General features: G+C 56.1%; 49 protein-coding genes and 3 tRNA genes (2 of these 52 running past the window's edge). 17 read left to right on the plus strand and 35 right to left on the minus strand.

The window, feature by feature from the left end; genetic code table 11:
* The 7 genes from ispD to cysG all read right to left on the minus strand — a co-directional run.
* On the minus strand, positions 1–396 hold the 5' portion of the coding sequence (gene ispD / locus CKK19_RS11610; RefSeq protein WP_000741569.1) for a 2-C-methyl-D-erythritol 4-phosphate cytidylyltransferase. Its footprint begins 315 nt before the window's first position; only the first 396 of its 711 coding nucleotides appear in the window; the start codon lies at positions 394–396; the stop codon falls past the left edge of the window.
* A gap of 19 nt (positions 397–415) precedes the next feature.
* Positions 416–727, minus strand: coding sequence for a cell division protein FtsB (ftsB, locus tag CKK19_RS11615; RefSeq protein ID WP_003862095.1), 312 nt, complete (start codon positions 725–727; stop codon positions 416–418).
* Positions 728–806: 79 nt separating this feature from the next.
* Complete coding sequence (locus CKK19_RS11620; protein WP_006811767.1) at positions 807–1133, minus strand: DUF3561 family protein; 327 nt, start codon at positions 1131–1133, stop codon at positions 807–809.
* A gap of 58 nt (positions 1134–1191) precedes the next feature.
* Positions 1192–1797, minus strand: a complete 606-nt coding sequence (gene cysC, locus CKK19_RS11625; protein ID WP_022649188.1) for an adenylyl-sulfate kinase — start codon at positions 1795–1797, stop codon at positions 1192–1194.
* Positions 1797–3221, minus strand: a complete 1425-nt coding sequence (gene cysN, locus CKK19_RS11630; protein WP_063200645.1) for a sulfate adenylyltransferase subunit CysN — start codon at positions 3219–3221, stop codon at positions 1797–1799. The genes cysC and cysN overlap by 1 nt, the downstream gene beginning before the upstream one ends.
* Positions 3222–3230: 9 nt before the next feature.
* Positions 3231–4139: a sulfate adenylyltransferase subunit CysD gene (gene cysD, locus CKK19_RS11635; protein ID WP_006811770.1), complete on the minus strand. Its 909-nt coding sequence runs from the start codon at positions 4137–4139 to the stop codon at positions 3231–3233.
* A 9-nt stretch (positions 4140–4148) separates the two neighbouring features.
* On the minus strand, positions 4149–5507 hold the full coding sequence (cysG, locus tag CKK19_RS11640; protein WP_063853184.1) for a siroheme synthase CysG: 1359 nt from the start codon (positions 5505–5507) through the stop codon (positions 4149–4151).
* A 237-nt stretch (positions 5508–5744) separates the two neighbouring features.
* Here cysG and CKK19_RS11645 point away from each other — a divergent pair, with 237 nt between their 5' ends.
* On the plus strand, positions 5745–6788 hold the full coding sequence (locus tag CKK19_RS11645) for an aminopeptidase (RefSeq protein ID WP_023298484.1): 1044 nt from the start codon (positions 5745–5747) through the stop codon (positions 6786–6788).
* A 93-nt stretch (positions 6789–6881) separates the two neighbouring features.
* Here the strand turns inward: CKK19_RS11645 and cysH are convergent, their stop codons facing one another.
* The 3 genes from cysH to cysJ all read right to left on the minus strand — a co-directional run bounded on the left by cysH (position 6882) and on the right by cysJ (position 11233).
* Positions 6882–7616: a phosphoadenosine phosphosulfate reductase gene (cysH, locus tag CKK19_RS11650; protein WP_063853185.1), complete on the minus strand. Its 735-nt coding sequence runs from the start codon at positions 7614–7616 to the stop codon at positions 6882–6884.
* A gap of 99 nt (positions 7617–7715) precedes the next feature.
* The gene (gene cysI / locus CKK19_RS11655) at positions 7716–9428 is read right to left on the minus strand and encodes an assimilatory sulfite reductase (NADPH) hemoprotein subunit (RefSeq protein ID WP_063853186.1); all 1713 of its coding nucleotides are present in this window, start codon (positions 9426–9428) and stop codon (positions 7716–7718) included.
* Positions 9428–11233, minus strand: a complete 1806-nt coding sequence (gene cysJ, locus CKK19_RS11660) for an NADPH-dependent assimilatory sulfite reductase flavoprotein subunit (RefSeq protein WP_058676750.1) — start codon at positions 11231–11233, stop codon at positions 9428–9430. The genes cysI and cysJ overlap by 1 nt, the downstream gene beginning before the upstream one ends.
* Positions 11234–11536: 303 nt before the next feature.
* Here cysJ and queD point away from each other — a divergent pair, with 303 nt between their 5' ends.
* The gene (gene queD, locus CKK19_RS11665) at positions 11537–11902 is read left to right on the plus strand and encodes a 6-carboxytetrahydropterin synthase QueD (protein ID WP_006811776.1); all 366 of its coding nucleotides are present in this window, start codon (positions 11537–11539) and stop codon (positions 11900–11902) included.
* Here queD and CKK19_RS11670 read toward each other — a convergent pair.
* Entirely contained in the window at positions 11887–14241 is a 2355-nt protein-coding gene (locus tag CKK19_RS11670; protein WP_225455142.1) for a helix-turn-helix domain-containing protein, read from the minus strand. The genes queD and CKK19_RS11670 overlap by 16 nt on opposite strands.
* A 171-nt stretch (positions 14242–14412) precedes the next feature.
* On the opposite strand from CKK19_RS11670, the gene CKK19_RS11675 reads away from it, so the two are divergent.
* Together CKK19_RS11675 and CKK19_RS11680 are read left to right on the plus strand one after the other, a co-directional pair.
* Positions 14413–15582, plus strand: a complete 1170-nt coding sequence (locus CKK19_RS11675) for a M20 aminoacylase family protein (RefSeq protein ID WP_063853188.1) — start codon at positions 14413–14415, stop codon at positions 15580–15582.
* Positions 15583–15609: 27 nt separating this feature from the next.
* On the plus strand, positions 15610–17007 hold the full coding sequence (locus CKK19_RS11680) for an MFS transporter (RefSeq protein ID WP_032626005.1): 1398 nt from the start codon (positions 15610–15612) through the stop codon (positions 17005–17007).
* Positions 17008–17024: 17 nt separating this feature from the next.
* On the opposite strand, the gene queE is transcribed toward CKK19_RS11680, so the two are convergent.
* Genes queE through CKK19_RS11695 form a run of 3 tightly spaced genes read right to left on the minus strand, consistent with a single transcriptional unit; the run spans position 17025 to position 20017 of the window.
* A complete protein-coding gene (gene queE, locus CKK19_RS11685) occupies positions 17025–17696 on the minus strand; it encodes a 7-carboxy-7-deazaguanine synthase QueE (RefSeq protein ID WP_225455143.1) in 672 nt (223 codons plus the stop codon).
* Between the two features lie 54 nt (positions 17697–17750).
* A complete protein-coding gene (locus tag CKK19_RS11690; protein WP_023298492.1) occupies positions 17751–18458 on the minus strand; it encodes an N-acetylmannosamine-6-phosphate 2-epimerase in 708 nt (235 codons plus the stop codon).
* Positions 18458–20017 carry a maltose/glucose-specific PTS transporter subunit IIC gene (locus CKK19_RS11695; protein ID WP_063853206.1) on the minus strand — a complete coding sequence of 520 codons (1560 nt, stop codon included), beginning with the start codon at positions 20015–20017 and terminating at the stop codon, positions 18458–18460. The genes CKK19_RS11690 and CKK19_RS11695 overlap by 1 nt, the downstream gene beginning before the upstream one ends.
* A 166-nt stretch (positions 20018–20183) precedes the next feature.
* On the opposite strand from CKK19_RS11695, the gene CKK19_RS11700 reads away from it, so the two are divergent.
* Positions 20184–21008 (plus strand): MurR/RpiR family transcriptional regulator, encoded by an 825-nt coding sequence (locus tag CKK19_RS11700; RefSeq protein ID WP_015571725.1) that lies wholly within the window; start codon positions 20184–20186, stop codon positions 21006–21008.
* 52 nt (positions 21009–21060) lie between these two features.
* Here CKK19_RS11700 and eno read toward each other — a convergent pair whose 3' ends face one another.
* The 5 genes from eno to rlmD form a co-directional block, all read right to left on the minus strand.
* Positions 21061–22359, minus strand: coding sequence for a phosphopyruvate hydratase (gene eno / locus CKK19_RS11705; RefSeq protein WP_022649201.1), 1299 nt, complete (start codon positions 22357–22359; stop codon positions 21061–21063).
* Positions 22360–22441: 82 nt separating this feature from the next.
* Positions 22442–24079: a glutamine hydrolyzing CTP synthase gene (gene pyrG, locus CKK19_RS11710; RefSeq protein ID WP_022649202.1), complete on the minus strand. Its 1638-nt coding sequence runs from the start codon at positions 24077–24079 to the stop codon at positions 22442–22444.
* Positions 24080–24302: 223 nt separating this feature from the next.
* Positions 24303–25094 carry a nucleoside triphosphate pyrophosphohydrolase gene (mazG, locus tag CKK19_RS11715; protein WP_003862720.1) on the minus strand — a complete coding sequence of 264 codons (792 nt, stop codon included), beginning with the start codon at positions 25092–25094 and terminating at the stop codon, positions 24303–24305.
* Between the two features lie 66 nt (positions 25095–25160).
* Entirely contained in the window at positions 25161–27392 is a 2232-nt protein-coding gene (gene relA / locus CKK19_RS11720; protein ID WP_022649204.1) for a GTP diphosphokinase, read from the minus strand.
* A 51-nt stretch (positions 27393–27443) separates the two neighbouring features.
* Positions 27444–28742 (minus strand): 23S rRNA (uracil(1939)-C(5))-methyltransferase RlmD, encoded by a 1299-nt coding sequence (gene rlmD, locus CKK19_RS11725; RefSeq protein WP_022649205.1) that lies wholly within the window; start codon positions 28740–28742, stop codon positions 27444–27446.
* A gap of 57 nt (positions 28743–28799) precedes the next feature.
* Between rlmD and barA the strand changes: the two genes are divergently transcribed.
* Entirely contained in the window at positions 28800–31559 is a 2760-nt protein-coding gene (gene barA, locus CKK19_RS11730; RefSeq protein ID WP_063853189.1) for a two-component sensor histidine kinase BarA, read from the plus strand.
* A 49-nt stretch (positions 31560–31608) separates the two neighbouring features.
* On the opposite strand, the gene CKK19_RS11735 is transcribed toward barA, so the two are convergent.
* From CKK19_RS11735 to syd, 8 genes are all read right to left on the minus strand, one after another.
* Positions 31609–32754 carry a glycerate kinase gene (locus CKK19_RS11735; protein ID WP_063853190.1) on the minus strand — a complete coding sequence of 382 codons (1146 nt, stop codon included), beginning with the start codon at positions 32752–32754 and terminating at the stop codon, positions 31609–31611.
* Positions 32755–32831: 77 nt separating this feature from the next.
* Positions 32832–34169, minus strand: a complete 1338-nt coding sequence (gene gudD / locus CKK19_RS11740) for a glucarate dehydratase (RefSeq protein ID WP_046618678.1) — start codon at positions 34167–34169, stop codon at positions 32832–32834.
* 15 nt (positions 34170–34184) lie between these two features.
* Positions 34185–35525: an enolase C-terminal domain-like protein gene (locus CKK19_RS11745; RefSeq protein WP_063853207.1), complete on the minus strand. Its 1341-nt coding sequence runs from the start codon at positions 35523–35525 to the stop codon at positions 34185–34187.
* The gene (gene gudP / locus CKK19_RS11750) at positions 35525–36880 is read right to left on the minus strand and encodes a galactarate/glucarate/glycerate transporter GudP (protein ID WP_003862734.1); all 1356 of its coding nucleotides are present in this window, start codon (positions 36878–36880) and stop codon (positions 35525–35527) included. The genes CKK19_RS11745 and gudP overlap by 1 nt, the downstream gene beginning before the upstream one ends.
* 308 nt (positions 36881–37188) lie before the next feature.
* Positions 37189–37638: a flavodoxin gene (locus CKK19_RS11755; protein WP_063853192.1), complete on the minus strand. Its 450-nt coding sequence runs from the start codon at positions 37636–37638 to the stop codon at positions 37189–37191.
* 15 nt (positions 37639–37653) lie between these two features.
* The gene (truC, locus tag CKK19_RS11760; RefSeq protein ID WP_023298500.1) at positions 37654–38439 is read right to left on the minus strand and encodes a tRNA pseudouridine(65) synthase TruC; all 786 of its coding nucleotides are present in this window, start codon (positions 38437–38439) and stop codon (positions 37654–37656) included.
* On the minus strand, positions 38436–38765 hold the full coding sequence (locus tag CKK19_RS11765) for a YqcC family protein (protein WP_032626018.1): 330 nt from the start codon (positions 38763–38765) through the stop codon (positions 38436–38438). The genes truC and CKK19_RS11765 overlap by 4 nt, the downstream gene beginning before the upstream one ends.
* Before the next feature lie 632 nt (positions 38766–39397).
* A complete protein-coding gene (syd, locus tag CKK19_RS11770) occupies positions 39398–39943 on the minus strand; it encodes a SecY-interacting protein (RefSeq protein ID WP_022649215.1) in 546 nt (181 codons plus the stop codon).
* A gap of 69 nt (positions 39944–40012) precedes the next feature.
* Here syd and queF point away from each other — a divergent pair, with 69 nt between their 5' ends.
* The 5 genes from queF (at position 40013) to xni (ending at position 46428) form a co-directional block, all read left to right on the plus strand.
* Positions 40013–40855, plus strand: coding sequence for an NADPH-dependent 7-cyano-7-deazaguanine reductase QueF (gene queF / locus CKK19_RS11775; RefSeq protein ID WP_063853193.1), 843 nt, complete (start codon positions 40013–40015; stop codon positions 40853–40855).
* A 116-nt stretch (positions 40856–40971) separates the two neighbouring features.
* The gene (gene ppnN, locus CKK19_RS11780) at positions 40972–42336 is read left to right on the plus strand and encodes a nucleotide 5'-monophosphate nucleosidase PpnN (RefSeq protein ID WP_023298502.1); all 1365 of its coding nucleotides are present in this window, start codon (positions 40972–40974) and stop codon (positions 42334–42336) included.
* 504 nt (positions 42337–42840) lie between these two features.
* Positions 42841–44130 carry an HAAAP family serine/threonine permease gene (locus CKK19_RS11785; protein WP_022649218.1) on the plus strand — a complete coding sequence of 430 codons (1290 nt, stop codon included), beginning with the start codon at positions 42841–42843 and terminating at the stop codon, positions 44128–44130.
* A 62-nt stretch (positions 44131–44192) separates the two neighbouring features.
* Complete coding sequence (locus CKK19_RS11790; RefSeq protein WP_022649219.1) at positions 44193–45560, plus strand: L-serine ammonia-lyase; 1368 nt, start codon at positions 44193–44195, stop codon at positions 45558–45560.
* Between the two features lie 112 nt (positions 45561–45672).
* Entirely contained in the window at positions 45673–46428 is a 756-nt protein-coding gene (gene xni, locus CKK19_RS11795; RefSeq protein WP_032626021.1) for a flap endonuclease Xni, read from the plus strand.
* A gap of 57 nt (positions 46429–46485) precedes the next feature.
* On the opposite strand, the gene rlmM is transcribed toward xni, so the two are convergent.
* The 4 genes from rlmM to CKK19_RS11815 all read right to left on the minus strand — a co-directional run bounded on the left by rlmM (position 46486) and on the right by CKK19_RS11815 (position 49509).
* On the minus strand, positions 46486–47586 hold the full coding sequence (gene rlmM, locus CKK19_RS11800) for a 23S rRNA (cytidine(2498)-2'-O)-methyltransferase RlmM (RefSeq protein ID WP_022649221.1): 1101 nt from the start codon (positions 47584–47586) through the stop codon (positions 46486–46488).
* Positions 47579–47974 carry a DUF423 domain-containing protein gene (locus CKK19_RS11805; RefSeq protein WP_003862756.1) on the minus strand — a complete coding sequence of 132 codons (396 nt, stop codon included), beginning with the start codon at positions 47972–47974 and terminating at the stop codon, positions 47579–47581. The genes rlmM and CKK19_RS11805 overlap by 8 nt, the downstream gene beginning before the upstream one ends.
* 39 nt (positions 47975–48013) lie before the next feature.
* Positions 48014–48931: a glycine cleavage system transcriptional regulator GcvA gene (gcvA, locus tag CKK19_RS11810; RefSeq protein ID WP_022649222.1), complete on the minus strand. Its 918-nt coding sequence runs from the start codon at positions 48929–48931 to the stop codon at positions 48014–48016.
* Positions 48932–49281: 350 nt separating this feature from the next.
* Positions 49282–49509 carry a YgdI/YgdR family lipoprotein gene (locus CKK19_RS11815; protein WP_015571738.1) on the minus strand — a complete coding sequence of 76 codons (228 nt, stop codon included), beginning with the start codon at positions 49507–49509 and terminating at the stop codon, positions 49282–49284.
* Positions 49510–49701: 192 nt separating this feature from the next.
* Here CKK19_RS11815 and csdA point away from each other — a divergent pair, with 192 nt between their 5' ends.
* The gene (gene csdA, locus CKK19_RS11820; RefSeq protein ID WP_063853194.1) at positions 49702–50907 is read left to right on the plus strand and encodes a cysteine desulfurase CsdA; all 1206 of its coding nucleotides are present in this window, start codon (positions 49702–49704) and stop codon (positions 50905–50907) included.
* Positions 50907–51353, plus strand: a complete 447-nt coding sequence (gene csdE, locus CKK19_RS11825; protein WP_063146479.1) for a cysteine desulfurase sulfur acceptor subunit CsdE — start codon at positions 50907–50909, stop codon at positions 51351–51353. Before csdA ends, csdE begins: the two co-directional genes overlap by 1 nt.
* Here csdE and tcdA read toward each other — a convergent pair.
* Both tcdA and mltA read right to left on the minus strand, forming a co-directional pair.
* Positions 51344–52150, minus strand: a complete 807-nt coding sequence (gene tcdA / locus CKK19_RS11830; RefSeq protein WP_006811804.1) for a tRNA cyclic N6-threonylcarbamoyladenosine(37) synthase TcdA — start codon at positions 52148–52150, stop codon at positions 51344–51346. The two genes, csdE and tcdA, sit on opposite strands and share 10 nt — an antisense overlap.
* 75 nt (positions 52151–52225) lie before the next feature.
* Positions 52226–53323 (minus strand): murein transglycosylase A, encoded by a 1098-nt coding sequence (gene mltA, locus CKK19_RS11835; protein ID WP_022649225.1) that lies wholly within the window; start codon positions 53321–53323, stop codon positions 52226–52228.
* Positions 53324–53531: 208 nt separating this feature from the next.
* On the opposite strand from mltA, the gene CKK19_RS11840 reads away from it, so the two are divergent.
* From CKK19_RS11840 to CKK19_RS11850, 3 genes are all read left to right on the plus strand, one after another.
* Positions 53532–53608: transfer RNA gene (locus tag CKK19_RS11840), tRNA-Met, on the plus strand.
* A gap of 44 nt (positions 53609–53652) precedes the next feature.
* Positions 53653–53729, plus strand: a tRNA-Met gene (locus tag CKK19_RS11845).
* 44 nt (positions 53730–53773) lie between these two features.
* A tRNA-Met gene (locus CKK19_RS11850) sits at positions 53774–53850 on the plus strand.
* Positions 53851–53939: 89 nt separating this feature from the next.
* Here CKK19_RS11850 and amiC read toward each other — a convergent pair.
* Complete coding sequence (amiC, locus tag CKK19_RS11855) at positions 53940–55193, minus strand: N-acetylmuramoyl-L-alanine amidase AmiC (RefSeq protein ID WP_022649226.1); 1254 nt, start codon at positions 55191–55193, stop codon at positions 53940–53942.
* Positions 55194–55420: 227 nt separating this feature from the next.
* Here amiC and argA point away from each other — a divergent pair, with 227 nt between their 5' ends.
* Positions 55421–56752 carry an amino-acid N-acetyltransferase gene (gene argA / locus CKK19_RS11860; RefSeq protein ID WP_022649227.1) on the plus strand — a complete coding sequence of 444 codons (1332 nt, stop codon included), beginning with the start codon at positions 55421–55423 and terminating at the stop codon, positions 56750–56752.
* Positions 56753–56785: 33 nt separating this feature from the next.
* Here argA and recD read toward each other — a convergent pair whose 3' ends face one another.
* Positions 56786–57671, minus strand: partial view of an exodeoxyribonuclease V subunit alpha gene (recD, locus tag CKK19_RS11865; protein ID WP_058676758.1) — the end only. The gene runs 935 nt beyond the window's last position; 886 of the gene's 1821 nt are visible here — the last part of the coding sequence; its start codon lies beyond the right edge, outside the window; its stop codon occupies positions 56786–56788.

Raw genomic sequence — 57671 nt, forward strand, 5'->3', positions numbered from 1 at the left:
AATGCCGCCCACTTTACTGGTTTCACTCAGGGCCAGCAGACGCGACAGATCGTCGTGATGCAGACAGGGACGCGCGGCATCGTGCACCAGCACCCACTGCGCGTTCCCGGCAGCCTGAATGCCCGCCAGAACGGAGTCAGCCCGCTCTGCGCCGCCGTCAACGACGGTAATCTGAGGATGATTTGCCAGCGGGAGCTGCGCAAAACGTGCATCGCCGGGGCTGATGGCAATAACAACGCGTTTCACCCGGGCATGCGCCAGCAGCGCCGCCACGGCGTGCTCGAGGATCGTTTTATCGCCAATTGAGAGATACTGCTTAGGACATTCTGTCTGCATACGCCGGCCAAAACCTGCGGCCGGCACCACGGCACAGACGTCCGAAAAAGTTGCTGCCATGTCGTAATCCTGGGCCTGATTATCGATTGTTTTGTGCGGAGCCCTGATTGCGTTTAGACGCATCCGGAACCAGGCGATAAAACGTTTCACCCGGCTTAGTCATACTAAGTTCATTGCGTGCGCGCTCCTCAATCGCCTCCTGGCCGCCATTGAGGTCATCAATTTCAGCAAAAAGTTGATCGTTACGCGCTTTAAGTTTGGCGTTTGTCGCCTGCTGTGCCGCGACGTCATCGCTCACCCGGCTGTAGTCGTGCAGTCCGTTTTTGCCGAACCACAGCGAATATTGCAGCCAGACCAGCAAAGCCAGCAACAGCAGCGTTAGTTTACCCATCCTGCCCCCTGAAAAAACGGCATCATCATCCCATAACTTTCCGCTGGACTCTACTGCGGGGTTTTAATTATGCCGTAAGTTAGCCCATCAGCCATAAAAACAGCAGGCCAAAGATGACCACAACGGTGGCGATAGTGATGAGCGTACTATACAGGAGCTTGCCGTTGAAAAGGGAGTGCAGCGCCACGCCCACCACAACCGCAACGGGCATCAGCGCGAGGAAGAAAGGCCAGGTATAGAGGAAGAAAAAGAGGGTGTTTCCACCGTAGATCAAGAACGGGATACCCAGCGCCAGTAGCCACGACACAAAGCCGACAATCGCCCCAGGGAAGGACCAGGTCGTCTCGTCGTCGGTCGTTAACGGTTCCGACCCGGTGGTAATCATGTAGTTTTCACTGTTGCGCATAGCTAATCCTGTGACCGTGACTCATCGCTCGGGAAGACAGCTCCCGAACGATACCGTCTCAGGATCTGATAATATCGTCCCGTCTGAGCAGGTCTAATAATTGGCTTACTAAATTTGTTACCAATTGTTGACCTTCCAGATGAATCTCAGGGGATTCAGGCGCTTCGTAAACCGAGTCAATACCGGTGAAGTTTCGCAGCTCTCCCGCGCGGGCTTTTTTATACAGCCCTTTCGGATCGCGCGCTTCGCAGATTGCCAGCGGCGTATCCACAAACACTTCAATGAAGCGATTCCGGCCCACGCGCTCACGCACCATCTGACGTTCGGCGCGGTGCGGTGAGATAAACGCCGTCAGCACCACCAGCCCGGCATCCGCCATCAGGCTGGCGACTTCTCCCACCCGGCGAATGTTCTCTTTACGGTCTTCATCGCTGAACCCTAAATCGCTGCACAGTCCGTGACGCACGTTGTCGCCGTCCAGCAGGTAGGTGCTCACTCCCTGCTGATGCAGCGCCTCTTCCAGCGCGCCTGCCACCGTGGATTTACCGGAGCCAGACAGCCCGGTAAACCACAGCACAACCCCACGGTGACCGTGGAGCTGTTCGCGCTGGGCGACGGTGACCGGATGAGGATGCCAGACGACGTTCTCATCATGGGCAGCCATTACATGCCTCCCAGCAAATCGCGTGCGCCCCAGTGCGGGAAGTGTTTACGCACCAGCGCATTCAGCTCAAGTTCAAACGCGCTGAACTCAGAGGCCACGGTAGCCTGCGTGTTTGGTTCACGGACCATCCCGGCGCCGACGGTGACGTTGGTCAGGCGGTCGATAAAGATCAGCCCGCCCGTCACCGGATTCTGCTGATACGGATCCAGCACCAGCGGCTCGTCGAAGGTCAGATCCACCAGACCGATGCCGTTCAGCGGTAGCTCGCTCACGTCACGGTGGGTCAGGTTGTTGATGTCCACCTGGAACTGAATGCCGTCCACGCGGGCGCGGGTTTTCTTGCCGGCAATTTTAATGTCATAGCTCTGGCCTGCGGTCAGGGGCTGTTCCGCCATCCACACCACGTCCACGGATGCGCCCTGCACCGCCGCCAGCGTTTCCTGCGCGTCGACCAGCAGATCGCCGCGGCTGATGTCAATCTCGTCTTTTAGCACCAGGGTTACTGCTTCACCTGCCCCTGCTTCGTCCAGATCGCCATCAAAGGTGACGATACGGGCAATGGTCGATTCCACGCCGGACGGCAGCACCTTCACGCGCTGGCCCACGTTGACCGAGCCGGACGCAAGGGTGCCGGAGAAGCCGCGGAAATCGAGGTTCGGACGGTTTACGTACTGCACCGGGAAGCGCATCGGCTGGGTCTCAACCACGCGCTGAATTTCAACGGTTTCCAGCACCTCCAGCAGCGTCGGGCCGCTGTACCACGGCATGTTCGCGCTCTGAGAGGCGACGTTATCCCCTTCCAGCGCCGACAGCGGCACAAAGCGAATATCGAGGTTGCCCGGCAGCTGTTCAGCAAAGGTCAGGTAGCTCTGGCGGATCTCGTCGAATCGCGCTTCGCTGTAGTCCACCAGATCCATTTTGTTCACCGCCACCACCAGGTGTTTGATCCCCAGCAGCGTAGAGATAAAGCTGTGACGACGCGTCTGATCCAGCACGCCTTTACGGGCGTCCATCAGCAGGATCGCCAGGTCACAGGTGGACGCGCCGGTCGCCATGTTACGGGTGTACTGCTCATGCCCCGGGGTGTCGGCGATAATAAATTTGCGCTTTTCGGTAGAGAAGTAGCGATAGGCGACATCAATGGTAATGCCCTGCTCGCGCTCCGCCTGCAAGCCGTCCACCAGCAGCGCCAGGTCGAGTTTTTCGCCCTGGGTGCCGTGGCGTTTACTGTCGTTGTGCAGGGAAGAGAGCTGATCTTCGTAAATTTGTCGCGTGTCGTGCAGCAGACGACCAATCAGGGTACTTTTCCCGTCATCAACGCTGCCGCAGGTCAGGAATCGCAGCAGACTTTTGTACTGTTGGGCGTGCAGATAAGCTTCTACGCCGCCTTCATCGGCAATTTGTTGGGCAATAGTCGTATTCATGGCGGCTCCTTAGAAATAACCCTGACGTTTCTTCAGCTCCATGGAGCCTGCCTGGTCGCGGTCAATCACGCGGCCCTGTCGCTCACTGGTGGTCGACACCAGCATCTCCTCGATGATCTCCGGCAGCGTCTGCGCACTGGATTCCACCGCGCCGGTCAACGGCCAGCAGCCGAGAGTACGGAAACGGACCATCTGTTTTTTGATCACTTCACCCGGCTGTAAATCAATGCGATCGTCGTCGATCATCATCAGCATGCCGTCGCGCTCCAGGACCGGGCGCTCTGCTGCCAGATACAGCGGAACGATCTCAATATTTTCCAGATAGATGTACTGCCAGATATCCAGCTCGGTCCAGTTGGAGAGCGGGAAGACGCGAATGCTTTCGCCCTTGTTGATCTGGCCGTTGTAGTTGTGCCACAGCTCCGGACGCTGGTTTTTCGGGTCCCAGCGGTGGAAGCGGTCGCGGAAAGAGTAGATACGCTCTTTGGCGCGGGATTTCTCTTCGTCACGCCGTGCGCCGCCGAAGGCCGCATCAAAACCGTATTTATTCAGCGCCTGCTTCAGCCCTTCAGTTTTCATGATATCGGTATGCTTGGCGCTGCCGTGCACGAACGGGTTGATGCCCATCGCCACCCCTTCCGGGTTTTTGTGCACCAGCAGCTCGCAGCCGTAGGCTTTGGCGGTACGGTCACGAAACTCGTACATCTCGCGGAATTTCCAGCCGGTATCCACATGCAGCAGCGGGAACGGCAGCGTCCCCGGATAAAACGCTTTACGCGCCAGGTGCAGCATGACGCTGGAATCTTTACCGATGGAGTACATCATCACCGGGTTAGAGAACTCGGCGGCCACTTCGCGGATAATGTGGATACTTTCCGCTTCGAGCTGCCGCAGGTGAGTAAGTCGTTTTTGGTCCATAACCGTTCCTTAAGCCAAATTTATAACAGAAGAACCAAAGCCTTCCGTATCGGTTGTGTGTTGGAACCAGGCGAGGGTGTCGTGCAGCTGCACCACCTCTCCCACCACGATCAGGGCGGGCATAGGGGCATCTTTCGCCAGGGTTGCAAGGTTTTGTAACGTGCCGATGGCGACGTGCTGATCGACGCGCGTGCCGCGAGAGATGACGGCAACCGGCGTCGCCGCATCGCGACCGTGCTGAATAAGCTGTTCGCTGATATCCGCCGCTTTCATCGTGCCCATATAAATCGCCAGGGTTTGTCGGCTCTGGGCAAGATGCGACCAGTCAAACGGCGTGCTGTCGGCTTTGTAGTGCCCGGTCACAAAGGTCACGCTCTGGGCGTAATCACGATGGGTCAGCGGAATACCGGCGTAGGCCGTGACGGCAGACGCCGCCGTAATGCCGGGGACCACCTGGAACGGGACGCCCGCTTCGGCTGCCGCCTGCAACTCCTCGCCACCACGGCCGAAGATAAACGGGTCGCCCCCTTTCAGGCGCACCACGGTCTTGCCCGCTTTCGCGGCGGCAATCAGCATTTGATTGGTGTCGTGCTGCGGCACGGAGTGCTCGCCGGCACGTTTACCAACGCAGATTTGCTCCGCGTCACGGCGGATCAGTTCGCGAATACCGTCGGTGACCAGATGGTCGTAGAACACGACATCCGCATCCTGAAGAACCTGGAGGCCACGCAGCGTGAGCAGCCCGGCATCGCCCGGCCCGGCGCCCACCAGAATGATCTCCCCGCCCGTACTGCCGGGGTTATCCAGTTCGTCCTCGAGAATTTTTTGCGCCGCCGTCTCGTTACCGGCATGCATCAGGCTGGCAAAGCGGCCGCGAAACACACGCTCCCAGAAGCGACGGCGTTCCGTCACGCTGGTCAGACGCGTTTTAAGGTGGTTGCGCCAGTAGCTGGCCTTCTCCGCCATGCGCCCGAGGCTGGTCGGCAGCAGCGCTTCGATTTTTTCCCGCAGTACGCGCGCCAGCACCGGCGCGGTGCCGCCGGAGGAGATCGCCACCAGCAGCGGCGAGCGGTCAACAATCGACGGGAAGATAAACGAGCACAGCGGCTGGTCGTCTACCACGTTCACCAGACGGTGACGGTCCTGAGCTGCGTCGGAGATTCGGCGGTTGAGCGCCCGATCTTCGGTTGCCGCAATCACCAGCACCACGCTGTCGATCTGAGACTCTTCAAAATCCGCCTCTGCAACGACCTGCACCTGCGCCCCGGCGCGTTGCAGGAACGCGATTTTGCGATCGGCAATTTCACCCGTCCCGACAACCAGTACCGGTCGGTCTTTCAAGGCAGCAAAAAGGGGGAGATAGTCCACAGGCAACAACTCACTAACAACCAGGAATAAAGGGACTATAGGGGGCGGCTTAGACCGAATGAAATTACGAATTGGAATGAGTAGTTACTCAATGGAATAACGCCATGGAAAAGCAAATATCAAAAAGTGCTTAACACGCGAAATTTCGGGCATTTAAGCGCAATTCAAATTGTGTCTACCCGATCACAGTTTCATACTATGCGGGTTAAAATTTTGCTCTGTTTTTAAGGACTCACTATGTTTTCCGCAATGCGCCACCGATTCGTTGCCCTGGCGCTCGGCGTTTGCTTTATCCTTCCGGCTCAGGCAAAAAATCAATCTTACGGTGAAATAGCCAGTATGCAGGCGCGGCATATTGCGACGGTCTTTCCGGGCCGCATGACCGGAACCCCAGCCGAAATGCTCTCGGCAGACTATATTCGTCAGCAGTTTGCGGATATGGGCTATGAGAGCGACATTCGCGCTTTCCACAGCCGCTACATCTATACCTCACGCAATAAAACGCAGAACTGGCATAACGTAACCGGCAGCACGGTCATTGCGGCGCACGAAGGAAAGGCGGCTGAGCAGATTATTATTATGGCGCACCTTGATACCTACACGCCGATGAGCGACGCCGATGTCGATAATAACCTCGGCGGGCTGACGCTTCAGGGACTGGATGACAATGCGGCGGGGCTGGGCGTCATGCTTGAGCTGGCCGAACGCCTGAAGAATATTCCGACGAAATACAGCATTCGCTTTGTTGCGACCAGCGGTGAAGAAGAAGGAAAACTCGGCGCTGAGAATCTCCTTAAGCGCATGACCGCTGAGGAGAAGAAAAATACGTTGCTGGTGATTAACCTCGATAATCTGATCGTGGGAGATAAGCTCTATTTTAATAGCGGACAGAGCACGCCGAGCAGCGTACGTAAACTCACCCGCGACCGCGCGCTGGCGCTTGCCCGCACGCATGGCGTCTATGCCGCGACAAATCCGGGTGGTAACCCCGATTATCCCAAAGGCACGGGCTGCTGTAATGACGGTGAAGTGTTTGATAAGGCGGGCATTCCGGTGCTGTACGTCGAGGCAACTAACTGGGCGCTGGGCAAAAAAGATGGCTATCAACAGCGCGCTAAATCGAAGGCGTTCCCAAACGGGACCAGCTGGCATGACGTGCGGCTGGATAACCAGCAGCACATTGATAAAACGCTGCCGCAGCGGATTGAGCACCGCAGCCGGGATGTCGTGAAAGTGATGCTGCCGCTGGTGAAGGAGCTGGCGAAAGCGGGGAAAGCCTAATGCAATTAAGCCCGGTGGCGCTGCGCTTACCGGGCCTACAACGGCACGAAACGTAGGCCCGGTAAGGCGTAGCCGCCACCGGGCGAAAAAACATTACCCTTCGTGCAGCCCGCACTCGCGCTTCAGCCCAAAGAATCGCGTCTCTTCTTCCGCCATTCCCGGTTCCCATTTACGCGTGGTATGGGTGTCGCCTACCGACAGGTAGCCCTGCTCCCACAGCGGATGGTACTTCAGCCCGTGCTTTTGCAGATACTGGTACACCGTGCGGTTATCCCAGTCGATGATCGGCAGCACTTTGAACACGCCACGCTGCACCGCCAGCACCGGCAGCGTTGCCCGGCTCCCGGACTGCTCGCGGCGGAGCCCAGCAAACCACGTCTGCGCATGAAGATCTTTCAGCGCGCGGTTCATCGGCTCGACCTTGTTGATCTCATTGTATTTCTCGATGCCCTCAACGCCCTGCTCCCACAGCTTGCCGTAACGCGCCTCCTGCCAGGCCGCGCTTTCGGTTGCGCGATAAACCTTCAGGTTCAGCTTGAGCTTGTCCGTCAGCTCGTCGATAAACTGATAGGTCTCCGGGAACAGATAGCCGGTATCGGTGAGGATCACCGGAATGTCCGGACGGATCTGATTCACCAGATGCAGACTGACCGCCGCCTGAATGCCAAAGCTCGACGAAAGCACATAGTCTCCCGGCAGGTTTTCCAGCGCCCACGCCACGCGCCCTTCGGCGTCGAGCTTTTCCAGTTGGGCGTTAGTTTCTGCCAGGGCCAGAATGCGTTCAACTTTTGGCAGGTCATTAAGGGCGTTTAGATCGAGTACGGACATAAGAACCTCGTTTGCCTGTTTCGCCGGGCGGCACTGCGTTTGCCCGGCCTACAAAACCCGTAGGCCCGGTAAGCGAAGCGCCACCGGGCAAAGGATGGATTACTCCCAGAAATCCCTTGCGGGATCGAGCACCGGGCGAATGATACCCGTACGTACCGTAAAGTCGCCGAAGCCTTCACCCGCTTCGCGCTCTTTCGCCCAGCGTCCGATAAGCACGTCGAGGGAATCGAGAATTTCCGGCTCGGTGATGTTCTCGCGGAACATACGCGGAATACGTGTCCCGATACGGTTACCGCCCAGGTGCAGGTTATAGCGACCCGGCGCTTTCCCTACCAGACCGATTTCGGCCAGCATCGCGCGGCCGCAGCCGTTCGGACAGCCCGTCACACGCATAACAATATGCTCGTCCGGAATACCGTGTTTTTCCAGAATAGCCTCCACTTTATCAGTGAAGGACGGCAGGAATCGCTCGGCTTCGGCCATCGCCAGCGGACAGGTCGGGAACGACACGCAGGCCATTGAGTTTTCACGCTGCGGCTTCACCGCGTTCATCAACCCGTGCTCGTGCGCCAGCTCTTCAATTCTCGCCTTTTCGCTTTCCGGCACGCTGGCGACGATCAGGTTCTGGTTGGCGGTAATACGGAACTCGCCTTTGTGGATCTTCGCGATTTCCAGCAGGCCGGTTTTCAGCGGACGGCCCGGATAATCCAGAATACGGCCATTTTCAATGAACAGCGTCAGGTGCCAGTTATTGTCGATGCCTTTCACCCAGCCGATGCGATCGCCGCGACCGGTGAATTCGTAAGGGCGGATCGGCTCAAACTTGATGCCCGCGCGACGCTCCACTTCTTCTTTGAACGTCTCGACGCCTACGCGCTCAAGGGTATATTTGGTTTTCGCGTTTTTACGATCGGTACGGTTACCCCAGTCACGCTGGGTCGTGACCACCGCCTCTGCCACGGCCAGCGTGTGCTCCAGCGGCAGGAAGCCGAACTCGCTCGCGGTGCGGGCGTAAGTTTTCTTGTTACCGTGCTCAATGGACAAACCGCCGCCCACCAGCAGGTTAAAGCCGACCAGCTTGCCGTTTTCGGCAATCGCCACGAAGTTCATGTCGTTGGCGTGCAGGTCGATATCGTTCTGCGGCGGGATCACCACCGTGGTTTTAAACTTACGCGGCAGGTAGGTCTGACCGAGGATCGGCTCTTCATCGGTGGTGGCGACTTTCTCCTGATCGAGCCAGATCTCCGCATAGGCGCGGGTACGTGGCAGCAGATGTTCGGAGATTTTTTTCGCCCACTCGTACGCTTCGGCGTGCAGCTCAGATTCGTACGGGTTCGAGGTGCAGAGCACGTTACGGTTCATGTCGTTGGCAGTCGCCAGCGCGTCCAGACCCACGGAGTGCAGCATCTGGTGCACCGGCTTGACGTTCTTCTTCAGAATGCCGTGGAACTGGAAGGTCTGACGGTTGGTCAGACGAATGCTGCCGTAGATTGTGTTTTCACCGGCAAACTTGTCGATCGCCTGCCACTGTTTCGTAGTGATTACCCCGCCCGGCAGACGACAGCGCAGCAGCATCGCGTGACGCGGCTCCAGCTTCTGTTCGGCACGCTCGGCGCGGATATCGCGGTCGTCCTGCTGGTACATACCGTGGAAACGGATCAGCAGGAAGTTGTCGCCTTTGAAACCGCCGGTCAGGCCGTCATTTAAATCTTCGGCAATGGTACCGCGCAGGTAGTTGCTCTCTACCTTCATGCGCTCGGCATCAGTCAGTTTGCCTTCGACCACCAGTGGGCCAGGATGTTTTTCGCTCATTAGTAGACATCTCGCTGATAACGGCGCTCTACGCGCAGCTCACTTAAAAATTCATCCGCCGTTTCGGCATCCATACCGCCGAATTCGGCAATCACTTCCAGCAGTGCCTGCTCAACGTCTTTCGCCATGCGATTGGCGTCGCCGCAGACATAAATGTGGGCGCCGTCATTGATCCAGCGCCACAGCTCTGCGCCCTGTTCGCGCAGTTTGTCTTGTACGTATACTTTTTCTTTCTGATCGCGGGACCAGGCCAGATCGATGCGGGTCAGCACGCCCTCTTTGACGTAGCGCTGCCACTCAACCTGGTAGAGGAAATCTTCAGTAAAGTGCGGGTTGCCGAAGAACAGCCAGTTTTTACCCGGCGCGTCGTCTGCCGCACGCTGCTGCATAAAAGCGCGGAATGGCGCAATACCGGTGCCTGGGCCAATCATAATCACCGGCGTTTCGGGGTTCGCCGGCAGGCGGAAGTTGTCGTTGTGCTCGATAAAGACGCGAACTTCGCCCTCTTCTTCCACGCGGTCTGCCAGGAAGCCTGACGCCCCGCCCGCCCGCGCGCGGCCTTCGATGTCGTAACGCACCACGCCAACGGTGATGTGGACTTCGTTTTCCACTTCCGCCTGCGAGGAGGCGATGGAGTACAGGCGCGGGGTCAGCGGACGCAGCAGGCCGACCAGCGCGTCAGCATCCAGCTGTGCCGGAGAGAAACGCACCATATCGACAATCGGCGTTGTCGCCGCGTATTGCTGTAACTTCGCCTTGTCCCCGACCAGCGGAAGGAGCGATTCGCTGCGGGTTAAGGTGGCGTAGTTTTCAACGATGTTGGCGGTGTTGACCGTCAGTTCGAAATGCCACTGGAGCGCCTCGGAGATCGAGAGCGTTTTGCCGTCCACGGTAACCGGTTCATCGCCTTTCAACCACAGCAGTTCGACCAGCTCTTTCACCAGCGCCGGATCGTTCTGATACCAGACGCCCAGCGCATCGCCAGGCTGGTAACGCAGGCCAGAGTCACCGAGATCGATTTCGATATGGCGCACGTCTTTTTCTGAATCACGGCCCGTGATTTTCTGGTTTACCGACAGGCTCGCCGTCAGCGGCGCCTCTTTCGTGTAAGGGCTGGTGTGGATTTCGTTAACGGTGCCGGCTACGGTAACGGCGGCCTGCGCTGGCGTCTCTTTCGGGACGCGGGCCTTCAGCACCTCAACGATGCGCGCCCGCCATTCGGCGGCGGCAGCCTGGTATTCCACGTCAGCGTCTACGCGATCCAGCAGGCGCTCTGCGCCCAGCTCCGCCAGCTTGCTGTCGAAATCTTTACCGGACTGGCAGAAAAATTCATAGGACGTATCACCGAGGCCGAAGACGGCAAAGGCGGTGCCCTCGAGCTTTGGCGCTTTTTTCGAGAACAGGAACTTATGCAGTGCGACGGCTTCTTCAGCAGGCTCACCTTCCCCCTGCGTTGACGCCACCACCACCAGCAGTTTTTCTGACGCGATCTGTTTGAATTTATAATCCCCGGCGTTGACCAGGTTAACGTTCAGCTTCGCGGCGAGCAGGTCATCACGCAGCGCTTCGGCCACACGCCGGGCATTACCCGTTTGCGAAGCGGAGATAAGCGTGATGGCAGGAATTTCAACGGCCGTTGGCGGTACGCCTGCCACAGCACCCGGCTGCTGGTTCAGCATTCCCCAGAAATAGCCGGAGACCCAGGCAAGCTGGGTGGGTGAAAAATCGGAAGTCGCGGCCTGGAGGCGCGCCAGTTGCTCCGGGTTAAGGGGAAGCAAATTTGAAGGTGGGGCCTGTGTTGTCATGCGTCGTTATGTTCCAGTAGCAAAGCGGACTTTAAGCGAATAAATCCAAACTGAAGATAAGGTTAACGGCGGGGATAATAACAATTAAAGAAGGGATGGAAATAATTAATAACCAAATGGACTAACCTGTTTTAGTTATCGTTCTTAACGATAAAAGCGATTAAATAACTATATGAAATAAAACAACAAAAGTCGATAAACACCATGGATACGAGGCGGTGACCGTTCAGAGCCGTTTTAGTTAATGATAAAAATTGTGCTTTCCGGTACTATGCGGCGGTTTTTTCCGCATTCCTGAGAGCTATGATGTCCACCACACTGTTTAAAGATTTCACCTTCGAAGCCGCACACCACCTTCCACACGTTCCTGCCGGGCACAAATGTGGCCGCCTGCATGGACACTCGTTTATGGTGCGTCTTGAAATCACCGGTGAAGTCGATCCCCATACGGGCTGGATCATGGACTTTGCCGAACTGAAGGCCGCGTTTAAGCCGACCTACGATCGTCTCGATCACTACTATCTGAATGATATTCCGGGCCTTGAAAACCCGACCAGCGAAGTGCTGGCGAAATGGATTTGGGATCAGATGAAACCGCTTGTGCCGCTGCTAAGCGCGGTGATGATCAAAGAGACCTGCACGGCAGGCTGCGTCTACCGCGGGGAGTGAATCTCCTCCGTTTCGGCCTCAAGAGGCACGAGCGGCGTAAACTCATAGAGCACCAGCGCATTACTCTCCAGTGATTCTGTCAGTTGCCAGCCGTCATCAATGCGTTCATCGTACAGGGAAAGCGTTGGACGCGCTTTGTGCGCTATCCAGCGCCACATCTCTTCGTCAGGGCCGCTTTCGCTGCCTACCCCTTCAAGCAACGGATAGAGCGCGCCGTTATGCTGATCGAAAAGATGGCGTTTAATTCGCCAAATACCGCGCATGCCCTTCAGATGTAAATGATACTGCTGGCGAAAACGCTGGATGAATGCTTCTTCACTGGAAAGGAGCGGATTAAAAACCACCACATTACGCAGCAGCAACTGGTAACCATTGTGATGGCGCGTGAGCAGAACACGCCCGTCGTTTACCAGCACCTCGCCCCGCAGGCGTTGCCAGAGCCAGAGTACCCAATAAACCGGCCGTGGAAGACCATGGTTGTACTGTAGCGCAAGGCTTGACGTATCGATGGTGTTGTTCGCACGGGCTTCACCCTGAAGGCCCGAATTGAGCCAGAATCCCCCTAGCCAGACCTGTTCCGATAGCCCGAGCAGGCTCTGCATCAGCAGCGCCCCACGAAAAAACCAGCCGTTTGTCGCCCGCGTGTTCCCGGTGAGGGTATTCCAGGAGAGAAGCCAGACGGGAAGAGAACATTTGCGCAGACGAAGGGCGGCGATAATCTGGCGGATCTTCTGTACCGGATAATTTTCTGTAGAAGAGAGTTGGGCTGGCTCCCGCTGCGCAGGATCGAGAAGTTCATTGGCATCGGCTGAACAGGCAAGAAAATCGGCCTGCATCAGGATGGCTGAGCTGAACAGGGTATTGTCGCTCACGCCCGCGCTGTCGGGTGAAAATCGATGCCATAAACCAAACTTTGCCTGTGGCAGATAGTTGCGTATGACGTTTTGCTGCGCCAGCCAGACCTGCTCCCGGGTCTCCTCACTCGCCTGTGTTGACCAGTGCATGACAAAGTGCCAGCCCGCGGTGATCTCGGGCGAAAAATGATTGACCGACCGTTGTAAAAAACGGGCAAGTAGATCGCGACGGGTCGTTACGCCGGTGTGCAGCAGCACCGTCCATTGCTTTTTTGCCAGCCAGGTGAAGAGCTGATGCAGATTGTACCAGCAGGCGTAGCCCGCCATCTGGGGGTCATCCCACCCGGTGGCAAACAGACGGCTGCTGAGAAAAGGTTCGGCGATATCAATTCCCTCTATGGGAATGGCCTCATTTATCGCTTCAAGATTCTGACGAACGTCCTCACGCAGTAAATCGTCGAGCTCACGCAGGGTAATGACCACCCGCATACGACGCAGCGAGGTGGAGAGAGGATTAAGCTGCTCAAGATCCAGTGTCTGCTCCTGCTGCGGTCGATCGATAAGCGGGGAGGCTCCCCAGCCGCGCGCCACCGGTTCATTGAGCAGGCTAAACAGCTTATCCATGGCCACCGGATAGCGCTGCTCACACCTGTCCGTACGAACACGTGTGGCCTCCGGGTGCTGGCGTCGGGACTTACGAAACTCACCCGGGGACATATTGTGAACACGCCGAAACCGATCGGTCATCATACGCGTGCTGGCGAAACCCTGCTCAAGCGCAATCTGATGCAGCGGTCGGTTCGTCAGACGGAGCGCGTCAGCCGCCTTTTCCAGCCGCAGGGTGGTGATGTACTGCATGAAACTGATCCCCACTTCCTTTCTAAAGAGACGAGAGAGCCAGGCTTCAGAGACATATTCACTCGTGGCGATTTCCGCAAGCGTAATACGGCGAGAATAACTGGCATTGATCCGCTCTATCACCCGGGCAATGCGTTTGCTGTGCGCTGGGGAAAGTTCACGGGACAAAAACCGGGCGGGCTGCTGAAAGCGGCTGGTCAGCAACAGCAATATCTCGCTCAGCCAGCGGTACGCCTCCAGCCGGTAGCGGTGTGGGTCGTTAATGAGGGTGACCACAAGAAGCTGGCGCAGCAGATCGCGAAGCGCATCGCATTGGGGCCAGACGCCTCCGGCTTCTGCCGGTATAGCGTAATCATGGACAAAAAAATCATTGCAGAGCTGGACCACCCAGCGCCCGGAAAGGGACACGCGCAGGGTGATATTTGCCGTTTCGCTCGTGAACTGCCAGCGTCGATGACGGTTGATGATGGCAAGGGTATTGGCCTCCAGGATGTCACGTCCCACATCGGTATTCAGCTCAGCCCGCCCTTCCAGCACCCAGAGCAACGTTAGCGTATCGCCTTCATCCTCCACGCAGTGGCGAATGTCCTGGATCTCCACCCAAAATTCATCTCCCCGCTGATTCATCTTTCCCCTCATCAAAGACAAATAATGACTGGCTCTTTTTTGTCATAACGGAATTGTATGAAAAACAATCAAAACAAAACCGTCGCTTTACAACAAAAAAATGCATTTTCTGGCAGTGCGATCGTCATAGACTCGAAATTATCACCGTTTGGCATAAAAAGGATAACAAAAATGACACATCCAATTATCGAAGCTCTGCGCGGCAAAGAAGCCCAGTTCACTGAATTACGTCGCTATTTTCATCAGCATCCTGAAATTGGTTTTGAGGAGCACAATACGAGCGATCGCGTTGCGGCGTTGCTTGAGGAATGGGGATATGAGGTTCATCGCGGCCTGGCGAAAACCGGTGTGGTCGGCACGCTGAAGGTGGGTAACGGGACTAAACGCCTGGGTCTGCGCGCCGACATGGATGCGCTGCCTATGCAGGAAAACAGCGGCAAGGCCTGGAGCAGTACCGTTGAGGGTAAATTCCACGGCTGCGGTCATGACGGCCACACCACAACGCTCCTGTATGCAGCGGAGTACCTGGCACGCACCCGCAATTTTAACGGCACGCTGCACCTTATTTTTCAGCCCGCGGAAGAACTTCTGTATGGCGGACGCGTTATGGTAGAGGACGGTTTGTTTGACCTGTTCCCCTGCGACCACATTTTTGGTCTGCACAATATGCCGTCACAGCCCGTCGGAAAAATTGGTCTGCGCGATGGCGCCATGATGGCCTCTTCGGACACCCTTCATATTGAGGTTAACGGCGTGGGGGGTCACGGTGCGGTGCCAGAACATACCGTAGACGCCACCCTGGTTGCCTGTCATATCACTATCGCTTTGCAGTCCATTGTTTCGCGCAATATCACCCCTTTTCAGCCTGCCGTCGTTACCGTAGGCAGCATTCAGGCTGGACATGCCCCCAACATCATCAACGACAAAGTATTGATGAAACTTACCGTGCGCACGCTGGATGAAAGCGTGCGGCAAACCGTGCTACAGCGCATCCATGATATCGCCGTTGCGCAGGCGGAAAGTTTCAATGCCACGGCTACCATTCGACACATTAATGGCAGCCCGGTACTGAAAAACAATCCGCAAGCCAATGAGATGGTGCGCAACGTCGCCACCGATCTGTTCGGTCAGGATTCCGTCGCGGAGGTGAATGCGTTTATGGGCAGCGAGGACTTTGCGTTCATGCTCGAGAAAAATCCCAATGGCTGTTATTTCACCCTTGGCGCTGGCGATGAGCCTGACCGCTGCATGGTGCATAACCCGGGCTACGACTTTAACGACACTATTCTCCTCACCGGCGCGGCGCTGTGGGCCGCACTGACCGAACACTATCTGCGCTGATTCGCACCTTCCCGGGAGGGCTGCACTATGAGTACCGTTTCCCTGACAGACGCATCCGCCTACGCCGGTAACGATCGGCTGCTGGCGGGTATCGTCATGAGCGTTCTGACCTTCTGGCTGTTTGCCCAGTCGGTTATCAACGTGGTTCCGGCCATGCAGAATAGCCTCGACATTGCCCTCGAAACCCTTACGCTGGCCGTCAGCCTGAGCGCGTTGTTTAGCGGCTGTTTTGTCGTAGCCTGCGGTGGGTTTGCCGATAAGTTTGGGCGCATGCGCCTGACCATGACAGGCCTGATTTTGAGCATGATCGGAAGCGGTCTGCTGTTCATTTCATGGGAGCCCGTCCTGTTTCTGTTGGGAAGAGCGATACAGGGGCTATCCGCGGCCTGCATCATGCCCGCCACGCTGGCGCTGATTAAGACCTGGTATGAAGGGAAAGCACGCCAGCGCGCAATCAGCTTCTGGGTTATTGGTTCATGGGGCGGGAGTGGCCTGAGCTCGTTTGTGGGAGGCGCCATCGCCACCACGCTGGGCTGGCGCTGGATTTTTATTTTGTCGATAGTGGTGGCTCTGGTCGCGCTATTGCTTATCCGCGCCACGCCGGAAAGCCGCAGCCCTGATGCGTGTCGACACAAGCTGGATATCAGCGGCCTGGTGAGTTTTGTCCTTATGTTGGTGCTGTTCAATCTGTTTATCAGCAAAGGACACAGCTGGGGCTGGAGCAGCAGTTTATCGCTTCTTGTACTGTGTGGAGCCGTGATTGCACTGATGTGCTTTGTCGTTACCGGGCGGCGGAAGGGCGATGCGGCATTGATCGATTTCGCCCTGTTTAAAAACAGGGCCTATAGCGCCTCGGTATTCTCAAATTTCCTGCTCAACGGCTGCATTGGCACCATGATGATCGCCAGCATCTGGTTGCAGCAAGGCCATCATCTGTCACCGCTACAGACCGGCATGATGACGCTGGGGTATCTGGTTACCGTACTGGCGATGATCCGGGTGGGTGAAAAACTGCTTCAGCGCTATGGCGCCAGGCTGCCGATGATGACCGGCCCGCTGCTGACCGCAACAGGTATTACGCTGATTTCATGCACCTTCTTAAGCAAAGAGGTCTACATTGTCACCGTCTTTCTGAGCAATATTTTATTCGGGCTGGGGCTCGGATGTTACGCCACGCCCTCAACGGACACGGCGGTAATGAATGCCCCTGAAAACAAAGTGGGGGTGGCTTCAGGGATCTATAAGATGGGCAGTTCCCTGGGCGGCGCAATGGGGATCGCGGTCACCGCATCGCTGTACGCGCTATGGCTGCCGATGGGAACGGCCAGTGCCGCGCAGTATGCCTTGCTTTTCAACAGTGCGATTTGTCTTGGGTCAGCCGTAGTGACCTGGGCTTTACTGCCAACAACAAAAGCCCCGCGTTAAGCGGGGCCACAAAAGTATCAGGCAATGTTCAGATATTTGTGCGTCTGCATCGACAGGCGCCAGTTGCGGGCGATACAGGTTTCAATGCACAGACGGGTTGCATCGTCTTTCTGGCTGATAGGCTGTAGCGCGATCACGCGCTGCTTCTCATCCGTCAGCGTCGCCAGCAGTTCATCCAGCGCTTCGATGTCACGCACGCGCCCCACCGGATGTTTGATCTCATCCGCACGCTCAAGCGCCTGCGACAGTACGTCATAACCGCCGCGCATATTCACTTTCGGTGAAACCGTTACCCACGTTGAATGGGAGCAGCGCACTTCATGGGTACCGCTGGTTTCGATCTGACAGCTATAGCCATTCTTCTCGAGCAGTTCGGTGAGGGGCATCAAATCGTGAATGCAGGGTTCCCCGCCGGTGATCACCACATGCCGCGCCGTCCAGCCCTGACGATCAATAATGGCAAGCAGATCTTCCGCGCTGCCCGCGCCCCATTTATCGCTCTCTTTGGTTTTCGCCAGAATGCTGAACAGCGACACTTCCCGATCTGCGAGCTTATCCCACGTATGTTTGGTATCACACCAGGCGCAGCCAACCGGGCATCCCTGTAAACGAATAAAGATAGCGGGAACGCCGGTAAAGTAACCCTCGCCTTGCAGGGTCTGGAACATCTCGTTAATCGGGTACTGCATAGTCAACTCTGTTAAGGGAATAAACGAGAAGTATCGCAGATCCCCGTCAGATGATCATGCTCCATCGGTGCTTTGCGCGCCAATTGCCGCCATAAACCGTTCCGTAATTTGCTGCGGTCGGGTGATCGCCCCGCCGACGACAACCGTATGCGCCCCCAACTCCAGACACCTGGCCGCGCGATCGGGGGTATCCACGTTACCTTCGGCAATCACGGGGATCGTGACGGCAGACAGCACCTCTTTCAAAAACGCGCAGTCATTTTCCGGTAGCGAATGGCCCGCGGTCTCTGCCGTATAACCGTAAAGGGTGGTTCCGACACAATCAAACCCCAGCGCCTGCGCGGTCACGGCCTCCTGCACGGTGGCAATATCCGCCATCAGCAGCAGCGAAGGGTAACGGGTGCGGATCTGCGCGATCAGCATGTCCAGCGATACGCCACCGGGCCGTTTCCGGGCGGTCGCATCCAGCGCAACGATGTCCGGGGCGACCGCCATCAGCTCATCCACTTCTTTGAGCGTCGCGGTGATAAACACCTCGCTATCCGGATAGTCCCGTTTGATGATGCCGATGACCGGCAGTGAGACCAGCCCTTTGATAGCCTTGATATCCACCACGCTATTGGCGCGGATCGCAGCGGCACCGCCCTGGGCTGCCGCCAGCGCCATTCGCGACATAATAAACGGGCTGTGCAGCGGTTCATTTTCCAGCGCCTGGCAGGAGACGACCAGTTTTCCTTTCAGGTTATCCAGTACAGTTTTCATTACGATAAGATCTCTTCCACTTCGTTTTTGATAAGGGTGACGTGCGGGCCATAGATGATCTGGACACCGTTGCCGCGGACGATAACGCCGCGCGCGCCGGTCGCTTTCAGTGCTGCTTCATTGACTTTGCTACCGTCTTTCACCGTGACGCGAAGACGCGTGGCGCAGCAGTCAACGTCATCCAGATTGTCTCTTCCACCCAATCCGGCGATCACCGCCGCGGCACGCTCGCTTTGCGGCAGGGTAGCCTCGTCAGCCAACGCCTCCTTTTCACGGCCCGGCGTGGCAAAATCAAAACGTTTAATCAGATAGCGGAAAGTACAGTAGTAAAGGAAGAACCACGGTACGCCTACCAGCGGGACGAACATCCAGTTAGTTTTCGCTTCACCCTGCAAAATGCCGAACAGCACGAAATCAATAAACCCGCCGGAGAAAGTTTGCCCGATGGTGATATGCAGCATGTGCGCGAGCATAAACGCCAGCCCGTCAAACAGCGCATGAATGACGTACAGCACCGGCGCAATAAACAGGAATGAGAACTCGATGGGCTCGGTAATGCCCGTCAGGAAAGAGGTTAACGCCGCTGACAGCAGCAGCCCGGCTACGCGCTTCTTGTTCTCGGGTTTAGCCGTGTGGTACATCGCCAGGCAGGCGCCGAGCAGGCCAAACATCATCGTGATAAAGCGCCCGGACATGAAGCGCGACGTGCCCTCATAGAAGTGCTGGGTGTTCGGGTCCGCAAGCTGAGCGAAGAAGATCCGCTGCGTGCCCTCAACCAGGTGACCGTTAACAATTTCACTGCCGCCAAGCGCGGTGGTCCAGAACGGCAGATAAAAGATGTGGTGCAGGCCAAACGGGCCAAGCATGCGCAGGATGAAGCCGTACAGCAATGTCCCCAGATAGCCGGTGGCATCCACCAGACCGCCAAGGCCAAAGATCAGCTTCTGAAAATGCGGCCAGACCACGGTCATCAGCGCGCCGACAAGTATCGCCGCCAGCGAGCTGATAATGGGAACGAAGCGCGAGCCGCCAAAAAAGCCCAGAAATTGCGGAAGCGCGATTTTATTAAACCGATGATGCAGTGCGCAGGTCACAAGCCCAATAACGACCCCACCAAACACGCCCGTTTCAAGCGTCTGAATACCCAGCGTCATGCCCTGCCCTACGGCGCCCGGGTTCTCATACGCCAGTTTTCCGGTCAGGATCAGCAGCGCATTGATAGTGGCATTCATCACCAGATAAGCGAGTAATGCCGCCAGCCCTGCCGTACCTTTATCATTTTTTGCCAGCCCAACGGCGACCCCAACAGCAAACAGTACCGACAGGTTTGCGAACACAATCGAGCCTGCACTGCTCATGATGGTAAAGATGGCCTGTAGCCAGCCAACGTCTAAAAATGGATACGCGGTAAGCGTATTCGGATTCGATAGCGCCCCGCCGATCCCCAGCAACAGACCTGCTGCGGGCAGTATGGCGATGGGTAACATAAAGGATTTGCCAAAGCGCTGCGCTTTTTCAAACCATCCGCCGGAAGACGCTCCGCTGAACATTTGCATCATTTTTTTATCCCCCTGGTTGTTGATGAAAATTTTTACCACATATAATTTTAATTGTGAAAATTACCACCAAAAACCAGGACGCCGATCATACTTTTTCGAAATGACTGGCATCTCTCCCCCGCTTTCCGCCACACTAGTTGGCAGAGAAACGCATTAAGGATCTAGCATGTCGGACCATGAAAACCTGCTGCTGAAGCTACGCCAGGAGGCTTCCGGGTACAGCCCAACGCAACAAAAACTGGGGGAGTTTGTTCTCAACGATCCTGCCAGGGTGCTCTACCTGACGATCACCGAGCTGGCGCGTGAAAGCGGCACCAGCGAGGCCAGCGTCACACGCCTTTGCCGCACGCTGGGCTGTAAGGGATATAACGAATTTAAAATGGCGCTTGCGCTGGATATTCAGCAGGGTTTGCCAGAGCGTCAGGCAGGAGATGCGATAGATAACGTGGTGGATGAGTCTGTCCAGGCGCTGCAAGATACCGCAAAACTCCTCGACCGGGCCCAGCTTGAACAGGCGACACTGGCCCTGCATCAGGCGCAATCAGTGCAAATTTACGGGGTGGCAGCCAGCGCGATTCTGGGGGAGTATTTGCATTACAAGCTGCTGCGACTCGGCAAACCTGCACAGCTGTTTAGCGATATGCATCGCGCCGCCATGAATGCGACGACGCTCTCGAAAGAGACGCTGGTGGTGGCCATCTCAAGTTCTGGCTCTACACGGGATCTGCTTCACGTGGTGAAACTCGCCCGCAAGCGTGGCGTTAAGGTACTGGCGCTCAGCAATACACCCCGCAGCCCGCTGGCCTCCCTGAGCGATTTACAGCTGGTTGCAGCCAAGCCCGAGGGACCGCTGAGCGCGGGTGCGCTCAATGCCAAGGTTGGCGTGATGCTGCTGGTTGAACTGCTTACCACTTCCCTTATTGCAGTAGACAGCCATTACGGTGACGTAAGCCAGCAAACGGCCAGCGCCACGCTGCCGCTTCTGCTATAGAAAACAAAAAACCCGCCGAAGCGGGTTTTTTCATAAGAACGAAAGTTCAGGCTTATGCCTGGCCTTTGATCTCTTTACGACCGTTGTAAGGTGCTTTTTCGCCCAGCGCTTCTTCGATACGAATCAGCTGGTTGTATTTAGCAACACGGTCAGAACGGCTCATAGAACCGGTTTTGATCTGGCCAGCAGCGGTACCCACAGCCAGGTCAGCGATGGTAGCGTCTTCAGTTTCGCCAGAACGGTGAGAGATAACAGCGGTGTAGCCAGCGTCTTTCGCCATTTTGATCGCAGCCAGCGTTTCGGTCAGAGAACCGATCTGGTTGAATTTGATCAGGATGGAGTTAACGATGCCTTTCTCGATGCCTTCTTTCAGGATCTTGGTGTTGGTTACGAACAGATCGTCACCAACCAGCTGGATTTTGTCGCCCAGTACTTTGGTCTGGTATGCGAAACCATCCCAGTCAGACTCGTCCAGACCGTCTTCGATAGAAACGATTGGGTACTGTTTGGTCAGGTCTTCCAGGAAGTGGGTGAACTCTTCGGAGGTGAATGCTTTGTTGCCTTCGCCAGCCAGAACGTATTTACCGTCTTTGTAGAATTCAGATGCTGCACAGTCCATCGCCAGGGTGATGTCTTTGCCCAGCTCGTAGCCTGCTGCTTTAACCGCTTCAGCGATAACAGCCAGCGCTTCTGCGTTAGAACCCAGGTTTGGCGCGTAGCCACCTTCGTCACCAACAGCAGTGTTCATACCTTTAGCTTTCAGAACTTTAGCCAGGTTGTGGAACACTTCAGAACCCATACGCACCGCTTCTTTCAGGGATTTCGCGCCAACAGGCTGAATCATGAATTCCTGAATATCAACGTTGTTGTCTGCGTGCTCACCACCGTTGATGATGTTCATCATTGGTACAGGCATGGAGTATTTGCCTGGGGTGCCGTTCAGTTCAGCGATGTGCTCGAACAGTGGCATACCTTTAGCAGCAGCTGCTGCTTTGGCGTTCGCCAGGGAAACTGCCAGGATTGCGTTCGCACCGAAGTTAGATTTGTTTTCAGTACCGTCCAGATCGATCATGATCTTGTCGATGCCAGCCTGATCTTTGGCATCTTTGCCAACGATAGCCTGAGCAATAGGACCGTTAACAGCGCCAACCGCTTTCAGTACGCCTTTGCCCATGAAACGGGATTTGTCGCCATCACGCAGTTCCAGCGCTTCGCGGGAACCTGTAGATGCGCCTGATGGAGCAGCAGCCATACCGACGAAACCACCTTCCAGATGAACTTCGGCTTCAACGGTCGGGTTACCACGGGAGTCGATGATTTCACGACCGATGACTTTAACGATTTTGGACATTAGATTTTCCTCAGTACAAGTTAAACTAAAACTCCAGACAAACAACGCGTACCAGGGGTACGCGTTGCCGTTCTAACTTTTTTTACTTCGCCTGACGCTTCTGGTACTCGCTGGCGGCTTTCACGAAGCCTGCAAACAGCGGATGCCCGTCACGCGGCGTTGAAGTAAATTCCGGGTGGAATTGGCAGGCCACGAACCACGGATGGTTTGGCACTTCGATGATCTCGACTAACTGATCATCCCCGGAACGGCCCGCAACACGCAGACCTGCAGCTTCAATTTGTTTTAACAACATGTTGTTGACTTCATAGCGGTGACGATGGCGCTCGGTAATCACCGGCTCGCCGTACAGCTTGCGAACCACGCTATCGTCTGACAGCTGGCAGGCCTGTGCGCCAAGACGCATGGTGCCACCCAGATCGCTCTTCTCGGTACGGACTTCGACGTTACCGTCTTCGTCGCGCCATTCCGTAATCAGCGCCACGACAGGGTACTTACAGTCTGGCACAAATTCCGTAGAGTTCGCGTTTTCCATTCCCGCTACGTTGCGCGCAAATTCAATCAGCGCAACCTGCATACCCAGGCAGATGCCGAGGTATGGAATATTGTTTTCACGCGCATAGCGTGCAGTGGCGATCTTGCCTTCAACACCACGGTAGCCGAAGCCGCCAGGGATGAGAATCGCATCCAGATCTTTGAGAATTTCGACGCCGCGCGTTTCAACATCCTGCGAATCAATCAGCTTGATGTTGACGGAGACGCGATTCTTCAGACCACCGTGCTTCAGCGCCTCGATAACTGACTTATAGGCATCCGGCAGTTCAATATACTTGCCGACCATACCGATAGTCACTTCGCCGCCCGGATTGGCTTCTTCGTAAATCACCTGCTCCCATTCAGACAGGTTAGCTTCCGGACAGTTCAAGCTGAATCGTTTACAAATATAATCGTCCAGACCCTGTGATTTCAACAGGCCCGGGATTTTATAAATGGAATCGACGTCTTTCATTGAAATAACGGCTTTTTCAGGCACGTTACAGAACAATGCAATTTTCGCGCGTTCGTTCGCCGGAATCGCACGATCGGAACGGCAAACCAGGATATCAGGCTGAATACCGATGGAGAGCAGCTCTTTAACAGAGTGCTGAGTCGGTTTGGTTTTCACTTCACCTGCTGCCGCCATGTAAGGCACCAGCGTCAGGTGCATGAACAGCGCGTTCTCACGACCAATATCTACCGCCAGCTGACGAATCGCTTCGAGGAACGGCAGGGATTCGATATCCCCTACGGTACCGCCGATTTCAACCAGCACAACGTCATGCCCTTCGCCACCGGCAAGGACACGCTCTTTGATGGCGTTAGTGATGTGTGGGATGACCTGCACGGTCGCGCCCAGGTAGTCACCACGGCGCTCTTTACGCAGAACGTCAGAGTAGATACGGCCAGTCGTAAAGTTGTTACGACGGGTCATTTTGGTACGGATGAAACGCTCGTAGTGGCCAAGATCCAGATCGGTTTCAGCGCCGTCTTCAGTAACGAACACTTCCCCGTGTTGGGTTGGGCTCATGGTGCCTGGATCGACGTTGATGTACGGATCCAGTTTCATCATGGTCACATTGAGGCCACGGGCTTCAAGAATGGCTGCGAGGGAGGCTGCGGCAATGCCTTTACCCAGAGAGGATACGACCCCGCCGGTCACAAAAATATAGTTCGTTGTCATGCTGAACCTGAGAAGTTAGGGTGAAACGATGGAATAACCAGGACGGGAAAGTAGTATACCCGAACACGACGAGCGCCACAAACTTTCATTCTCCGTCTCCTTCCCAGGCCATGACAAACATAAGGAGTGAGAAAATAGCCCCTTTTGGGTAAATGTTTTTGACACAAATCAAGCGCTTGTCATTTAAAAAATCACACAAATTGCGCTTGATCGCAAAATTTCGTTAGAGATCATGTTCCTGGCGTTTTACTTCCTGCCAGACTTCCTCCATCGCGTCGAGGTCAATGCCGCTCATTTCCAGGCCACGCGAGGCCACAATGCGCTCAACTTCGCGGAAGCGACGTTCGAATTTAATGTTCGCTTTTTGCAGGGCGGTTTCCGCTTTTACACCGAGGTGGCGAGAAAGGTTGACGGTCGCGAACAGCAGATCGCCCATCTCCTCTTCCAGCTTTGCTTCATCCACAACGGCCTGCTGCGCTTCATGCATCACTTCGTCGATCTCTTCGTGCACTTTTTCCAGCACCGGGCCGAGAGAGGTCCAGTCAAACCCTACCGCCGAGCAGCGCTTTTGAATTTTGTGCGCGCGCATCAGCGCAGGAAGGTTCAGGGGAATGTCGTCCAGCGCCGAGTGCTGGGATTTTTCAGCGCGTTCGGCGCTTTTGATCTGCTCCCAGCGCGCCAGCACTTCCGCACTGTTGCCTGCGGAGGCATCGCCAAAGATATGCGGATGACGGCGCTCCAGCTTGTCGCTGATAGCGGCGCAGATGTCGTCAAAGTTAAAGCGCCCCTCTTCCTGCGCCATCTGTGCGTAGAACACCACCTGGAACAGCAGGTCGCCCAGCTCACCGCGCAGGTCGTCGAAATCTTCGCGCGAAATCGCATCCAGCACTTCGTAGGTCTCTTCCAGCGTGTAAGGCGCAATGGTGGCGAAAGTCTGCTCTTTATCCCACGGGCAGCCGTTTTCCGGGTCGCGCAGGCGTTTCATGATGCCAAGCAGGCGGTCGATTTGAGTCATAGTTCTGTCCTGATGTCAAAATGCCGGGTGGCAGCGTTGCCTTACCCGGCCTACAGAAGAGGATGTTTAGCCGCCGTGCAGACGACGCGCGTCAATCACATCCGGCACCTGGTTCAGTTTACCGAGCACCCGGCCCAGCACCTGCAGGTTATAGATTTCGATGGTCATATCGATGGTGGCAAGCTGCTCGCGGGTATCGCTGCGGCTGGCAACGCCCAGCACGTTGACCTTCTCGTTGGCGAGAATCGTGGTGATGTCGCGCAGCAGGCCACTGCGGTCGTTGGCAGTGACGCGCACCACCAGCGAGTAGCCAGCGGAGTAGCTTTCACCCCAGACGGCTTCCACGATACGTTCCGGCGCATGCGATTGCAGCTCAGCAAGCTGATCACAGTCGGAGCGGTGAATTGAGATCCCGCGCCCCTGGGTGATAAAGCCGACAATATCGTCACCCGGTATCGGCTGGCAGCAGCGGGCAATATGGTGCATGAGGTTACCCACCCCTTCAACCACCACGCGGCCATTGTCCTTGCTGCGCTGCTGCGGAGCGTAGGTTTTCTGCTGGAGCTGTTTCAGCGCTGCCGCATCCTGCTCTGCCGCGCTTGGCTTGTTGAACTGCGCTTGCAGGAAGTTCACCATCTGGTTCAGGCGGATATCGCCGCCGCCAATCGCCGCTAACAGTTCGTCGAGCTCGTTGAAGTTGTAGCGCGGCAGCAGGAACTTCTCCGCCTCTTTCAGGTTTATCCCGATATGCTCCAGCTCGTCGTCAAGGATCTGACGACCGGCAAGGATATTCTTGTCACGATCCTGCTTGCGGAACCAGGCGTGAATTTTAGAGCGCCCGCGGCTGGTGGTCACGTAACCGAGGTTTGGATTCAGCCAGTCGCGGCTTGGGTTTGGCTGCTTCTGGGTGATGATTTCAATCTGGTCGCCCATCTGTAGCTGGTAGGTAAACGGTACGATACGTCCGCCGATCTTCGCCCCGATGCAACGGTGCCCCACGTCGCTGTGAATGTGGTAGGCGAAATCGAGCGGCGTAGAGCCTGCCGGCAGATCAACCACATCCCCTTTCGGGGTAAAGACGTAGACGCGATCGTCGAAGACCTGACTGCGCACTTCGTCGAGCATTTCGCCGGAGTCGGCCATCTCCTCCTGCCACGCAATCAGCTTACGCAGCCAGGCGATACGGTCCTCGTGACCGGAGCGCGCGCCGCCGGAAGTGCCTTCTTTGTACTTCCAGTGCGCGGCGACGCCCAGCTCGGCGTCTTCGTGCATCTGTTTAGTACGGATCTGAATTTCCACAGTTTTGCCGCCGGGGCCGAGCACCACAGTGTGGATGGACTGATAGCCATTCGGTTTGGGGTTCGCGACGTAGTCATCGAACTCATCCGGCAGATGGCGGAAGTGAGTATGTACTATCCCCAGCGCGGCGTAGCAGTCCTGGAGACGCTCCGCCACGATACGCACGGCGCGCACGTCAAACAGCTCGTCAAAGGCGAGGTGTTTCTTCTGCATTTTGCGCCAGATGCTGTAGATGTGCTTCGGACGCCCGTAGACCTCGGCGCGCACATTCTCCTCTTTCATCGACTGGCGCAGCCCGCTGACAAATTCCTCGATATAGTGCTCGCGGTCGATGCGGCGTTCGTGCAGCAATTTTGCAATGCGTTTGTATTCCGCCGGATGCAGATAGCGGAAGCAGTAATCTTCCAGCTCCCACTTCAGTTGCCCGATACCCAGACGGTTCGCCAGCGGCGCATAGATATTCGTACACTCTTTGGCGGCCAGGACGCGCTCGTCTTCCGGCGCATCCTTCACTTCGCGCAGATGGGCAACCCGTTCGGCCAGCTTGATCACCACGCAGCGAAAATCATCCACCATCGCCAGCAGCATGCGGCGGACGTTATCCACCTGCTCGGAAGAGACAGAATCCGTTTGCGCGGCTTTCAGTTGACGGATGGCGGCCATATCACGCACGCCGTGGATGAGCGCCACGACGGACTGGCCGACGCTTTCACGCAGCACGTCTTCCGTCACCACGTTAGCATCTGCCAGTGGGAACAGCAGTGCGGCCTGTAGCGTTTCGATATCCATGTTAAGCATGGAGAGAATTTCAACCATCTCCACGCCGCGCCACAACAGCAGTTCAGCGTCCGGATGCCCCTGCGTTGTGCGTAAACAATAGGCCCAGGTTTCGGTTAAGCGTTCACACGACTGCTGGCTGGAAATCCCCAGACTTGCGATCCATTTTTGAGGGTCAAACTCACCAGCTTTATTTAAATGTGCACTTCTTACCGCAACCATCGTCCTCTCCTTTAGGGACAAGGGCCTGTCGAAGTCGACAAGCCAAACTCATTAGATGTGCTCGAACAACACCATTGATTCCAGATGTCCAGTGTGCGGGAACATGTCCAGCATTGCCAGACGCCGAATCTGGTAACCCCCGCTCAATAATGCTTCGCTGTCACGGGCCAGCGTCGCCGGGTTACAGGAAACATAGACCACGCGTTCAGGCGCGAGTTTAATTATATGCTGCATCACGCCCGGCGCACCTGCGCGCGCCGGATCGAGCAGGATCTTATCAAAGCCCTGCTTAGCCCACGGTTGCTGAGTAACATCATCCTCAAGATTTTGATGAAAGAATGTCACATTTTGCAAGCCGTTCTGTTGGGCGTTCTCCTGGCCTTTCGCCACCAGCGCCTCAACGCCTTCCACCCCGACCACGCTTGCGGCTTTGCGGGCCAGCGGCAGGGTAAAGTTACCCATACCGCAGAACAGATCGAGCACCCGATCGGTGGGCTGGACGTCAAGCCACGCCAGCGCGTTCGCCACCATCTGCTGGTTCACGCCGTCATTGACCTGGATAAAATCCCGCGGGCTAAACGTTAAGCGTAGCCCGTCTGACGCATACCAGGGCGCGTCTCCGCTAACCTGCTCAAGTATCTCGCTTTGCGGCGCGAGGAAAAGCGCAAGCTCATGAGAATGCGAAAAGCGTTCCAGTTTTTCGCGATCTGCCCTGGACAGCGGTGCGGTGTGGCGCAGCACCATCAGCGGGCCGCCGTTGGCCAGCACCAGTTCGACATGGCCCAGCGAACGCACCCCATCCAGCGATGCAAGACAGTGGTGCACGGCCGGGAGCAGTGCCTCAAGTTGGGGCACCAAAACAGGGCATTGCGTGATGGAGACGATATCGCTGGAGCTGGCTTTGCGAAACCCCATCTCCAGCCTTTCAGTTTTTGGCTGGTAGCTTAGACTCAGGCGAGCGCGGCGACGGTAGCCCCACGGCTGGTCAGCAACGATGTCACTGACGTCATGTTTTAGCAGGCGGGCCAGCGCGTTGCTTTTACTTTTTTGCTGTAATTCTGTGCTGGCATGCTGTTGCTGACAGCCTCCGCAAACGCCAAAATGGGGACAGCGAGGCGTCACGCGCTCCGGGCTATCATTAAGACGGCGCTTGACCTGGCCGCGCGCATACTGGCGTTTGTCTTCCGTCAGCGTAATATCTGCGCGTTCTCCTGGCAGCAAACCTGTGATAAACAGTGTCTTACCCTTGTGACGCGCTACCCCCTGTCCAAAAGGGTCGAGGTCAGAGGCTTCAACAGTTATGATCTGACGCGTCGTCACGCGTCGTTTTGCAGAGTAGAATTGCGCCATCGCCGAGATTGTTCTCAAATAAACATAATTAGCCTGATTGTCCCATAACGGAACTCCATGACCAACTACAGCCTGCGCGCGCGCATGATGATTTTGATCCTCGCTCCTACCGTTCTCATCGGTTTGCTGCTGAGCATTTTCTTTGTGGTGCATCGCTATAACGATTTGCAGAGACAGCTTGAAGATGCCGGGGCCAGCATTATCGAACCGCTGGCCGTCTCCAGCGAGTACGGTATGAACCTGCAAAACCGTGAATCCATGGGTCAGTTAATCAGCGTGCTGCACCGCCGTCATTCAGAGATTGTGCGCGCCATTTCCGTTTACGATGAGCATAACCGTCTTTTCGTCACCTCGAATTTCCATCTGGATCCCACGTCGCTGAAAATCCCGGAAGGTACCCCTTTCCCGCGTCATCTCACGGTCCTGCGGCGCGGCGATATCATGATCCTGCGCACGCCGATTATCTCAGAAAGCTATTCACCCGACGAATCCGCCCAGTCCGATGCGAAGTCCAGCAATAATATGCTGGGATATGTGGCGCTGGAGCTGGATCTCAAGTCGGTGCGGCTCCAGCAGTACAAAGAAATATTCATCTCCGGCGTGATGATGCTGTTCTGTATCGGCATCGCGTTGATCTTCGGCTGGCGGCTGATGCGCGACGTCACGGGGCCTATCCGTAACATGGTGAATACCGTTGACCGGATCCGCCGGGGTCAGCTGGACAGCCGCGTGGAAGGCTTCATGCTCGGCGAGCTGGATATGCTGAAAAACGGCATCAACTCAATGGCGATGTCGCTGGCGGCTTATCACGAAGAGATGCAGCACAACGTTGACCAGGCCACCTCTGACCTGCGCGAAACGCTGGAGCAGATGGAGATCCAGAACGTGGAGCTGGATCTGGCGAAAAAACGCGCTCAGGAGGCGGCCCGTATTAAGTCTGAGTTCCTGGCAAACATGTCGCATGAGCTGCGCACGCCGCTGAACGGGGTGATTGGCTTCACCCGTCTGACGCTTAAAAGCGAGCTCAACCCGACCCAGCGTGACCACCTGCATACCATTGAACGCTCAGCCAACAACCTGCTGACCATTATTAACGACGTACTGGACTTCTCGAAGCTGGAAGCGGGCAAGCTGATTCTGGAGAGTATCCCCTTCCCGCTGCGCAGCACACTGGATGACGTGGTCACGCTTCTCGCCCACTCCTCGCATGATAAGGGGCTGGAACTGACGCTCAATATCAAAAATGACGTACCGGATAACGTCATTGGCGACCCGCTGCGCCTGCAACAGGTCATCACCAATCTGGTGGGCAACGCGATTAAGTTCACCGAGAGCGGCAACATCGACATTCTGGTCGAAAAAAGGGCGCTCAGTAATAATAAGGTCCAGATTGAAGTTCAGATCCGGGATACCGGCATCGGCATTCCGGAGCGCGATCAGTCGCGTCTGTTCCAGGCGTTCCGCCAGGCCGATGCGAGCATTTCCCGTCGTCACGGCGGAACGGGCCTGGGTCTGGTGATCACCCAAAAGCTGGTGAAAGAGATGGGAGGCGATATCTCCTTCCACAGCCAGCCTAACCGGGGCTCGACCTTCTGGTTCCATATCAATCTTGATCTTAATCCGAACGTGCAAACCGACGGTCCGGTCACCGACTGCCTGAAAGGGATGCGTCTGGCCTATGTGGAACCGAACGCCGCCGCGGCGCAGTGTACGCTGGATGTATTAAGCAGCACGCCGCTGGAGGTGGTCTACAGCCCGACCTTCTCCGCGCTGGCGAACGATCATTACGATATTCTTTTGCTGGGGATTCCGGTGACATTTACCGGAGAACTGACCATGCAGCAGGAACGGCTGGCAAAGGCTGCCTCAATGACGGACTACCTGCTGCTGGCTCTGCCGTGCCACGCCCAAATCAACGCCGAAGAGCTTAAAAACGACGGGGCGGCGGCATGTCTGCTGAAACCCCTCACCGCCACACGGCTGTTACCTGCGTTGACCGAATATTGCCGTCTGACGCATCAGTCCCTGCCGCTGGAAAACGACGAACATAAGCTGCCGATGACGGTGATGGCCGTGGATGATAACCCGGCAAACCTTAAGCTGATTGGCGTGCTGCTTGAGGATCAGGTTCAGCACGTTGAACTGTGTACCAGCGGCGCCGAAGCCGTAGAACAAGCCAAACAGATGCAGTTTGACCTGATCCTGATGGATATTCAGATGCCGGGCATGGATGGCATCCGCGCCTGCGAATTAATTCGTCAGCTTCCACACCAGCAGCAGACGCCGGTGATTGCCGTGACGGCGCACGCGATGGCGGGACAAAAAGAGAAATTGCTGGGTGCGGGCATGAACGATTATCTGGCGAAACCGATTGATGAAGAGAAGCTGCACAGCCTGCTGCTGCGCTACAAACCGGGTCACATTGGCGGGACGTACACCATTTCAGCTGAATCGCCGGAAATCAGCGTTAACCAGAATGCCACGTTTGACTGGCAACTGGCGCTGCGCCAGGCAGCAGGCAAAGCCGATCTGGCCCGCGATATGCTGCAAATGCTGGTGGACTTCCTGCCTGAGATCCGTAACAAGGTTGAAGAACAGCTGGTGGGCGAAAACCCTGAAGGGCTGCTGGAGGCCATCCATAAACTGCACGGTAGCTGCGGCTACAGCGGCGTGCCGCGGTTGAAAAATCTCTGCCAGCTGCTTGAACAGCAGCTCCGCGCGGGTACGCCAGAATCCGATCTTGAGCCGGAGTTTCTGGAGCTGCTGGACGAGATGGACAACGTGACGCGGGAAGCGATGAAGGTGTTGGGAAGCTAAGAAAAAGCCCGGTGGCGCTTCGCTTACCGGGCCTACAGGAGCACGATCGTTAACGCGACATCCCCTGCCCCACCTTTATCACCGCCGCAATATTCCTTGCGGTCATCTGTACATTCTGTTGCGCATTTTCCAGCGCATCCTCCAGCGAGCAGATGGTGTAAATCACGCTGAATACCGCATCCAGTCCGTGCTCGTGCACCACGCCAACATCCGCCGTCAGGCTGCCGGCAATGCCGATAACCGGTTTGTTATAGCGTTTCGCGACTCTCGCCACGCCAACGGGCACTTTGCCGTGGATCGTCTGGCTGTCGATACGCCCTTCGCCCGTGATCACCAGATCGGCGTCCGCGACCTGTTCATCGAGATGCAGGGCATCGGTGACAATCTCAATCCCCCGACGAAGCTGCGCCCCGCAAAATGCATACAGCGCCGCCCCCATTCCGCCAGCTGCTCCGCCCCCCGCCAGGTTTAAGACGTCAATGTCCAGATCCCTGGCGATAATGTTTGCGTAATGCGCAAGCGCGTTGTCCAGCGTCCTGACCATCTCCGGCGTCGCCCCTTTCTGCGGACCGAATACCGCAGAAGCGCCAGTCTCGCCAATCAGGGGGTTGGTCACATCGCAGGCCACTTCAATTCGACAGTCTGCCAGCCGCTCATCCAGCCCACTAAGATCGATATGCGCAAGGCTTGCCAGTTCGCCGCCGCCCGGCCCAACGGGCTGTGCTTTCGCATCCAGCAGTTTTACGCCCAGCGCCTGCACCATGCCTGCGCCACCGTCATTGGTCGCGCTGCCTCCAATGCCAATAATGATATGCTTAACGCCCGCATCCAGCGCATGACGGATCAGTTCCCCGGTCCCCCACGAGGTGGTGATTAACGGGTTACGCTTTGCAGGAGCAACAAGCTCCAGACCGCTCGCGGCCGCCATCTCGATAAACGCGCTTTTCCCGTCTCCGGATAACCCGAAAAACCCTTCCACGCGTTCTCCCAAAGGCCCGGTAACGGGAACATGGACAAGACGCCCATGGGTGGCTGCAACCATAGCTTCCACCGTCCCTTCGCCACCATCGGCAACCGGTAATTTGACGTACTCCGCTGAGGGGAAAATTTCGCGAAAACCGACCTCTATCGCTGTCGCCACCTCCAGCGCGCTCAAGCTTTCCTTATACGAGTCCGGAGCGATAACAATTTTCATAAGCCATCCTTACGCATGTTAGTTACGTTAAGCATACACCACGTAAGGGACCGCTCATGGGAGCGGTCCCAGTTGGCTTATCGTACCATGCACGGACGTTTATTGTCGAATGACCACTCTGGGATCAGGTACTGCATCGCCAGCGCATCATCACGTGCACCCAGCCCGTGTTTCTGGTAAAGCTCGTGCGCTTTCATGACCTGATCCATATCCAGTTCAACGCCCAGCCCCGGCGTAGCTGGAACCTGCACCATCCCCCCCTTGATCTCAAACGGCTGTTTGGTCAGGCGCTGATTGCCCTCCTGCCAGATCCAGTGGGTGTCGATAGCGGTAATGTTGCCCGGCGCAGCAGCCGCTACGTGGGTGAACATCGCCAGCGAGATGTCGAAGTGGTTGTTGGAGTGCGAGCCCCAGGTCAGGCCGAACTCATGGCACATCTGCGCCACGCGAACCGAGCCCTGCATCGTCCAGAAGTGCGGGTCTGCCAGCGGAATATCCACCGATTGCAGCGAGAGCGTGTGCCCCATCTGGCGCCAGTCGGTCGCGATCATGTTGGTGGCGGTTGGCAGCCCGGTGGCGCGACGGAACTCCGCCATCACTTCACGTCCAGAGAACCCCTGCTCTGCGCCGCACGGATCTTCCGCGTAGGCCAGCACGCCTTTGAGCTGCTTACCAATTTTGATCGCCTCTTCAAGCGACCAGGCACCGTTCGGATCCAGCGTGACGCGCGCCTGCGGGAAGCGCTTCGCCAGCGCGGCAATCGCCTCAGCTTCTTCTTCACCCGCCAGTACGCCGCCTTTCAGCTTGAAGTCATTAAAGCCATATTTTTCGTACGCGGCTTCAGCCAGGCGCACCACCGCATCCGGGGTCATCGCTTCATCGTGACGCACACGATACCAGTCGCATTTTTCGTCCGGCTGGCTCTGGTACGGCAGCGGGGTGAGTTTGCGGTTGCCGATAAAGAACAGGTAGCCGAGCATTTCCACTTCGCTGCGCTGTTGGCCGTCGCCCAGCAGGGAGGCGACATTGACGCCCAGATGCTGGCCTAACAGATCCAGCATCGCGGCTTCAATGCCCGTGACCACATGGATAGTGGTACGCAGATCAAACGTTTGCAGACCACGGCCACCCGCATCACGATCGGCAAAGGTCGTACGCACGCTGGTCAGCACATTTTTGTACTCGCCCAGCGTTTTACCCACCACCAGCGGAATGGCGTCCTCCAGCGTTTTACGGATCTTCTCCCCGCCCGGGATTTCACCGACACCGGTATGCCCTGAGTTGTCCTTGATCACCACAATATTACGGGTGAAGAACGGCGCATGGGCGCCGCTCAGGTTCATCAGCATGCTGTCATGTCCCGCGACAGGAATGATCTGCATGGAGGTGACTACAGGGGTAGAAAATGTGCTCATCGTTCGATCCTTTTATCAGTGACGTCCAAATACAGGGCGCTTACGGTCAAATGTCCAGCCGGGGATAAGGTACTGCATCGGGCCTGCGTCGTTGCGCGCGCCGCCCGGCAGTTTTTTATACGCTTCATGCGCCTTGTGGATCTGATCCCAGTCAAGCTCCACGCCCAGCCCCGGCGCATCCGGTACGGCAATGGTGCCGTTTTTGATTTCAAGTGGATTTTTGGTCAGGCGCGCTTCGCCTTCCTGCCAGATCCAGTGCGTATCGATGGCGGTCGGGTTACCCGGCGCCGCCGCGCCAACGTGGGTAAACATCGCCAGCGAAATGTCGAAATGGTTATTGGAGTGGCAGCCCCAGGTGAGCCCCCAGTCATCGCACAGCTGCGCCACGCGCACCGCGCCGGAAAGGGTCCAGAAGTGCGGATCAGCCAGCGGTATGTCCACCGCATTCAGCATCACCGCGTGGCCCATTTCGCGCCAGTTAGTGGCGATCATGTTGGTCGCAACCGGCAGCCCGGTAGCGCGGCGGAATTCGGCCATCACCTCGCGGCCAGAAAAGCCCTGCTCGGCGCCGCACGGATCTTCCGCGTAGGTCAGCACGTCGCCCAGTCCTTTGCACAGCGCGATAGCTTCATCCAGCCGCCAGGCGCCGTTCGGATCGACGGTGATGCGTGCCTCCGGGAAGCGTTTTTTCAACGCGCGCACGCTGTCAATCTCCTGTTCGCCCGGCAGAACGCCGCCTTTCAGCTTGAAGTCTTTAAAGCCGTAGCGATCCTGCGCCGCCTCTGCCAGGCGTACCACCGCCTCGCCAGAGAGCGCTTCCTGATGACGCAGGTGATACCACGCGTGGCTGCCCGGCGAGCGCTCCAGATACGGCAGATCGGTTTTCGTCCGGTCGCCAACGTAGAACAGATAGCCCAGCACCGTTACTGCATTACGCTGTTTGCCTGGCCCCAGCAGTTCGCAGACCGGCACGTTCAGCGCCTTGCCCAGTAAATCAAGGAGAGCCGCCTCCAGCGCCGCCACCGCGTTAACGCGCAGTTCAAACGTCCAGGCGCCTTTGCCGAAGGTATCAAAATCAGCCGACTGGTTGCCCTTATGCACCCGCTGAACCACCTTGTTCAGGCGGGCGACCTCCTGCCCAACCACCTGCGGGATGGCGTCGACCAGCGTCTGGTAAATCACCTCTCCGCCAGGTGCTTCCCCGACGCCGGTATTCCCTGCACTGTCGGTCAGCACCACGATGTTGCGGGTGAACCAGGCGTTATGCGCGCCGCCAATGTTGAGCAGCATGCTGTCCTGACCCGCCACCGGGATGACTTTCATCTCCGTCACGATCGGGCTTGATTGCGTTGTCATCATCCGCGCTCCCCAACAGGTTTCAGTTCGATTCGTTTGATGTCCCCCACCAGCACCAGGTAACTGAGTACCGCCACCAGCGCATGGACGCCTACATAAATCAGCGCACCATTGAAGGAGCCGGTGGTGCCGACGATGTAACCGATAGCGATTGGGGTGACAATGCCGGAAATGTTGCCAAACATGTTGAACAGACCGCCGCTCAGGCCGCTGATCTCTTTCGGCGCGGTATCTGCCATCACCGCCCAGCCCAGCGCGCCGATGCCTTTACCGAAGAAGGCCATCGCCATAAAGCCGATAATCATCCACTCCGCGCTGACGTAGTTACAGAACACCATGGTCATGGAGAGCAGCATGCCGAGCACGATTGGCGTTTTACGCGCAATATTCAGCGAACCGGTGCGACGCATCAGCCAGTCGGAGATGACCCCGCCGAGCACCCCGCCCACGAAGCCGCAGATGGCTGGCACAGAGGCGACAAAACCCGCCTTCAGAATCGACATCCCGCGCGCCTGCACCAGGTAAACCGGGAACCAGGTGATGAAGAAGTAGGTTAAGGCGTTAATGCAGTACTGGCCGAGATAGATACCGATCATCATCCGGGAGCCGACGAGCTGTTTGATCTGCCCCCATTTCTGGCTGAACGGGACTTTTGCTTTCTGGGTTTTCTGATCCATGTTGATCAGCGCCCCGCCTTCAGCAATGTAGTCCAGCTCTTTCTTGTTCACGCCCGGGTGCTGGTTTGGTTCGTGGATCACTTTCAGCCAGATAAAGCTGATGACGATCCCCAGCCCGCCCATGAAGAAGAAGACGTGCGACCAGCCCACTTCGTGCGTCAGCCAGCCCATAATTGGCGCGAAAATAACCGTCGCAAAGTATTGCGCCGAGTTAAAGATTGCTACCGCCGTTCCCCTCTCCTGCGCCGGGAACCAGGCGGCCACAATGCGGCTGTTGCCCGGGAAAGATGGCGCTTCTGCTAAACCCACCAGGAAGCGGAGGGTAAAGAGCGCAATGATAATGCCGAAGCCGCTGAAGATATCCACGAAGCCCTGTAACAGGGTAAACATCGACCAGATGAAAATGGACCAGAAATAGACCCGTTTTGAGCCAAAGCGGTCCAGCAGCCAGCCGCCAGGGATTTGGCCGATTACGTAGGCCCATGAAAATGCGGAGAAAACATAACCCATACCCACCGGATCAAGTCCGATGTCCTTTGCCATCTCAGAGCCGGCAATGGATAACGTGGCACGGTCGCCGTAGTTGAAAGAGGTGACGATAAACAGCATCACCACTATCCAGTATCGGGCGTTGGTGCGCTTCTCAGCGCTGCTCGCCGCGTGGCTTAATGTACTCATTGTTGCACTCCTGAAACATAGCTTTCGCCTGGTTCATTCTGTACAGCACCTGTAGGGTAATCAGAATGAGAGATTTGTGTTTGGTTTTGGTACGGCCCGAAGCCGTTTTATAGTGACGGGAAAAGTATATGAAGGAGTGACCGGTTCTCTCACCGTGCAGGAACACAACATTGACGGGCGTGGGGAACGTGGTTTGGGGCATAAGCCCAAAGTGGTGGAAGATACTTCACGGAATTGAGGATATGGTGCAGCTTCGTTGCCGGGTGGCGGCTACGCCCTACCCGGCCTATAGCTCGTATAGTACAGGGTTAGTTCAGGAGCGTGGCCCAATGTTCAACCCAGGGATTTGACTCGCTTTCCGGTTCGGGGTGCTCGCCAGCATCAATCAGTAACATCTCGCCGACCCGCTGAGCTTGCTGTTCCTGCAACAGCGCGTCGAACTGCTTACCGCCGCCGCAGAAATTGGCGTAAGAGCTATCGCCGAGGGCGATGATGCCATAGTGAACATCTGGCTGATAGCCAAGCTGGTCTTTAATGCCCTGGAAAAGCGGGGCGATGCTGTCCGGGAGATCGCCCTGCCCGGTGGTGGAGGTCACCACCAGAATGTATTTATCTTTATACTTTTCCCAGTCCGCCAGCTCCGGGTCTTCATAGACCGTTGCTTTATGGCCCTGATTGACGAGGATTGCTTCTGCTTCCTCCGCAACCAGCAGCGAGTTGCCGTACATCGTGCCGACAAAAATACCTACTTCAGCCATGCTTTGCTCCCGTAATTATTGCGCTTGCTGTTCATCCTGAACGTTGCCTGCGGCAAACTCAACCCTTTCATTTTCGGGGAGTTGTCCCAGCCAGCCAAACTGTGACAGCGCCTGCATCCAGACCTCGTCCAGCCCCGCGCGAATAGTCAGCGGTTCGCCGGTAAACGGGTGCGTCAGGCTTAGCTCGCTGGCGTGCAGCATCAGTCGGTTACAGCCAAAGTGCTCTGCCGCGCTGCGGTTCTGCCGCAGATCGCCGTGCTTGCTGTCGCCGATAATTGGGTGGCGCAGATGTGCAAGGTGGCGGCGAAGCTGGTGCTTGCGCCCGGTTTTGGGCAAAAGCTCAACCAGACTGTATCGCGTAGTGGGAAATTTGCTGGTCGCCACCGGCAGTTCTGTGGTCGCCATACCGCGATAGTCGGTCACCGCAGGCTGCGGACCTTTATCTTCGCGGGCAAATTTATCGGCGATTTTATCCAGTTCCTCCACCAGCGGATAATCCAGCGTGGCGGAATCCGTCAGCCAGCCGCGCACAATGGCGTGGTAGCGCTTCTGGATCTGGTGCTGTTCAAACTGCTGCGACAGCAGGCGCCCGGCCTCACTGGAAAGCCCCATCAGCAGAACGCCAGAGGTTGGCCGATCCAGACGGTGGGCAGTAAAGACGTGCTGACCGATTTGGTCGCGCACGGTTTGCATAACAACCACTTTCTCATCGCGATCGAGCCAGCTTCGGTGTACCAGCCAGCCGGACGGTTTATTCACCGCCACCAGCCACTCATCCTGATACAGGATCTCAAGCGTCATGCATCGTCACCGGCGAAAAGCCCATCCAGCTTTTCCAGCTCAACCAACATAACGTCGCGCGCCGGGTGGGTCGCCTCCAGCGCCATTTCGTAATAGGGAGAGACGGCAAACGCCTGGGGCAACGCGTGTCCCCCTTCCAGCAGCGCGTGCATGCGCGGAATTAATACCCACTGGAGCCATTCGAATGGAGACAGCGTATCCAGACAAAACGGCTGGGTGCTGGCGAACGCGTCTGGCTGCGGCGCACTTTCCTGCCACAGCTGATGCTGGCGCATAAGGGCTTCGATGGCGTGCAACTGCGCACGAACGCTATCGTGATGCGTCATAGTAACCTCAACTGAAAAACGGAATGGCGCGAAGCATAGCATTGCGGAAGACAGAAATAAAAAAAGGGAGCACTGTAAAAACAGTGCTCCCGGTTCGTTTCGCAGCATTCCAGCTACAATACGTGCTCCCTGCTCATCCGTGACAACTTTTCCTGATGCCCGAAGGCCTGGTCATCCCTTTACCTTTTGCTTCCTGCTCACATCATCCTGACGTGTAGGTTTCGTCCTGAAACGTCCTGGCCATCCTGACCCACCGACCATCCTGACCGGCTCACGTTCTCCTTCCTGGAGGTGTCCCTTACGCATCCTGCGTGATCCACTTTGCTTCATCCTGAAGCCTTCCTGCGGCGTCGTCCTGACGTGTTCCTGGTGAGAAACGCCATCATCCTGATGTTCGTTTCTCGCGTCGGCATCCTGTCGACACAGATAGAATCCGCTATTCTGCCTCGTCTTACAACCCACACTGTGAGCAAGGTAAGCCTGGCGAAACGGGGATAATCGTTTCAGGAAATCGCTAACCTGTTGAAAGGGAAACTAATATTAATCTGAAATCTCTAAGACAATGCTAATTGTTTCGGCGATGTCTCACAGTGCGTGTAAGAGATCTCTCACACGTCCAGTAGCATCATGGATTACAGAAGCGGCTCAAGTCGGGTAAGAAAATCCGCAAGAGAAGGCGCGAGAACGTCGCGATTGCGGGTGCCGAGCGTCTCTTTAATGACCTCGCCAGACAGGTTGCAGACTGAAATGACGTCCAGTTCACTGTCGAGCGTCGCAATAAAGAGAGTCGGGGAGAGCTTAAGGCGTTTTTGCGTGACCAGGTGACCAATGAGGTTTTCCTGAACGCGTTGAAGATCGTCTTCGCTCCAGGTTTGCAGCAGCGTCAGCGGCTGTCCTGCAAAACATGCAGTCATATCCCCGGCAAACTGCGTGGTATAAATTGCATGAAGCGCAGGTTGTATCACAATGTCCATGGCGCGTTCAACCGCATTTACATTCTGCTCGCCCGTGAACGGTTTCGGTTGCCAGATAACGTAATCATCCTGCGAAGCGATAATGCACGGTGACGGCACGCCATATAAGTCAGTACTTTGCGGCCACGTCCCCCGCTTTTCATGCCAGGCATCGCAATAGCGGGTCGTGAAGGACGTCAGGGCATTTGCAGTTTCGATATCCACCGATTTCTCTCTTCTTGTAAGACAGGATAAACTCAGCCCCTAAGTGTACCTGTAAAGTGGCTATGAAACATGTCTTACGAAAATCATCAGGCGTTAACGGGCTTAACGCTGGGTAAAACGACCGATTACCGCGACACCTACGACGCAAGCCTGCTTCAGGGTGTGCCGCGCAGCCTGAACCGCGATCCGCTTGGCCTTCATGCCGACGCGCTGCCGTTCGTCGGCGGCGACATCTGGACGCTGTACGAACTCTCCTGGCTGAATGCGCGCGGTCTGCCGCAGGTGGCCGTGGGCCATGTCGAGCTGGATTACGCCAGCGTAAACCTGGTCGAATCCAAGAGCTTTAAGCTCTATCTCAACAGCTTTAACCAGACCAAATTTAACAGCTGGGACGAGGTACAACAGACGCTTGAACGTGATTTAAGCGCGTGCGCGCAGGGGAACGTAACCGTCTCGTTATACCGTCTGCATGAGCTGGAAGGTCAGCCCATCGCCCATTTCCACGGCACCTGCATCGACGATCAGGACATTGATGTGGAGAGCTACGAATTTAGCACCGACTATCTGGAAAACGCGGCGGGCGGAAAAGTGGTCGACGAAACGCTGGTCAGCCATCTGCTGAAATCCAACTGCCTTATCACCCATCAGCCGGACTGGGGCTCGGTACAGATCCAGTATCGCGGCCCGCAGATTGACCGGGAAAAGCTGCTTCGTTACCTGGTGTCATTCCGTCATCACAACGAATTCCACGAGCAGTGCGTGGAACGCATCTTCAATGACATACAGCGTTTCTGCCAGCCCGAAAAGCTGAGCGTTTATGCCCGCTATACCCGTCGCGGCGGCCTGGACATTAACCCATGGCGCACCAATACCGATTTTGTGCCTGCCACCGGACGGCTGGTGCGCCAGTAAGATAAATATTTTCACAATATGCGGGCGGTATTCCGCCCGAAGTGTTGTGAAACGTCATAAGCCAGGGCTATTGTAATCAACAGGGAAAGACGATAATCGTCCCATAAGGAGCTCACTTGATTACACATATTAGCCCGCTTGGCTCTATGGATATGTTGTCGCAACTGGAAGTGGACATGCTTAAACGCACCGCCAGTAGCGACCTGTATCAACTGTTTCGTAACTGTTCACTTGCTGTACTGAACTCCGGAAGCCTGACCGACAACAGTAAAGAGCTGCTGTCCCGCTTCGAAAGTTTTGATATCAATGTGCTGCGCCGCGAGCGCGGGGTGAAGCTGGAAGTGATCAACCCGCCGGAAGAGGCGTTTGTCGATGGGCGTATTATTCGCTCACTTCAGGCCAACCTTTTTGCCGTGCTGCGCGACATCCTGTTTGTTAACGGACAGATCAGCAACGCTGGTCGTTTCCAGCATCTCGATCTGGAAAGCTCCGTTCATATCACCAACCTGGTTTTCTCCATTCTGCGTAACGCCCGCGCCCTGCACGTTGGCGAAGCGCCGAACATGGTCGTCTGCTGGGGTGGTCACTCTATTAACGAAACCGAATACCTGTACGCCCGCCGCGTGGGTAATCAGCTCGGCCTGCGCGAGCTGAACATCTGTACCGGCTGCGGTCCTGGCGCGATGGAAGCGCCGATGAAAGGCGCGGCAGTAGGACACGCGCAGCAACGCTATAAAGAAGGCCGTTTTATCGGCATGACCGAGCCGTCAATCATCGCCGCTGAGCCGCCTAACCCGCTAGTTAACGAACTGATTATTATGCCGGATATCGAAAAACGTCTTGAGGCGTTTGTCCGTATCGCGCACGGCATTATCATCTTCCCGGGCGGCGTAGGTACGGCGGAAGAACTGCTTTATCTGCTCGGGATCCTGATGAACCCGGCCAACAAAAATCAGGTTCTGCCGCTGATCCTGACCGGCCCGAAAGAGAGCGCCGACTACTTCCGCGTGCTGGACGAATTTATCGTGCATACGCTGGGGGAAGACGCGCGCCGTCACTACCGCATTATTATTGACGATGCCGCAGAAGTGGCCCGTCAGATGAAAAAAGCGATGCCGCTGGTGAAAGAGAACCGTCGTGATACCGGGGATGCCTACAGCTTTAACTGGTCCATCCGTATCGCACCGGATCTCCAGATCCCCTTCGAGCCGTCGCATGAGAACATGGCGAACCTCAAACTCTATCCGGATCAGCCGGTGGAAGTACTGGCAGCTGACCTGCGTCGCGCCTTCTCTGGCATCGTGGCGGGGAACGTGAAGGAGGTGGGGATCCGCGCGATTGAGGAGTTCGGGCCGTATAAAATCCACGGTGACCCGGAAATGATGCGCCGCATGGATGACATGCTGCAGGGCTTTGTAGCTCAGCACCGCATGAAACTTCCGGGTTCTGCCTATATTCCCTGTTACGAAATCATCAAATAAAGCGTCCTTTCCCTCCTCTCAAGCCGGATTGTCATCCGGCTTTTTTATTAGTGATGTAATTCATAGCGATCTTCAATGTTATTAACAAATCTGGCGCCCGCGCAAACGATTACCTCGTTTTTGAAACCGTAAATAATCAGCCTTAATCGAAATTACCTGCCAGAAAATCCTAAAATCCTATTTCTTTACAGCGAAAGACACCTATCTCGCGGGTCAGCCTTTTCGAAAACATGTCGTTAATGGTAGCCTTCGCGCCCGTAAATCCTCTTTGATGTTTTTTTAACAGATAAATGGTCTAAATATGCCCACATCATAAGTGGATTATTGCATTTGGGATCGCGATCACTGATAGATTCATAACGAGAATGTATCTTTCCGCCCGCCAATAGTTACGGGCAAAAATTATTAAAAAACCGTCACTGAACGAATTTCATATTACCGTCAGGCACTTTTTCATCGGATTTGACTAAAAACCTGACAATTTGCTTCCTCCAGGAGATACAGATGGAAACCACTCAAACCAGCACCGTTGCTTCGATTGAATCCCGAAGCGGTTGGCGCAAAACGGATACCATGTGGATGCTTGGCCTGTACGGCACGGCAATCGGCGCTGGTGTACTGTTCCTTCCTATCAACGCAGGTGTCGGCGGTCTGATCCCGCTGATCATCATGGCCATCATCGCCTTTCCGATGACCTTCTTTGCACACCGCGGCCTGACCCGCTTCGTGCTGTCCGGTAAAAACCCGGGCGAAGACATTACTGAAGTCGTTGAAGAACACTTCGGCGTCGGCGCAGGTAAGCTGATTACCCTGCTCTACTTCTTCGCGATTTACCCGATTCTGCTGGTGTATAGCGTTGCTATCACCAACACCGTTGAAAGCTTCATGATGCACCAGCTGCAGATGACCCCGCCGCCGCGTGCGATCCTGTCCCTGATCCTGATCGTCGGTATGATGACCATCGTGCGCTTTGGCGAGCAGATGATTGTCAAAGCGATGAGCGTGCTGGTATTCCCGTTTGTTGCAGCCCTGATGGTGCTGGCGCTGTACCTGATCCCACAGTGGAACGGCGCTGCGCTGGAAACTCTGTCTCTGAGCAGCGCATCCGCAACCGGTAACGGCCTGCTACTGACCCTGTGGCTGGCGATCCCGGTAATGGTGTTCTCCTTCAACCACTCACCAATCATCTCCTCCTTCGCGGTGGCGAAGCGTGAAGAGTACGGCAATGGTGCAGAGAAGAAGTGCTCCAGCATCCTGGCTCGCGCACACATCATGATGGTACTGACAGTTATGTTCTTCGTGTTCAGCTGCGTGCTGAGCCTCTCCCCGGCGGATCTGGCGGCGGCGAAAGAGCAGAACATCTCTATTCTGTCCTACCTGGCAAACCACTTTAACGCACCGCTGATTGCGTGGATGGCACCGATCATCGCGATTATCGCCATCACCAAATCCTTCCTGGGCCACTACCTGGGCGCACGTGAAGGCTTCAACGGTATGGTGATTAAATCTCTGCGCGGTAAAGGCAAGAGCATTGAAATCAACCGTCTGAACAAAATCACCGCGCTGTTCATGCTGGTGACCACCTGGGCGGTAGCCACCCTGAACCCAAGCATTCTGGGCATGATTGAAACCCTGGGCGGCCCGATTATCGCGATGATTCTGTTCCTGATGCCGATGTACGCGATTCAGAAAGTGCCAGCGATGCGTAAATACAGCGGCCATATCAGCAACGTGTTCGTTGTTGTGATGGGTCTGATTGCCATCTCCGCTATTTTCTACTCGCTGTTCAGCTAATACCTCCTGCGCCGTCTTCGGATGGCGCACTCCTCCCCTCTGACTGAAGCAATGGACGCATCATGATTAGCGTATTCGATATCTTCAAAATCGGTATTGGTCCTTCCAGCTCTCACACCGTCGGACCAATGAAAGCCGGTAAACAATTCACGGATGACTTGATTGCACGCGGCATTTTGCACGACATCACCCGCGTGGTTGTCGATGTATACGGTTCCCTTTCCCTGACCGGTAAAGGCCACCATACCGATATTGCCATTATCATGGGGCTGGCGGGTAACCTGCCGGATACCGTTGATATTGACTCCATTCCTGGCTTTATCCAGGACGTGAACACCCATGGTCGTTTGCTGCTGGCCAACGGCGAGCACGAAGTTGAATTTCCGGTTGACCACTGCATGAATTTCCATGCGGATAACCTGTCGCTGCACGAAAACGGCATGCGCATTACCGCGCTGGTCGGCGATAAAGCGGTTTACAGCCAGACGTATTACTCCATCGGCGGCGGGTTTATCGTCGACGAAGACCATTTTGGTCAAACCAACGGCTCCGCCGTTGAGGTGCCGTACCCGTACAAAAACGCGGCCGATTTACAGCGTCACTGCCAGGAGACAGGCCTTTCTCTCTCCGGCCTGATGATGAAAAACGAGCTGGCCCTGCACAGCAAAGAGGAGCTGGAACAGCACTTCGCAAACGTCTGGGAAGTGATGCGCAGCGGCATTGAGCGCGGGATCACCACCGAAGGCGTGCTGCCGGGGAAACTGCGTGTTCCACGTCGTGCGGCTGCGCTGCGCCGCATGCTGGTCAGCACCGACAAAACCACCACCGACCCGATGGCCGTTGTCGACTGGATCAATATGTTCGCGCTGGCGGTGAACGAAGAGAACGCCGCGGGTGGCCGCGTCGTCACCGCGCCAACCAACGGGGCGTGCGGCATTGTTCCGGCGGTCCTGGCGTATTACGACAAGTTTATCCGTGAAGTGAATGCAAACTCACTCGCGCGGTATATGCTGGTCGCCAGTGCGATTGGCTCACTGTACAAGATGAACGCCTCGATTTCCGGCGCGGAAGTGGGCTGTCAGGGTGAAGTGGGCGTAGCCTGCTCTATGGCGGCGGCGGGTCTGGCCGAATTGCTGGGCGCAAGTCCTGCGCAGGTTTGTATTGCGGCGGAAATCGGCATGGAACATAACCTGGGGCTGACCTGCGATCCGGTCGGCGGTCAGGTCCAGGTGCCATGCATCGAGCGTAACGCCATCGCCTCTGTGAAAGCGGTGAACGCGGCCCGTATGGCGCTGCGCCGCACCAGCGAACCGCGCGTGTGTCTCGACAAGGTTATCGAAACCATGTACGAAACCGGTAAAGATATGAACGCCAAATACCGCGAAACCTCCCGCGGTGGCCTGGCGATGAAGATCGTTACCTGCGATTAAGCCTCTCAGGAAGCCTCGTTTTGCGAGGCTTCTTCCTGTTTTCCCCACCATTCATAGTTTCATGCTGCGCTCAGTGTTACCCTTCCCCCATTAGACAGAAGGGAGATTATCTGTGGCCGTTCATTTGCTTATCGTCGATGCACTTAACCTGATTCGCCGTATTCACGCGGTACAGGGCACCCCCTGCAAGGACACCTGTTTACACGCGCTGGAGCAGCTCATTCGCCATAGCGAACCCACCCACGCTGTTGCCGTATTCGACGATGAAGCACGCAATACCGGCTGGCGGCACCAGCGCCTGCCGGACTACAAAGCCGGGCGTGCGCCGATGCCGGACGATCTGCACGCCGAAATGCCCGTTATACGCGCGGCCTTTGAACAGCGCGGCGTTCCGTGCTGGGGCGCACACGGTAATGAGGCTGACGATTTAGCCGCAACGCTGGCGGTTAAAGTCGCGAGCGCCGGGCATCAGGCGACTATCGTTTCAACCGACAAAGGCTACTGCCAGCTGCTCTCTCCAACGGTCCGCATCCGCGACTACTTCCAGAAACGCTGGCTGGACGCGCCATTTATTGCCAGCGAGTTTGGCGTATCGCCTGAGCAATTGCCGGATTACTGGGGGCTGGCGGGGATCAGCAGCTCCAGAGTGCCGGGTGTCGCCGGTATTGGACCCAAAAGTGCCGCACAGCTGCTGACGGAGTTTCAGAATCTGGAAGGGATTTACGCAAGGCTTGAGGAAGTGCCGGAAAAATGGCGCAAGAAGCTGGAGGCGAATAAAGAGATGGCGTTTATCTGCCGGGAAATCGCAACGCTACAGACGGATTTACAGCTGGACGGGAATTTACAGCAGTTAAGGTTAGAACGTTAAAACAACTACACGATTTTGTAGGCCCGGTAAGCGCAGCGCCACCGGGCGTTACAAACGTTATCGCTCGTCGCGACGCCCACCCACGGCCGCCCACCAGCGACGGATATGCACCGTCACTTCTTCACGGTCGTGATACAGCTGACGCGCCTGGATTTCCGCGTTAATCCCGTGTTCGTCCAGTTGCTGCTGAATATAAGCCAGGTTCTGCGACACCTCTTCGTAACGCTTTTTCATCGGCAGCTTGAGGTTGAAAATCGTCTCACGACACCAGCCGTTCACCAGCCAGGAGGCCATCAGCGCCGCGACTTTCGCCGGTTTTTCTACCATGTCGCACACCATCCAGGAGATGTTGTTACGGGTAGGACGGTAGCGGAAACCATCTTCACGCAGCCAGGTGACCTGCCCGGTGTCCATCAGGCTTTGCGCCATCGGGCCGTTATCCACAGACGAAACCCACATGTTGCGTTTCACCAGCTGATAGGTCCAGCCGCCCGGGCACGCGCCAAGATCGACGGCATACATGCCGTTTGCCAGACGTTCGTCCCACTCGTCCGCCGGGATAAAGACGTGGAACGCCTCTTCCAGCTTCAGGGTTGAACGGCTCGGCGCGTCTGACGGGAAGCGCAGACGCGGGATCCCCATAAAGAACGGCGAGTTATTGGTGGTATACGAGTAGCCGGTGTAGCAACATCCTGGCGCAATAAAGAAGATATGCACGACTGGACGCTTTGGCGTTTCGTAGTTTGTCAGCACACCCGCATCACGCAGTGCCGCGCGGAGCGGCACGGTAAACTTACGGCAGAACTTCATCAGCTCTTTGCTTTCATTGGTGTCAGCCACTTCCACGCGCAAATCGCCGCCCTTCTCCACCACGCCCTGCAACAGGCCAACAATCGGCGTGATGCGATCCTCCGGCGGAAGATCTTTCAGCAGTTCGCCCGCGACAAACATCTGACGGGCGAAAATCAGCGAGCTGAACGGCAGTTCGCGCGCCAGCTTGTCGGCATCATCAGGCTGATAGCATTCAAATACCACATAGCCCGCGTTCTCTTTGACGCGAGCGAATCCGAAGACTTCACGCTTCGCCGCTTTATCGGTGATTTCCGCGGCGCACTCTTTCTCAAACCCCGGGCGACAATATAAAACAACCTTATTCATGAACAACGCCCTTGCGTTTCAGACGGATAGCTCCGATAAACATTAAAACCCAACCCGCCAGGAAGCTGACGCCGCCGACAGGTGTAACAAACGCCCACAGGCGTAAATGCGACAGCGCCAGACAGTAGAGACTGCCGCTGAACAGTACGGTACCCAGCGCCAGAAAGACGCTGCTCCAGTAAAACCAAATGCTGATACGGCGCTGCATCGCCACCGCCAGCCCAAAAATTGCCAGCGTGTGGAACGCCTGATATTCAAGGCCGGTCTGGATCCAGCCCATCTCCACAACGCCCAAAGACTTGCTTAAGACATGCGCGCCAAACGCGCCCAGAGCTACAAAAATAAAGCCACTCACCGCGGCGAAAATCAGCATGAATCGGCTGGTCATGTTTAAGTCCTGAATTAATGCGTGCCCGGCACACAAACGTTATTGTTCATACCTGAAGCGGAATTTTTCTTGCTCGCTTGCCGCTTTCGCCAGTATCCACTGCCGGAAAGCGGCTATTTTACCCAGTTCTGCCTGACTGTCATGACAAACCAGATAAAATGCATTCTTGCTGACCAGTACATCGTTAAATGGGCAAACCAGACGGCCTGCCTCAATTTCGGACTGCGCCATGACGTTATTCGCTAATGCCACGCCCTGCCCGTGAATGGCAGCCTGTAACACCATCGCGCTGTGGCTAAAAATGGGCCCCTGCTGCACGTTTATATGATTAAGACCTAACTGGCGGGTATAAGTTTGCCAGTCGCGACGCGACGCATCGTGCAAAAGCGTGTGTTGCGCCAGATCGGCGGGCGTTTTGAGCGCTTTCTCCCCCGTCAGCAGCAGCGGTGAACAGACCGGCAGCAGATATTCTGCGTATAATTTTTCAACACGCAAGCCCGGCCAGTTACCGCGACCGTAAAAAATCGCCACATCCACATCGTCTGCAAGCTTGTCTTCCTGACGGTCCACCGCCTGGATTCGGACATCGATTCCCGGATAAGTTGAGTTAAAGCTTGAGAGTCGCGGCACCAGCCACTGAATGGCAAAACTGGGCAATAAACTCACAGTCAGGGCACCTTTTGCGCTCCGTGCCTGAAGCTTACGGGTGGCTTCCGTCAGCTGGGAGAAAATCTCTTTAATATCCTGAAAATAGCTCTGCCCTTCTTCGGTCAACAGCAACGAACGGTTGCGGCGACGGAACAGCTTAAGCCCCAGAAAATCCTCCAGAGACTTGATTTGATGACTTACTGCGGCCTGTGTCACAAAAAGCTCATCGGCTGCGCGGGTGAAGCTGAGGTGGCGTGCTGCTGCATCAAAAACACGTAATGCATTTAGGGGTGGCAATCGCTTGGACATGGTTATCTGGCTTAGATGTTAACGAAATTTAACATATAGGAAACAACGTTTAACCTATTAGTTTTTTTTATCTGAGCCATTATAATTTGTCCGTTGAGGAACTACCAGCAAATACCTATAGTGGCGGCACTTCCTGAGCCGGAACGAAAAGCTTTTTTTGGAATGCGTGTTCTGAAGGGCTTTTGGCTTACGGTTGTGATGTTGTGTTGTTGTGTTTGCAATTGGTCTGCGATTCAGACCACGGTAGCAACGCTACCAATTTTTCACTTCCTGTACATTTACCCTGTCTGTCCATAGTGATTAATGTAGCACCGCCAACTTGCGGTGCTTTTTTTTCGCTTATCTAACTGTTAATGCTCGATTTCCTTCATCTCTTTCACGTCACTGCGATTGATCTGCTGTTTGTTCCCGTTAGCATCTTTGTATGAAATCATCCCGGTATCATTATCGGTTGTCGGTTTCCCTTCAGAGACGATAGATCGACCATCGTTGGTATGCATTACGTAGTTATTACCAGAACATGCGCTCAGGGCAAAGGTCAACGCACAGGCAGAAATGATTGCAGCTGTCTTTTTCATGATTATTCTCCTTTAGCAATTAATGCTATTCAAACCTCGATTTATAACAGGCTAAAACATCCGCCTAACACTATTTAGCATAACCTGCTTTTTCAGACTCGCCAGGATAAGCAGACAAATCTGATAGATATCAACTTCCTTGCCCTGCCGATGAATTTGCGCGACGATCGTAGAATCGATATGAGGAATTCCATGAACGCTTTCAGTCCTGCGCAGTTTCGCGCACAGTTTCCTGCACTGGCCGATGCCGGCATTTATCTTGATAGCGCCGCCACGGCCCTTAAGCCGCAGGCGGTGATTGAGGCGACCCGCCAGTTTTACAGCCTGAGCGCCGGGAACGTGCACCGCAGCCAGTATGCCGACGCGCAGCGCTTAACGGCGCAATACGAAGCCGCACGGGATCAGGTCGCGCGCCTGATCAATGCTGACAGCGGTAAGAACATCGTCTGGACGCGGGGCACTACCGAGGCCATTAACATGGTGGCGCAATGTTACGCGCGTCCGCTGTTGCAGCCCGGGGATGAGATCATCGTCAGCGAGGCGGAACACCACGCCAACCTGGTGCCCTGGCTGATGGTGGCCGAACAAACCGGGGCACGGGTTGTAAAACTCCCGTTGGGTACAGACTTCCTGCCTGACGTGGCGCGTCTGCCTGAGCTGATTACGCCGCGCAGCCGTATTCTGGCGCTGGGGCAGATGTCCAACGTCACCGGCGGCTGTCCGGATCTGGCGCGCGCCATTGAGATTGCCCATGCCAGCGGCGTGGTGGTAATGGTCGACGGTGCGCAGGGTGTGGTGCATTTTCCGGCTGACGTTCAGGCGCTGGATATCGACTTCTATGCCTTCTCAGGGCATAAATTGTACGGGCCAACCGGTATCGGCGCGCTGTACGGCAAACCTGAACTGCTGGCCCGGATGACGCCGTGGCTCGGCGGCGGCAAGATGATTACCGAAGTCACCTTCGACGGCTTTAAAACTCAGGATGTACCTTACCGCCTGGAAGCCGGTACGCCGAACGTGGCCGGGGTTATCGGCCTGAGCGCGGCGCTCGAATGGCTTACAGAAACGGACGTGGTTCAGGCTGAAAGCTGGAGCCGGGGCCTGGCGACGCTGGCGGAAGAAGAGCTTAAAAAACGCCCGGGGTTTCGCTCGTTCCGCGTACAGGACTCCAGCCTGCTCGCCTTTGACTTCGCGGGCGTACACCATAGCGACATGGTGACGCTGCTTGCCGGGTACGGCATTGCCCTGCGTGCCGGACAGCACTGCGCCCAGCCGCTGCTGGCAGCCATGGGCGTGAGCGGCACCCTGCGCGCCTCGTTTGCACCGTACAACACAAAAAGCGACGTCGACGCGCTGGTTTCCGCCGTCGACCGCGCCCTGGAATTACTGGTGGATTAATGACAAGTTCAGCCTTAGCCGGGCATCCGTTCGGCACCGTTATCACTGAAGAGACGTTAAAACAGACCTTCGCCCCGCTCACGCAGTGGGAAGATAAATATCGTCAGCTGATCCTGCTGGGCAAACAGTTGCCCACGCTGTCAGACGAACTGAAATCACAGGCGAAGGAGATAGCTGGCTGCGAGAACCGCGTCTGGCTTGGGTTTAGCATATCCGGTGAGAAACTGCATTTCTTCGGCGACAGCGAGGGACGCATTGTTCGCGGTCTGCTGGCGGTGCTGTTGACCGCAATCGAAGGGAAAAGCGCCGCAGAGCTGCTGGCGCATTCTCCGCTGGCGCTGTTTGATGAGCTGGGACTTCGCACGCAGCTTAGCGCCTCGCGCGGTCAGGGACTGATTGCGCTAAACGACGCGGTGCTGGATGCCGCCCGTCAGGCTCAGGCCTGACGTTCCGCCTTCGCCATCATCTTCTTCAGGGCGTGAGAGACCGCCACAAAGCCGAAGGAGGCGGTCACCATGGTGGCCGCTCCAAACCCTGAGGCACAATCCATCCGCTTTGGCCCTTCCGCTGTGCTTTTCATTGCACAGACCGAACCATCCGCCTGCGGATAAACCAGCGCTTCTGTCGAGAACACACAGTCCACGCCCAGCTTGCCTTTACTGTTCTTCACCACGTTGAAGTCGCTTTTTAAGCGCTCGCGCAGCTTAGCAGCCAGTGGATCCTGAATGGTTTTCGCCAGATCTGCCACCTGGATCTGCGTCGGATCAATTTGTCCACCCGCGCCGCCCGTTGTCACCAGCGGCACCTTGTAACGACGACAGTAAGCGATCAGCGCCGCTTTTGGCCGCACGCTGTCGATGGCGTCAATCACATAGCTGTAGCCTTTGCTCATGTACTCCGCGACGTTATCTGCCGTCACAAAGTCGTCAATCACCGTTACGCGGCACTCCGGGTTGATGAGACGAATACGCTCCGCCATCACCTCGGACTTCGCCAGACCGACGTTATCACGCAGGGCGTGGATCTGACGGTTAGTGTTAGTGACGCAGACGTCATCCATATCAATCAACGTAATTGCGCCAATGCCGGTTCTCGCCAGCGCTTCTGCCGCCCACGAACCCACGCCACCAATGCCCACCACGCAGACATGCGCATCCGCGAACAGTTGCAGGGCTTTTTCACCGTATAACCGTGCCGTGCCGCCGAAACGCTGGCGCCAGGCATCGCTGATTACCACAGACATAAAACCTCAGATGTAAAAAGGGTGAGGTATTCCTCACCCTGAACCGTAATCCGTCTTGCGCTCAGAATACCACACTCAGCCGCTAAATACGTTCCCGGTACCCGGCGCTGTCTTCAGCACCCACACGCGCCCGTAGTGGTTATACCAGCCTGCACGGTGGCCGGCATCCGGGCCGATGCCCTGGTAAATATCGAAGTGCTGACCTTTAATCGCCCCGCCCACGTCCAGCGCCACCATCAGGCGTAATTCATACTTGCCGTTGAATTTGCCGTTGTTGTCGAGGAGAGGGACTTCCGCCAGCAGCGTGGTACCCGCCGGGATAATCGAACGATCCGATGCCACAGAAGCGCGGCCAATCAGCGGGACGGCGCTCGCCCCTTTCACCGGCGCAAAGTTCTGCGGTTTGAAGAAGACAAACGATGGATTCTGCTCAAGCAGCTCACGCACTTCCGCTTCGCTGTGTTTTTCGCCCCACTCGCGGATCGCCTGCATCGACATATCTTCTCGTTTCACTTCACCACGGTCGATGAGCACCTTACCGATGCTGCGATAGGCATGGCCGTTTTTCCCGGCATAGCTAAAGAAGTTCAGCGGCGAGCCGTCGCCAAAATCAATATAGCCGCTGCCCTGCACGTCCATGATGAAGTTATCCATCAGCGAGTTGCTGTAGGCCAGCACGTAATTTTCGCTAAGCGCACCGGCATAGATTTCAGCGCGGGACGGGAGACGACCGCGTTTTGGCGGCATGCGGTAAATCGGATATTGGAATTCGCCCTGACGCGTGTGTCGTGCCTGGACAACCGGGGTGTAGTAGCCGGTAAACTGAACGTTACCGTAGTTATCCGCCCCTTCCATCTGCCACGCGTCAATACCAAACTGGCGCATATTGCGCGTATCACCGCCAGCACGCAGCCAGTCCTGCACTGCACTATAAACGTTGTTCTGTGAGCCATACAGGCGCGGCGACGCTTTGCGGATCTGGTACACCTGCTCGGAGAAATCCCCGGCATTGATTGGAGCACCCACGGCATCTGGCTGGTTAACTAAAGAGAAAGGCTGGGATAACTTCCCGTCTTTATACTGTTGACCGCGATCGGTCGGTTTGGAAGAGCAGGCCGCAAGAATCGCTACCATTGCGCCTGTCATCAGATACTTCACCCAACGTCCTTTCATTATATCTCGTCTTTTAGTTGCCCAATTCCGCGTGATGAAGATAACAAACCCACCGTGGTAATGAAATGCGATCGCCTTCCCTTTGGCAAATTCTGGACAAAAAATAGGCCAAAGTGGCTATTCCCGTTCATTTTGCATACAAAATAATGAATTATGCGAAAAAGGGGTTGCATCACAAACCTATCCGAGTATAGTGCGCTTCCACGGACGCGGGGTGGAGCAGCCTGGTAGCTCGTCGGGCTCATAACCCGAAGGTCGTCGGTTCAAATCCGGCCCCCGCAACCAATTAAAATTTGATGCAGTATCTTCTACGACTGTAGAAAGACGGACGCGGGGTGGAGCAGCCTGGTAGCTCGTCGGGCTCATAACCCGAAGGTCGTCGGTTCAAATCCGGCCCCCGCAACCAATCAAATTTGAAGAAGTAAGTTTCTACAAGTGTAGAAAGACGGACGCGGGGTGGAGCAGCCTGGTAGCTCGTCGGGCTCATAACCCGAAGGTCGTCGGTTCAAATCCGGCCCCCGCAACCAACACTTCTTAAAACAATAAACACCCTTAAGGGTGTTTTTTTGTATCTGCCGTTTGTGAAAGTGCCGGGCGAGATACCCGGCGTAATACCCTATCCCCGCCGCGCCAGCGTTTCCCCGTCTGAGAAATAGGCCCGAATACCCGCCAGAATCGACTCCGCCACTTCCTGCTGGAATTTAGCCGTCTTGAGCTTGCGTTCCTCTTGCACGTTACTGATAAACGCGGTTTCGACCAGAATGGACGGAATATCTGGCGCTTTCAGTACCGCAAATCCGGCCTGCTCGACGCTGTTTTTGTGCAGCTTGTTGACCCGGCCCAGTTTGCCCAGCACCGCTTTACCAAACTTCAGACTGTCGGTAATGGTCAGCGACTGCACCATATCAAACAGCGTATGGTCGACATAACGATCCCCGCTTTTGCTCACGCCACCGATTAAATCCGAGGCGTTCTGCGTGTCCGCCAGGTATCTCGCGGCGGTACTGGTCGCCCCTTTCGTTGACAGGGCAAACACCGACGATCCGCTCGGCTGGCGGCTGGTGAAGGCGTCCGCATGAATAGAGACAAACAGATCCGCGCGCTGCTTCTGCGCTTTCGCCACGCGGACCTTTAGCGGGATAAAGACATCTTCGTTGCGCGTCATGTAGGCGCGCATATTGCCCTCTTTGTCGATTAACGCCTTCAGACGACGGGCAATTTGCAGCACCACATCTTTTTCACGGGTGTGATATTTCCCAACGGCGCCGGAATCTTCTCCGCCGTGGCCAGGATCGAGCATGATCACAATCGGACGATCGCGCCCCGCCCTGCCCGGCTTAGGACCACTTTGCGCAGGTGGGACCTGCCGCTGGAGATCGCCTTTGTTGTAATCTTCAAGTAACGCCAGGAGCGGATCCTGAATATCCGTTGCATTCGCCGGATAGAGATCCATTACCAGGCGCTCCTTAAAGGCGGCAACAGGCGCAAGGGCAAAGAGCTGCGGTTTCACATTCTGCTTGAGCTCAAACACCATGCGCACGGTTTGCGGATCGAACTGCCCGACGCGCGCCGATTTGATAAAAGGATCGTCGCCACGGATCTGCGCCGCCATGCCTTTAAGCACGGAGTTGAGATTCACACCTTCGAGATCAACCACCACACGTTCAGGATTGCTGAGGGCAAATTGTTTGTATTTCAGCACGCGGTTGGACTCGACCGTCACGCGCGTATAGGTCGACGACGGCCAGACGCGCACCGCGACTACCTGGCTTGTGGCGGCAAGACCCACCTGGCTGACGCTAAGCAACCACATCGCCCCGGCCCCTTTTAACAGGCGGCGGCGGCTTATTGCTGAATTGGATCCCGACATGCTTCTCCCGAGCAAGAAATCTGATTGATGAACAAAACGCCCAAATTGACCGAAAACTTTAACGAATGACGCATAAACTGTCATCTATAAAAGGGTAAACAATCATACGTTAACGCACGGATTACTTATTATTTTCTGTGTGTCGGAGAAAATTTTGGCTTGCACACGCGGCCACAATCGAATAAAAATACATAAATAACGAATAAACATTCATTAAGGGTTGTGTCATGGTTAAGGAACGCAGAACCGAACTGGTCCAGGGATTCCGCCATTCTGTTCCCTATATCAACACCCATCGGGGCAAAACCTTTGTCATCATGCTTGGCGGTGAAGCCATTGAGCATGAGAACTTTTCCAGTATCGTCAATGATATCGGCCTGCTGCACAGCCTCGGCATCCGTCTGGTGGTGGTGTATGGCGCACGTCCGCAAATCGAAGCCAACCTGGCCGCCCATCACCATGAGCCGATCTACCACAAACATACCCGCGTGACGGATGCGAAAACCCTCGAACTGGTCAAACAGGCGGCGGGTCTGTTGCAGCTCGATATCACCGCCCGCCTGTCGATGAGCCTGAGTAATACGCCGCTGCAGGGCGCGCACATCAACGTGGTGAGCGGCAACTTTATCATCGCTCAGCCGCTCGGCGTGGACGATGGCGTGGATTACTGCCACAGCGGCCGCATCCGGCGCATTGATGAAGAAGCCATTCACCGCCAGTTAGACAATGGCGCGATCGTCCTGATGGGACCCGTTGCCGTTTCCGTAACGGGTGAAAGTTTTAATCTGACCTCGGAAGAGATTGCCACCCAGCTGGCCATCAAGCTGAAAGCGGAAAAAATGATCGGCTTTTGCTCCTCACAGGGTGTCGTGAACGATGAGGGCGTGATTGTGCCAGAACTGTTTCCGAATGAAGCCCAGGCGCGCGTCGAAGCGCTGGAAGCACAAGGCGATTACTATTCCGGTACCGTGCGTTTTCTGCGCGGCGCCGTCAAAGCGTGCCGCAGCGGGGTACGCCGCAGCCACCTGATCAGCTATCAGGAAGACGGCGCGCTGTTGCAGGAACTGTTCTCCCGGGACGGGATCGGTACGCAGATCGTAATGGAGAGCGCCGAGCAGATCCGCCGTGCCACCATCAATGACATCGGCGGCATTCTGGAGCTGATCCGTCCGCTGGAACAACAGGGCATTCTGGTTCGCCGCTCCCGCGAGCAGCTGGAGATGGAGATCGACAAGTTCACCATCATCCAGCGAGATAACCTGACCATTGCCTGTGCGGCGCTTTATCCGTTCCCGGAAGAACAGATTGGCGAAATGGCGTGCGTTGCCGTGCACCCGGATTACCGTAGCTCCTCGCGGGGGGAACTGCTGCTTGAACGCGTGGCGGCACAGGCGCGCCAGATGGGTCTGAGCAAGCTGTTCGTGCTCACCACGCGCAGCATTCACTGGTTCCAGGAGCGCGGCTTCACGCCGGTGGATATTGATTCGCTGCCGGAAAGTAAGAAAGAGATGTACAACTACCAGCGCCGCTCGAAGGTGTTAATGGCGGACCTGGGATAACAATCACCCTCTCCTGTCGGAGAGGGTGATTACTCAGACAGATTCAAAAATCGCGCTTAATCCGCTTCTGCGCTCGGTGCGAGTGGCAATCGCCTGTCCCAGCACGCGTTCATCCGCATACAGCGACAGACGCTGGCGCGCACGGGTAACGGCGGTGTAGACCAACTCACGGGTTACGACCGGCGAAAGCTGTGTCGGCAGGATCAGCGCCGCATGGTTGAACTCTGAGCCCTGAGACTTGTGTACCGTCATCGCCCATGCCGTTTCATGCTCTGGCAGACGGCTGGGCTGGACGGACTTCACGCTGCCGTCCGGTAGCTGGAACCAGACGCGCAAACCGTTACCGCGATCGAGCGCAATACCGATATCCCCGTTGAACAGCCCCAGCGTACTGTCGTTGCGGGAGATCATCACTGGCCGGCCTTCATACCATCGCGAATGCTGCTGACGGTTAATTTTGCGTTTCTGCACGAGCAGCTGCTCCAGCCTGTCGTTCAGGCCCGCAACGCCGAACGGCCCTTCCCGCAATGCGCACAGAAGCTGGTATTCGCCAAATGCGGCAATGACCTGCCCGGGCTGACTGCGCTGCTGCACGCAGCTCAGAAAACGCTGGTATCCCTGGAGAGCCTCCTCAAGCATAGCCTGATACTCTTCCCCGCTTTGCAGCGATTTCTTTTCAATGTCAGTGAAGGAACCGTCAAACACCGTGCGCGTGGCGTGCCTGTCGCCACGGTTGACCGCCGCAGCCAGCTGGCCGATGCCGGAGTCGCTACCGAAACGGTAGCTTTTTTGCAGCAGGCACAGGCTGTCACGCAGTGCGCCTGCGACCGGCGAGTGATCGGGTTCAAGCGAGCAGCCGGTCAGGCGGGCAAGCTCCTGCGCCCGCGCGGCGGTATAACCGTAGCTGGCGTAGGTACAG

The sequence above is a fragment of the Enterobacter sp. CCUG 70166 genome (assembly GCF_020224095.1).
GTDB classification, from domain to species: Bacteria; Pseudomonadota; Gammaproteobacteria; order Enterobacterales; family Enterobacteriaceae; genus Enterobacter; species Enterobacter intestinihominis.

What these genes read in the sequence shown, in the direction of transcription:
- ftsB (WP_003862095.1), bottom strand. Translation starts at nt 727, where the DNA reads ATGGGTAAACTAACGCTGCTGTTGCTGGCTTTGCTGGTCTGGCTGCAA.
- CKK19_RS11620 (WP_006811767.1), bottom strand. Translation starts at nt 1,133, where the DNA reads ATGCGCAACAGTGAAAACTACATGATTACCACCGGGTCGGAACCGTTA.
- cysC (WP_022649188.1), bottom strand. Translation starts at nt 1,797, where the DNA reads ATGGCTGCCCATGATGAGAACGTCGTCTGGCATCCTCATCCGGTCACC.
- cysN (WP_063200645.1), bottom strand. Translation starts at nt 3,221, where the DNA reads ATGAATACGACTATTGCCCAACAAATTGCCGATGAAGGCGGCGTAGAA.
- cysD (WP_006811770.1), bottom strand. Translation starts at nt 4,139, where the DNA reads ATGGACCAAAAACGACTTACTCACCTGCGGCAGCTCGAAGCGGAAAGT.
- CKK19_RS11645 (WP_023298484.1), top strand. Translation starts at nt 5,745, where the DNA reads ATGTTTTCCGCAATGCGCCACCGATTCGTTGCCCTGGCGCTCGGCGTT.
- cysH (WP_063853185.1), bottom strand. Translation starts at nt 7,616, where the DNA reads ATGTCCGTACTCGATCTAAACGCCCTTAATGACCTGCCAAAAGTTGAA.
- cysI (WP_063853186.1), bottom strand. Translation starts at nt 9,428, where the DNA reads ATGAGCGAAAAACATCCTGGCCCACTGGTGGTCGAAGGCAAACTGACT.
- cysJ (WP_058676750.1), bottom strand. Translation starts at nt 11,233, where the DNA reads ATGACAACACAGGCCCCACCTTCAAATTTGCTTCCCCTTAACCCGGAG.
- queD (WP_006811776.1), top strand. Translation starts at nt 11,537, where the DNA reads ATGATGTCCACCACACTGTTTAAAGATTTCACCTTCGAAGCCGCACAC.
- CKK19_RS11670 (WP_225455142.1), bottom strand. Translation starts at nt 14,241, where the DNA reads ATGAATCAGCGGGGAGATGAATTTTGGGTGGAGATCCAGGACATTCGC.
- CKK19_RS11675 (WP_063853188.1), top strand. Translation starts at nt 14,413, where the DNA reads ATGACACATCCAATTATCGAAGCTCTGCGCGGCAAAGAAGCCCAGTTC.
- CKK19_RS11680 (WP_032626005.1), top strand. Translation starts at nt 15,610, where the DNA reads ATGAGTACCGTTTCCCTGACAGACGCATCCGCCTACGCCGGTAACGAT.
- queE (WP_225455143.1), bottom strand. Translation starts at nt 17,696, where the DNA reads ATGCAGTACCCGATTAACGAGATGTTCCAGACCCTGCAAGGCGAGGGT.
- CKK19_RS11690 (WP_023298492.1), bottom strand. Translation starts at nt 18,458, where the DNA reads ATGAAAACTGTACTGGATAACCTGAAAGGAAAACTGGTCGTCTCCTGC.
- CKK19_RS11695 (WP_063853206.1), bottom strand. Translation starts at nt 20,017, where the DNA reads ATGATGCAAATGTTCAGCGGAGCGTCTTCCGGCGGATGGTTTGAAAAA.
- CKK19_RS11700 (WP_015571725.1), top strand. Translation starts at nt 20,184, where the DNA reads ATGTCGGACCATGAAAACCTGCTGCTGAAGCTACGCCAGGAGGCTTCC.
- eno (WP_022649201.1), bottom strand. Translation starts at nt 22,359, where the DNA reads ATGTCCAAAATCGTTAAAGTCATCGGTCGTGAAATCATCGACTCCCGT.
- pyrG (WP_022649202.1), bottom strand. Translation starts at nt 24,079, where the DNA reads ATGACAACGAACTATATTTTTGTGACCGGCGGGGTCGTATCCTCTCTG.
- mazG (WP_003862720.1), bottom strand. Translation starts at nt 25,094, where the DNA reads ATGACTCAAATCGACCGCCTGCTTGGCATCATGAAACGCCTGCGCGAC.
- relA (WP_022649204.1), bottom strand. Translation starts at nt 27,392, where the DNA reads ATGGTTGCGGTAAGAAGTGCACATTTAAATAAAGCTGGTGAGTTTGAC.
- rlmD (WP_022649205.1), bottom strand. Translation starts at nt 28,742, where the DNA reads ATGGCGCAATTCTACTCTGCAAAACGACGCGTGACGACGCGTCAGATC.
- barA (WP_063853189.1), top strand. Translation starts at nt 28,800, where the DNA reads ATGACCAACTACAGCCTGCGCGCGCGCATGATGATTTTGATCCTCGCT.
- CKK19_RS11735 (WP_063853190.1), bottom strand. Translation starts at nt 32,754, where the DNA reads ATGAAAATTGTTATCGCTCCGGACTCGTATAAGGAAAGCTTGAGCGCG.
- gudD (WP_046618678.1), bottom strand. Translation starts at nt 34,169, where the DNA reads ATGAGCACATTTTCTACCCCTGTAGTCACCTCCATGCAGATCATTCCT.
- CKK19_RS11745 (WP_063853207.1), bottom strand. Translation starts at nt 35,525, where the DNA reads ATGACAACGCAATCAAGCCCGATCGTGACGGAGATGAAAGTCATCCCG.
- gudP (WP_003862734.1), bottom strand. Translation starts at nt 36,880, where the DNA reads ATGAGTACATTAAGCCACGCGGCGAGCAGCGCTGAGAAGCGCACCAAC.
- CKK19_RS11755 (WP_063853192.1), bottom strand. Translation starts at nt 37,638, where the DNA reads ATGGCTGAAGTAGGTATTTTTGTCGGCACGATGTACGGCAACTCGCTG.
- truC (WP_023298500.1), bottom strand. Translation starts at nt 38,439, where the DNA reads ATGACGCTTGAGATCCTGTATCAGGATGAGTGGCTGGTGGCGGTGAAT.
- CKK19_RS11765 (WP_032626018.1), bottom strand. Translation starts at nt 38,765, where the DNA reads ATGACGCATCACGATAGCGTTCGTGCGCAGTTGCACGCCATCGAAGCC.
- queF (WP_063853193.1), top strand. Translation starts at nt 40,013, where the DNA reads ATGTCTTACGAAAATCATCAGGCGTTAACGGGCTTAACGCTGGGTAAA.
- CKK19_RS11785 (WP_022649218.1), top strand. Translation starts at nt 42,841, where the DNA reads ATGGAAACCACTCAAACCAGCACCGTTGCTTCGATTGAATCCCGAAGC.
- CKK19_RS11790 (WP_022649219.1), top strand. Translation starts at nt 44,193, where the DNA reads ATGATTAGCGTATTCGATATCTTCAAAATCGGTATTGGTCCTTCCAGC.
- rlmM (WP_022649221.1), bottom strand. Translation starts at nt 47,586, where the DNA reads ATGAATAAGGTTGTTTTATATTGTCGCCCGGGGTTTGAGAAAGAGTGC.
- CKK19_RS11805 (WP_003862756.1), bottom strand. Translation starts at nt 47,974, where the DNA reads ATGACCAGCCGATTCATGCTGATTTTCGCCGCGGTGAGTGGCTTTATT.
- gcvA (WP_022649222.1), bottom strand. Translation starts at nt 48,931, where the DNA reads ATGTCCAAGCGATTGCCACCCCTAAATGCATTACGTGTTTTTGATGCA.
- CKK19_RS11815 (WP_015571738.1), bottom strand. Translation starts at nt 49,509, where the DNA reads ATGAAAAAGACAGCTGCAATCATTTCTGCCTGTGCGTTGACCTTTGCC.
- csdA (WP_063853194.1), top strand. Translation starts at nt 49,702, where the DNA reads ATGAACGCTTTCAGTCCTGCGCAGTTTCGCGCACAGTTTCCTGCACTG.
- csdE (WP_063146479.1), top strand. Translation starts at nt 50,907, where the DNA reads ATGACAAGTTCAGCCTTAGCCGGGCATCCGTTCGGCACCGTTATCACT.
- tcdA (WP_006811804.1), bottom strand. Translation starts at nt 52,150, where the DNA reads ATGTCTGTGGTAATCAGCGATGCCTGGCGCCAGCGTTTCGGCGGCACG.
- mltA (WP_022649225.1), bottom strand. Translation starts at nt 53,323, where the DNA reads ATGAAAGGACGTTGGGTGAAGTATCTGATGACAGGCGCAATGGTAGCG.
- amiC (WP_022649226.1), bottom strand. Translation starts at nt 55,193, where the DNA reads ATGTCGGGATCCAATTCAGCAATAAGCCGCCGCCGCCTGTTAAAAGGG.
- argA (WP_022649227.1), top strand. Translation starts at nt 55,421, where the DNA reads ATGGTTAAGGAACGCAGAACCGAACTGGTCCAGGGATTCCGCCATTCT.